General features: G+C 42.3%; 58 protein-coding genes and 1 pseudogene (1 of these 59 cut by a window edge). All 59 read left to right on the forward strand.

The features are described 5' to 3' along the window. Positions 1–187 carry the 3' portion of a tRNA (guanosine(37)-N1)-methyltransferase TrmD gene (trmD, locus tag M1M80_RS08835; RefSeq protein WP_003238578.1) on the forward strand. The gene continues 545 nt to the left of window position 1, outside the view, so the window shows 187 of its 732 coding nt (coding positions 546–732); the start codon falls outside the window, past its left edge; it ends in the stop codon at positions 185–187. 139 nt (positions 188–326) lie between these two features. After that, on the forward strand, positions 327–674 hold the full coding sequence (gene rplS, locus M1M80_RS08840) for a 50S ribosomal protein L19 (RefSeq protein ID WP_003220825.1): 348 nt from the start codon (positions 327–329) through the stop codon (positions 672–674). Positions 675–818: 144 nt separating this feature from the next. Beyond that, on the forward strand, positions 819–1,667 hold the full coding sequence (gene ylqF, locus M1M80_RS08845) for a ribosome biogenesis GTPase YlqF (protein WP_019258385.1): 849 nt from the start codon (positions 819–821) through the stop codon (positions 1,665–1,667). 70 nt (positions 1,668–1,737) lie between these two features. Continuing rightward, on the forward strand, positions 1,738–2,505 hold the full coding sequence (rnhB, locus tag M1M80_RS08850; protein WP_060398619.1) for a ribonuclease HII: 768 nt from the start codon (positions 1,738–1,740) through the stop codon (positions 2,503–2,505). A gap of 29 nt (positions 2,506–2,534) precedes the next feature. Beyond that, on the forward strand, positions 2,535–4,265 hold the full coding sequence (locus M1M80_RS08855) for a hypothetical protein (RefSeq protein WP_060398620.1): 1,731 nt from the start codon (positions 2,535–2,537) through the stop codon (positions 4,263–4,265). After that, positions 4,262–4,543 carry a FlhB-like flagellar biosynthesis protein gene (locus tag M1M80_RS08860; RefSeq protein WP_003220834.1) on the forward strand — a complete coding sequence of 94 codons (282 nt, stop codon included), beginning with the start codon at positions 4,262–4,264 and terminating at the stop codon, positions 4,541–4,543. Before M1M80_RS08855 ends, M1M80_RS08860 begins: the two co-directional genes overlap by 4 nt. Positions 4,544–4,716: 173 nt before the next feature. After that, positions 4,717–5,874 (forward strand): ADP-forming succinate--CoA ligase subunit beta, encoded by a 1,158-nt coding sequence (sucC, locus tag M1M80_RS08865; protein WP_060398621.1) that lies wholly within the window; start codon positions 4,717–4,719, stop codon positions 5,872–5,874. A gap of 28 nt (positions 5,875–5,902) precedes the next feature. Next, positions 5,903–6,805 (forward strand): succinate--CoA ligase subunit alpha, encoded by a 903-nt coding sequence (sucD, locus tag M1M80_RS08870; protein ID WP_003238566.1) that lies wholly within the window; start codon positions 5,903–5,905, stop codon positions 6,803–6,805. A gap of 60 nt (positions 6,806–6,865) precedes the next feature. Then, positions 6,866–7,759, forward strand: a complete 894-nt coding sequence (dprA, locus tag M1M80_RS08875; protein ID WP_060398622.1) for a DNA-processing protein DprA — start codon at positions 6,866–6,868, stop codon at positions 7,757–7,759. 184 nt (positions 7,760–7,943) lie between these two features. Further along, positions 7,944–10,019: a type I DNA topoisomerase gene (gene topA, locus M1M80_RS08880; protein WP_003238559.1), complete on the forward strand. Its 2,076-nt coding sequence runs from the start codon at positions 7,944–7,946 to the stop codon at positions 10,017–10,019. Positions 10,020–10,094: 75 nt separating this feature from the next. Continuing rightward, positions 10,095–11,402, forward strand: coding sequence for an FADH(2)-oxidizing methylenetetrahydrofolate--tRNA-(uracil(54)-C(5))-methyltransferase TrmFO (trmFO, locus tag M1M80_RS08885; protein ID WP_060398623.1), 1,308 nt, complete (start codon positions 10,095–10,097; stop codon positions 11,400–11,402). 67 nt (positions 11,403–11,469) lie between these two features. Continuing rightward, positions 11,470–12,384: a tyrosine recombinase XerC gene (gene xerC / locus M1M80_RS08890; protein ID WP_060398624.1), complete on the forward strand. Its 915-nt coding sequence runs from the start codon at positions 11,470–11,472 to the stop codon at positions 12,382–12,384. A 12-nt stretch (positions 12,385–12,396) separates the two neighbouring features. Then, a complete protein-coding gene (clpQ, locus tag M1M80_RS08895) occupies positions 12,397–12,942 on the forward strand; it encodes an ATP-dependent protease subunit ClpQ (protein WP_003238555.1) in 546 nt (181 codons plus the stop codon). A gap of 16 nt (positions 12,943–12,958) precedes the next feature. Next, positions 12,959–14,362, forward strand: a complete 1,404-nt coding sequence (gene hslU / locus M1M80_RS08900) for an HslU--HslV peptidase ATPase subunit (RefSeq protein WP_019258392.1) — start codon at positions 12,959–12,961, stop codon at positions 14,360–14,362. Positions 14,363–14,401: 39 nt separating this feature from the next. Next, positions 14,402–15,181 (forward strand): GTP-sensing pleiotropic transcriptional regulator CodY, encoded by a 780-nt coding sequence (gene codY / locus M1M80_RS08905; RefSeq protein WP_003238551.1) that lies wholly within the window; start codon positions 14,402–14,404, stop codon positions 15,179–15,181. Between the two features lie 381 nt (positions 15,182–15,562). Next, positions 15,563–15,952 carry a flagellar basal body rod protein FlgB gene (flgB, locus tag M1M80_RS08910; RefSeq protein ID WP_060398625.1) on the forward strand — a complete coding sequence of 130 codons (390 nt, stop codon included), beginning with the start codon at positions 15,563–15,565 and terminating at the stop codon, positions 15,950–15,952. Continuing rightward, positions 15,952–16,404, forward strand: a complete 453-nt coding sequence (gene flgC / locus M1M80_RS08915; protein WP_003238546.1) for a flagellar basal body rod protein FlgC — start codon at positions 15,952–15,954, stop codon at positions 16,402–16,404. Before flgB ends, flgC begins: the two co-directional genes overlap by 1 nt. An 11-nt stretch (positions 16,405–16,415) precedes the next feature. Beyond that, positions 16,416–16,736, forward strand: coding sequence for a flagellar hook-basal body complex protein FliE (gene fliE, locus M1M80_RS08920; RefSeq protein ID WP_003238544.1), 321 nt, complete (start codon positions 16,416–16,418; stop codon positions 16,734–16,736). 45 nt (positions 16,737–16,781) lie between these two features. Then, on the forward strand, positions 16,782–18,392 hold the full coding sequence (gene fliF / locus M1M80_RS08925; protein WP_080429004.1) for a flagellar basal-body MS-ring/collar protein FliF: 1,611 nt from the start codon (positions 16,782–16,784) through the stop codon (positions 18,390–18,392). A gap of 12 nt (positions 18,393–18,404) precedes the next feature. Beyond that, positions 18,405–19,421 carry a flagellar motor switch protein FliG gene (gene fliG, locus M1M80_RS08930; protein ID WP_003231981.1) on the forward strand — a complete coding sequence of 339 codons (1,017 nt, stop codon included), beginning with the start codon at positions 18,405–18,407 and terminating at the stop codon, positions 19,419–19,421. Then, positions 19,414–20,166 carry a flagellar assembly protein FliH gene (gene fliH / locus M1M80_RS08935; RefSeq protein WP_060398627.1) on the forward strand — a complete coding sequence of 251 codons (753 nt, stop codon included), beginning with the start codon at positions 19,414–19,416 and terminating at the stop codon, positions 20,164–20,166. The genes fliG and fliH overlap by 8 nt, the downstream gene beginning before the upstream one ends. Next, positions 20,163–21,479: a flagellar protein export ATPase FliI gene (gene fliI, locus M1M80_RS08940; RefSeq protein ID WP_019258397.1), complete on the forward strand. Its 1,317-nt coding sequence runs from the start codon at positions 20,163–20,165 to the stop codon at positions 21,477–21,479. Before fliH ends, fliI begins: the two co-directional genes overlap by 4 nt. A gap of 2 nt (positions 21,480–21,481) precedes the next feature. Continuing rightward, the gene (fliJ, locus tag M1M80_RS08945) at positions 21,482–21,925 is read left to right on the forward strand and encodes a flagellar export protein FliJ (RefSeq protein WP_003238536.1); all 444 of its coding nucleotides are present in this window, start codon (positions 21,482–21,484) and stop codon (positions 21,923–21,925) included. An 11-nt stretch (positions 21,926–21,936) separates the two neighbouring features. Beyond that, complete coding sequence (locus tag M1M80_RS08950; RefSeq protein ID WP_019258398.1) at positions 21,937–22,551, forward strand: MotE family protein; 615 nt, start codon at positions 21,937–21,939, stop codon at positions 22,549–22,551. A 12-nt stretch (positions 22,552–22,563) separates the two neighbouring features. Beyond that, positions 22,564–24,021, forward strand: coding sequence for a flagellar hook-length control protein FliK (locus tag M1M80_RS08955; protein ID WP_060398628.1), 1,458 nt, complete (start codon positions 22,564–22,566; stop codon positions 24,019–24,021). Then, positions 24,018–24,440 carry a flagellar hook assembly protein FlgD gene (flgD, locus tag M1M80_RS08960; protein ID WP_003238531.1) on the forward strand — a complete coding sequence of 141 codons (423 nt, stop codon included), beginning with the start codon at positions 24,018–24,020 and terminating at the stop codon, positions 24,438–24,440. Before M1M80_RS08955 ends, flgD begins: the two co-directional genes overlap by 4 nt. A gap of 20 nt (positions 24,441–24,460) precedes the next feature. Continuing rightward, entirely contained in the window at positions 24,461–25,255 is a 795-nt protein-coding gene (gene flgG, locus M1M80_RS08965; protein ID WP_003238530.1) for a flagellar basal body rod protein FlgG, read from the forward strand. Positions 25,256–25,294: 39 nt separating this feature from the next. Continuing rightward, positions 25,295–25,510 (forward strand): swarming motility protein SwrD, encoded by a 216-nt coding sequence (gene swrD, locus M1M80_RS08970; protein WP_003220876.1) that lies wholly within the window; start codon positions 25,295–25,297, stop codon positions 25,508–25,510. After that, positions 25,507–25,929 carry a flagellar basal body-associated protein FliL gene (gene fliL / locus M1M80_RS08975; protein WP_060398629.1) on the forward strand — a complete coding sequence of 141 codons (423 nt, stop codon included), beginning with the start codon at positions 25,507–25,509 and terminating at the stop codon, positions 25,927–25,929. The genes swrD and fliL overlap by 4 nt, the downstream gene beginning before the upstream one ends. A 33-nt stretch (positions 25,930–25,962) precedes the next feature. After that, positions 25,963–26,961 carry a flagellar motor switch protein FliM gene (gene fliM, locus M1M80_RS08980; protein ID WP_003220879.1) on the forward strand — a complete coding sequence of 333 codons (999 nt, stop codon included), beginning with the start codon at positions 25,963–25,965 and terminating at the stop codon, positions 26,959–26,961. After that, positions 26,951–28,084, forward strand: a complete 1,134-nt coding sequence (fliY, locus tag M1M80_RS08985) for a flagellar motor switch phosphatase FliY (protein WP_003238528.1) — start codon at positions 26,951–26,953, stop codon at positions 28,082–28,084. Before fliM ends, fliY begins: the two co-directional genes overlap by 11 nt. 25 nt (positions 28,085–28,109) lie before the next feature. Continuing rightward, positions 28,110–28,472 carry a chemotaxis protein CheY gene (cheY, locus tag M1M80_RS08990; protein WP_003220882.1) on the forward strand — a complete coding sequence of 121 codons (363 nt, stop codon included), beginning with the start codon at positions 28,110–28,112 and terminating at the stop codon, positions 28,470–28,472. 14 nt (positions 28,473–28,486) lie between these two features. Further along, positions 28,487–29,146, forward strand: coding sequence for a flagella biosynthesis regulatory protein FliZ (gene fliZ / locus M1M80_RS08995; protein ID WP_060398630.1), 660 nt, complete (start codon positions 28,487–28,489; stop codon positions 29,144–29,146). Further along, positions 29,139–29,804: a flagellar type III secretion system pore protein FliP gene (fliP, locus tag M1M80_RS09000; RefSeq protein WP_019258404.1), complete on the forward strand. Its 666-nt coding sequence runs from the start codon at positions 29,139–29,141 to the stop codon at positions 29,802–29,804. The genes fliZ and fliP overlap by 8 nt, the downstream gene beginning before the upstream one ends. 14 nt (positions 29,805–29,818) lie before the next feature. Further along, positions 29,819–30,088 carry a flagellar biosynthesis protein FliQ gene (gene fliQ / locus M1M80_RS09005; protein ID WP_014113798.1) on the forward strand — a complete coding sequence of 90 codons (270 nt, stop codon included), beginning with the start codon at positions 29,819–29,821 and terminating at the stop codon, positions 30,086–30,088. Positions 30,089–30,095: 7 nt separating this feature from the next. Continuing rightward, a pseudogene (gene fliR, locus M1M80_RS09010) lies at positions 30,096–30,876 on the forward strand (flagellar biosynthetic protein FliR). Beyond that, complete coding sequence (gene flhB / locus M1M80_RS09015) at positions 30,876–31,958, forward strand: flagellar biosynthesis protein FlhB (protein ID WP_003238523.1); 1,083 nt, start codon at positions 30,876–30,878, stop codon at positions 31,956–31,958. Before fliR ends, flhB begins: the two are co-directional and overlap by 1 nt. Positions 31,959–31,990: 32 nt before the next feature. Beyond that, positions 31,991–34,024 (forward strand): flagellar biosynthesis protein FlhA, encoded by a 2,034-nt coding sequence (flhA, locus tag M1M80_RS09020; RefSeq protein ID WP_019258406.1) that lies wholly within the window; start codon positions 31,991–31,993, stop codon positions 34,022–34,024. Further along, positions 34,024–35,124, forward strand: a complete 1,101-nt coding sequence (locus M1M80_RS09025; RefSeq protein WP_060398631.1) for a flagellar biosynthesis protein FlhF — start codon at positions 34,024–34,026, stop codon at positions 35,122–35,124. The genes flhA and M1M80_RS09025 overlap by 1 nt, the downstream gene beginning before the upstream one ends. Continuing rightward, positions 35,115–36,011, forward strand: coding sequence for a flagellum location/number ATPase FlhG (gene flhG, locus M1M80_RS09030; RefSeq protein WP_080429005.1), 897 nt, complete (start codon positions 35,115–35,117; stop codon positions 36,009–36,011). Before M1M80_RS09025 ends, flhG begins: the two co-directional genes overlap by 10 nt. 1 nt (position 36,012) lies before the next feature. Beyond that, entirely contained in the window at positions 36,013–37,083 is a 1,071-nt protein-coding gene (cheB, locus tag M1M80_RS09035; RefSeq protein WP_003238518.1) for a protein-glutamate O-methylesterase CheB, read from the forward strand. 5 nt (positions 37,084–37,088) lie between these two features. Then, positions 37,089–39,098, forward strand: coding sequence for a chemotaxis protein CheA (gene cheA, locus M1M80_RS09040; protein WP_060398633.1), 2,010 nt, complete (start codon positions 37,089–37,091; stop codon positions 39,096–39,098). A 21-nt stretch (positions 39,099–39,119) separates the two neighbouring features. After that, positions 39,120–39,590: a chemotaxis protein CheW gene (cheW, locus tag M1M80_RS09045; RefSeq protein WP_019258411.1), complete on the forward strand. Its 471-nt coding sequence runs from the start codon at positions 39,120–39,122 to the stop codon at positions 39,588–39,590. A gap of 18 nt (positions 39,591–39,608) precedes the next feature. Next, positions 39,609–40,238 (forward strand): CheY-P phosphatase CheC, encoded by a 630-nt coding sequence (gene cheC / locus M1M80_RS09050; RefSeq protein ID WP_003220907.1) that lies wholly within the window; start codon positions 39,609–39,611, stop codon positions 40,236–40,238. Then, positions 40,235–40,735: a chemoreceptor glutamine deamidase CheD gene (cheD, locus tag M1M80_RS09055; RefSeq protein ID WP_019258413.1), complete on the forward strand. Its 501-nt coding sequence runs from the start codon at positions 40,235–40,237 to the stop codon at positions 40,733–40,735. The genes cheC and cheD overlap by 4 nt, the downstream gene beginning before the upstream one ends. Before the next feature lie 22 nt (positions 40,736–40,757). Next, positions 40,758–41,522, forward strand: a complete 765-nt coding sequence (sigD, locus tag M1M80_RS09060; RefSeq protein WP_003220911.1) for an RNA polymerase sigma-28 factor SigD — start codon at positions 40,758–40,760, stop codon at positions 41,520–41,522. 28 nt (positions 41,523–41,550) lie between these two features. Further along, positions 41,551–42,054: a hypothetical protein gene (locus M1M80_RS09065; protein WP_060398634.1), complete on the forward strand. Its 504-nt coding sequence runs from the start codon at positions 41,551–41,553 to the stop codon at positions 42,052–42,054. Positions 42,055–42,197: 143 nt separating this feature from the next. After that, positions 42,198–42,938 (forward strand): 30S ribosomal protein S2, encoded by a 741-nt coding sequence (rpsB, locus tag M1M80_RS09070; RefSeq protein WP_003220918.1) that lies wholly within the window; start codon positions 42,198–42,200, stop codon positions 42,936–42,938. A 100-nt stretch (positions 42,939–43,038) separates the two neighbouring features. Then, on the forward strand, positions 43,039–43,920 hold the full coding sequence (tsf, locus tag M1M80_RS09075) for a translation elongation factor Ts (protein WP_003238511.1): 882 nt from the start codon (positions 43,039–43,041) through the stop codon (positions 43,918–43,920). 145 nt (positions 43,921–44,065) lie between these two features. After that, the gene (gene pyrH / locus M1M80_RS09080; protein WP_003238510.1) at positions 44,066–44,788 is read left to right on the forward strand and encodes a UMP kinase; all 723 of its coding nucleotides are present in this window, start codon (positions 44,066–44,068) and stop codon (positions 44,786–44,788) included. A gap of 1 nt (position 44,789) precedes the next feature. After that, the gene (gene frr, locus M1M80_RS09085) at positions 44,790–45,347 is read left to right on the forward strand and encodes a ribosome recycling factor (RefSeq protein WP_060398635.1); all 558 of its coding nucleotides are present in this window, start codon (positions 44,790–44,792) and stop codon (positions 45,345–45,347) included. Positions 45,348–45,477: 130 nt separating this feature from the next. Continuing rightward, positions 45,478–46,260, forward strand: coding sequence for an isoprenyl transferase (locus tag M1M80_RS09090; RefSeq protein ID WP_060398636.1), 783 nt, complete (start codon positions 45,478–45,480; stop codon positions 46,258–46,260). Positions 46,261–46,263: 3 nt separating this feature from the next. After that, positions 46,264–47,070, forward strand: coding sequence for a phosphatidate cytidylyltransferase (cdsA, locus tag M1M80_RS09095; protein WP_080429006.1), 807 nt, complete (start codon positions 46,264–46,266; stop codon positions 47,068–47,070). Positions 47,071–47,131: 61 nt separating this feature from the next. Further along, positions 47,132–48,283 (forward strand): 1-deoxy-D-xylulose-5-phosphate reductoisomerase, encoded by a 1,152-nt coding sequence (gene dxr, locus M1M80_RS09100; protein ID WP_003238505.1) that lies wholly within the window; start codon positions 47,132–47,134, stop codon positions 48,281–48,283. Positions 48,284–48,289: 6 nt separating this feature from the next. Beyond that, positions 48,290–49,558, forward strand: a complete 1,269-nt coding sequence (gene rseP, locus M1M80_RS09105; protein WP_080030823.1) for an RIP metalloprotease RseP — start codon at positions 48,290–48,292, stop codon at positions 49,556–49,558. 32 nt (positions 49,559–49,590) lie between these two features. After that, positions 49,591–51,285, forward strand: coding sequence for a proline--tRNA ligase (gene proS / locus M1M80_RS09110; protein WP_060398638.1), 1,695 nt, complete (start codon positions 49,591–49,593; stop codon positions 51,283–51,285). Positions 51,286–51,393: 108 nt separating this feature from the next. Then, on the forward strand, positions 51,394–55,707 hold the full coding sequence (locus tag M1M80_RS09115; protein ID WP_003238501.1) for a PolC-type DNA polymerase III: 4,314 nt from the start codon (positions 51,394–51,396) through the stop codon (positions 55,705–55,707). Between the two features lie 330 nt (positions 55,708–56,037). Next, positions 56,038–56,508 carry a ribosome maturation factor RimP gene (gene rimP, locus M1M80_RS09120; RefSeq protein WP_003220940.1) on the forward strand — a complete coding sequence of 157 codons (471 nt, stop codon included), beginning with the start codon at positions 56,038–56,040 and terminating at the stop codon, positions 56,506–56,508. A 34-nt stretch (positions 56,509–56,542) separates the two neighbouring features. Continuing rightward, complete coding sequence (nusA, locus tag M1M80_RS09125; protein WP_003220941.1) at positions 56,543–57,661, forward strand: transcription termination factor NusA; 1,119 nt, start codon at positions 56,543–56,545, stop codon at positions 57,659–57,661. Positions 57,662–57,671: the final 10 nt, after the last annotated feature.

The following is a 57,671-nucleotide window of genomic DNA, read 5'->3' on the forward strand; positions in this document are numbered from 1 at the left end:
AAGACCGGCAGATTATAAAGGTTTAAAAGTGCCTGAAACACTTCTATCAGGAAACCATGCAAAAATCAAAGAATGGCGGAATAAAGAATCAATCAGAAGGACCTATGTAAGACGTCCGGATCTTTTGAAAGACTATCCGCTTACAGAACAGCAAAGAAAATGGATTTCTGAATGGGAAAAAGAATAGATTTTATTGCATAGGCTATGAAATTGTGATAAGATACTACTTGTGGCTTAAGCGGGCTTATCCGCTATAAGCTTGAAAACGATGTTCCGCTGTGCCGGGTTTTGTGGCCAAGAGCATCTGTTGGAAGGAGTTGAAAACGATGCAAAAACTAATTGAAGATATCACAAAAGAACAGCTTCGTACTGATCTTCCTGCGTTCCGTCCTGGTGACACTTTACGTGTACACGTTAAAGTTGTTGAGGGTAACCGTGAGCGTATCCAGATCTTTGAAGGTGTTGTGATTAAGCGTCGTGGTGGTGGAATCAGCGAAACGTTCACAGTTCGTAAGATTTCTTACGGTGTTGGCGTTGAACGTACTTTCCCTGTACACACACCAAAAATCGCGAAAATCGAAGTTGTACGTTACGGTAAAGTACGCCGTGCTAAGCTTTACTACCTGCGTGAACTTCGCGGAAAAGCGGCTCGTATTAAAGAGATCAGACGATAATGATAACGAACGAAAAGAGCTTGTTACCTGTAACAAGCTCTTTTTTTATACAGAATTTGAAAATGCCGGACAGGCATCGTAAAATACATAAAGGACAACAAAGAATCTTACATACTGAAGAGATAAAGGCGGTGTTCGTGTCACATGACAATTCAATGGTTCCCGGGCCATATGGCAAAGGCAAGAAGGGAAGTAACCGAAAAACTAAAATTAATCGATATTGTATATGAATTGGTAGATGCCAGAATTCCAATGTCATCAAGAAATCCAATGATTGAAGACATTCTAAAAAATAAGCCGCGAATTATGCTGTTAAACAAGGCTGACAAAGCAGATGCGGCAGTTACACAGCAATGGAAAGAGCACTTTGAGAAAGAGGGTATCCGCTCTCTGTCCATTAACTCTGTGAACGGACAAGGCTTAAATCAAATTGTGCCGGCATCGAAAGAGATTCTACAAGAGAAATTTGACCGGATGAGGGCGAAAGGTGTGAAGCCGAGAGCAATTCGCGCTTTGATTATCGGCATTCCAAACGTCGGAAAATCAACGCTCATCAACCGGCTGGCAAAGAAAAACATAGCGAAAACGGGAGACAGACCTGGTATTACGACATCCCAGCAGTGGGTCAAAGTCGGAAAAGAATTAGAGCTCTTAGATACACCGGGGATTTTATGGCCTAAATTTGAGGACGAGCTTGTCGGCTTGAGACTCGCAGTCACCGGGGCTATTAAAGACTCGATTATCAACCTGCAGGATGTGGCCGTGTTTGGTCTTCGTTTTCTCGAAGAACACTATCCTGAACGGCTTAAAGAGCGTTACGGCCTTGATGAGATCCCGGAGGACATTGCGGAGCTGTTTGATGCAATTGGTGAAAAGCGCGGCTGTCTCATGAGCGGAGGGCTCATTAACTACGATAAAACGACTGAAGTCATCATTCGTGATATTCGCACTGAAAAGTTCGGCAGGCTGTCATTTGAACAGCCGACTATGTAAAGGCGCGCAGAAATGCGGGTCTTTATTTTTTCCTGACCGAACCGATACATACAGTAAGGGAGAAGAGAAAGTGAATACATTAACCGTAAAGGACATTAAAGACCGTTTGCAGCAAGTGAAGGATGAACAAGACCCATTTCTTGCCCAATGCGAAAACGACCCGAGAAAAAGCGTTCAAACGCTTGTAGAGCAATGGCTTAAAAAGCAGGCGAAAGAAAAAGCGCTGAAAGAACAATGGGTGAATATGACTTCCTATGAAAGGCTGGCAAGAAACAAAGGATTTCGCTTGATTGCAGGTGTTGACGAGGTCGGCCGGGGGCCATTGGCAGGACCTGTGGTCGCCAGCGCAGTTATCCTTCCAGAGGAATGTGAAATGCTTGGGCTGACAGACTCCAAAAAGCTTTCAGAAAAAAAGCGTGAGGAATATTACGAGCTTATTATGAAAGAAGCATTGGCGGTCGGAATAGGGATTGTAGAAGCCTCTGTCATTGATGAAATCAATATATATGAAGCTTCAAAGATGGCAATGGTGAAAGCGATACACGATTTGTCAGATACACCTGATTATTTGCTTGTTGACGCAATGACGCTGCCGCTCGACACGGCTCAGTCGTCAATTATAAAAGGTGATGCCAAAAGTGTGTCTATTGCGGCAGGTGCGTGTATCGCGAAAGTCACAAGAGACCGGATGATGAGCGCCTATGCCGAAACATATCCCATGTACGGCTTTGAAAAAAATAAAGGCTATGGGACAAAAGAGCATCTTGAAGCTCTTGCCGCATACGGCCCAACTGAATTGCACCGCAAAACTTTCGCTCCTGTTCAATCTTTCAGATAAAACAATGGACAAGGAGGCACCTTTTTTAAATGAATATACGAAATGATGTGCAAAAGGCGCTGCAGCACCTTTTGGGAAATACAGCAGTCCCGCAGGAAACATCAAATGCCAGCGAAGCGCTAAACGGGGAGAAGCGTCTCCTTTTAGGAAAAGTGCTTCGTTTATTAGGAGACCAGCATGCGCTGATCCAAGTCGGCAATCAAACTGTCCAGGGAAAACTTGAAACCCAGCTTCGTCCTCAGGCGTACTATTGGTTTTCCTACGAAAAAAAAACGGCAGAACAGACAGGCCGCCTTCAGGTCGTTCAAAGCTTTGACCAAAATCCAAAAACCATTCAGGATGCAGCTGGCAAGCTTTTAAATGCCATATCAGTGAAACCGTCAAACACTGCTCTCATGATGACAGGAGCAATGCTGAAGAGCAAAACACCTGTAACAGAAAATGATATCAAAACGGCTGTCCGCTGGATGGATACGCTGCCTGCGCAAGACACAAAAAAAGCGATTGAAACGGTTCTGTTCGCCTTAAAACGTGATCTTCCCATTCACCCCGAGGTGTTGAGCGGTGTTCATGCTATAAAATCACCTGTTCCGCTGCATCAGCACGTATCCCAGCTGCTTCAGGCAATCAGCCAAAGCCCTCAGCAGAGCCAGATGATGGCAAAACTGAAAGAAGCAGTTACGGCACTTTTTAATAGTGAAATCGAAATCCATGCAGAACGTCTGATCGAAAAGCTTATTTCTTTAACGGACAATACAAAAGCACCTTCTTCAGGCAATACAGCTGGAAACAGGGAGCTTAGCGCTCCAGCCGGCTCCCCCGTAAAGACCAATTTGCCGCCTGTAAACCACACAGCGGAACAGAGAAGCATACAAGAAGAGCCTATTAAAAACGCAGCAGACATTCCAATCAAAGAAGCCCGCCAGCTGCTGACAAAGCTGACGGAATCTGCTGAAAAAAACAGTCTTCAAATTGTGAAAGAAGCGGCAAATTGGATTAAAACGGCTGCTTTATCGGGTGATGGTAAGTCACCTGCAGCTTCAGCTGTTTTACAGGAGGCGCGAGTAACAGATCAGGAAGCCGAAGTTTTTTTAAAGGCTGTCCAGCAGACAGCACCTAGTTTGGCGGATAAGGCAGATGTCCTTTCTTTTTTATCCAAAGTGAAAATGGCAATCGGCACAAGGGACGAGCTTGCATTTATTAAAGCATTTGAACAAGGAAGCTCAGTCCCACCTGACGATATACAATCCATCAAGCTGGCTCTTCATGCCGCAAGAGCATCGCATGAGGTAGCCGAGCCTGTCAAACAGGAAGCTGATCAGCTTTTTCATAAATTAAACGGCCAGCTTTTCATGCAGCAGGATCACCCCTCATACAGCCAAATTGTGATGTCATTTCCGCTGTTTTCGAAGTCAGGGGCTCAGGACATGACTGTTTTGTTTAAAGGTAAGAAAGAAGCGGATGGAAAGCTTGATCCTTCCCATTGCCGCCTTTTGTTTTTGCTGCAGCTGGATACGTTAAAAGAAACCGTCGTTGACTGCTTGATACAGCAAAAAGTCATGACCATTACAATTGAGACTGATTTCGAGCTTCAGGCTGCGATCGATCCGATGGTGCCCGCGCTTAAACAGGGCCTCAAGGAAATGGGGTACAGCCTTTCAGGGGTAAACGCTAAAAAAAGGATTCACCCCGAAGAAAAGACTGCAATCGATCAATACATAACAAGCATCAGTGATCAGGAAGTGGATGTGAAAATATGAAAGAGCAGACGCCGATCAGAAAAGCTGTGGCTCTCCATTATGATGAACAAAAAGACAAGGCGCCGAAAGTGATTGCGACAGGTAAGGGCCATGTAGCCGACAACATTATTAAAGAAGCAAAAAAGGCAGGGGTCCCGATTCAAGAAGATCGGACCCTTGTCGAATTAATGCGCCATTTGACTGTAGATGATCAAATTCCGGAAGCTCTTTATGAAACGGTAGCTGAGATTTTTTCGTTCATTTACCGATTGGACGAAAGCGTAAAAAACAAAAAATAGCTAAAATATTCCCCATCCTCTGTTTGAAATTTATGTTTTTAATAAAATAAAAGTTTGAATGTTTAGAAGGATTTTAAGATTTTGCATCGAACTCTAGACAATTCTTCCAGTATTATTATAGAATGAAAGCGCAGTCTATTTTAGTTTTGTTACATAAGTTAGGAGGATGGGAAATGAATATCCATGAGTACCAGGGAAAAGAAGTCCTCAGAAAATATGGGGTATCTGTTCCTGAAGGTAAAGTGGCTTTTACAGCAGAAGAAGCAGTTGAGAAAGCAAAGAGTTTATCCAGCTCGGTTTATGTCGTAAAGGCTCAAATTCATGCTGGCGGTCGAGGCAAAGCTGGTGGGGTAAAAATAGCAAAATCATTAGACGAAGTGAAAGCGTATGCCGAAGAACTCTTAGGGAAGACCCTAGTTACACATCAGACGGGTCCGGACGGCCAAGTAATAAAACGCTTACTTATTGAAGAAGGCTGCGATATTAAAAAAGAATACTACGTGGGGCTTGTTCTTGACCGCGCTACTTCTAGAATCGTTCTGATGGCTTCTGAAGAAGGCGGAACGGAAATTGAAGAAGTTGCGGAGAAAACACCGGAAAAAATCAAAAAAGCTGTCATTGATCCGGCTGTCGGCCTTCAAGGCTATCAAGCTAGAGAAATCGCATTCGCTATTAATATTCCAAAGGAGCTCGTGGGAAAAGCTGCTAAGTTTATGCTTGGACTATATAAAGCGTTTGTTGAGAAAGACTGCTCAATCGCCGAAATCAATCCGCTCGTTGTAACCGGCGATGGAAATGTGATGGCGCTTGATGCGAAATTGAACTTCGACAGCAACGCGTTGTACAGACAAAAGGACATTATGGAGTACAGAGATTTGGATGAAGAAGATCCGAAAGAAATCGAAGCATCCAAATATGATTTAAGCTACATTTCCCTTGATGGAAATATCGGCTGTATGGTAAACGGCGCGGGACTTGCAATGTCCACAATGGATATTATCAAGCATTATGGCGGAGAACCGGCCAACTTCCTTGATGTGGGCGGCGGTGCAACCGCAGAAAAGGTCACGGAAGCATTTAAAATCATTCTTTCTGATCAAAACGTTAAAGGGATTTTTGTCAACATTTTCGGCGGCATTATGAAATGTGATGTCATCGCAGAAGGGGTTGTTGAAGCGACAAGACAAGTCGGTTGGACATTGCCGCTTGTCGTCCGTCTTGAAGGCACAAACGTGGATCTAGGGAAGAAAATCCTTAGTGAATCAGGATTAAATATTACATCTGCGGAATCAATGGCTGACGGCGCGCAGAAAATCGTATCCTTAGTTTAGGAAAGAATGAAAGGCAGGGGACCAGATAATGAGTGTTTTTATTAATAAAGATACAAGAGTTATTGTGCAAGGGATTACAGGTTCTACCGCTTTATTTCATACGAAGCAGATGCTCGAATACGGCACAAATATCGTAGGCGGTGTAACACCTGGAAAAGGCGGAACTGAAGCGGAAGGTGTTCCTGTATTTAATACAGTGGCTGAAGCAGTCCAAACGACCGGCGCTAACGCGTCTGTTATATATGTGCCGGCACCGTTTGCAGCTGATGCGATTATGGAAGCGGTAGATGCGGAGCTTGATCTCGTGATTTGCATCACTGAGCATATTCCGGTTTTGGATATGGTGAAGGTCAAACGCTTCATGGAAGGCAAGAAAACGAGACTGATAGGGCCGAACTGCCCTGGTGTCATCACGCCTGAAGAATGTAAGATCGGCATTATGCCTGGATATATCCATAAAAAGGGTCATGTAGGCGTTGTATCGCGTTCAGGAACTTTAACATACGAAGCGGTGCACCAGCTGTCAGAAGCGGGTGTAGGACAATCTACAGCTGTTGGAATCGGCGGCGACCCTGTAAATGGAACAAACTTTATTGACGTTTTAAAAGCGTTTAACGAAGATCCTGATACACACGCTGTCATCATGATTGGCGAAATCGGCGGTACTGCCGAAGAGGAAGCGGCAGAGTGGGTAAAAGCTAACATGACAAAACCGGTAGTCGGCTTTATCGGCGGGAAAACAGCACCACCAGGGAAGCGCATGGGGCATGCAGGAGCCATTATTTCCGGCGGAAAAGGTACAGCTGATGAAAAAATCAAAACCCTTAATGCATGCGGAATCGAAGTTGCAGAGACACCTTCTGTAATGGGTGAAACCTTAATTAAGGTGCTGAAAGAAAAGAATTTGTTCGAAACTTGCAAAACGCATTAATAAAGAAGGGACAGCCGTCAAGGCTGTTCCTGCTTTTTCTGTCAAAAGGAGGTCAATATATTGGATCAGGCCGCTGCCTGTTTAATGATTTGCAGAATCAATCAATTATTATCCCCATCCCTTCTATTAAAATGGTGGAAAGCTGATCCGTCTATGTCGCTGACATCGCCCGTGTTCGAAACTGTTACTCGCGGTAAAGTAAAGGCAGCTGCATTAAAAAACAAAATAGAAGAATATTACCCAAAACTTCAGCGTGTACTTGCTGCTTACCATGAGCAAGGCATTAACATCATCCCGATTTCTTCAAAGCAATATCCTTTCTGGCTGAAAACCATTTATGATCCCCCCGCTGTCCTGTTTGCAAAGGGTGATATGACCCTTCTTTCTAAAGGGAGGAAAATTGGAATTGTAGGTACAAGAAATCCAACAGCGTATGGTATACAAGTTGTCAATCATCTTACAAAAGAGCTTTGCCGTAAAGATTGGGTGATTGTCAGCGGACTGGCGTCTGGGATAGACGGAATGTCCCATGCTGCAAGTATTAAGGCGAAGGGGCGGACAATCGGCGTCATTGCAGGCGGATTTCAGCACATTTATCCCCGGGAAAACCTTCAGTTAGCAGATCACATGGCTAAACACCATATCCTTCTGTCAGAGCATCCACCAGCAACCAAACCCCAAAAATGGCATTTCCCTATGAGAAACCGTATCATCAGCGGATTAAGTGAAGGCATTATTGTCGTGCAGGGCAAAGAAAAAAGCGGTTCGCTGATTACTGCAGATCAAGCAATGGAACAAGGGAGAGAAGTTTTTGCCGTACCCGGTTCATTATTTGATCCTTACGCCGGAGGCCCTATAAAATTAATCCAGCAGGGGGCTAAAGCCATATGGTCAGCAGAGGATATTTTCGAGGAGCTTCCTGAAAGAAACGTTCAATATACGGAACCCTTTTGAATTATCGTTTGACAAACGGCATTGTAATATTTAATAATAGTGAGGATTTAAAGTTGCATATTGTTTTCTATTTAAATAATGACGTTCATCATAAAGAATGAAATGTTGAAAGCCAAATAAAGACAGCTGCAAAAACAAAATTGAAATACTTGAAGAGAGAGAACACCTCTTGAGGGGGATGAAAATGTCTGATTATCTAGTCATCGTGGAATCGCCCGCTAAGGCGAAAACGATTGAACGTTACTTAGGTAAAAAATATAAAGTAAAAGCATCAATGGGACATGTCCGGGATCTTCCAAAAAGTCAAATGGGAGTTGACATAGAACAGAATTTTGAGCCGAAATACATTACCATTCGAGGTAAAGGGCCGGTATTAAAAGAGCTGAAAACGGCTGCAAAAAAAGCCAAAAAAGTGTATCTCGCAGCCGACCCCGACAGAGAAGGAGAAGCGATTGCATGGCACTTGGCACACAGCCTTGATTTAGATCTCAATTCAGACTGCCGCGTGGTGTTTAACGAAATTACAAAAGACGCCATTAAGGAATCGTTTAAGCATCCTCGCATGATCAATATGGATTTAGTGGATGCACAGCAGGCGAGACGTATTTTAGACAGGCTTGTCGGATATAAAATCAGTCCAATCCTATGGAAAAAAGTCAAAAAAGGCCTTAGCGCAGGCCGCGTACAATCCGTTGCCCTCCGCTTGATTATTGACCGTGAAAAAGAGATTAACGACTTTAAGCCAGAGGAATATTGGACAATTGACGGTACGTTCTTGAAAGGACAGGAAACGTTCGAAGCGAGCTTTTTCGGAAAAAACGGCAAAAAACTTCCTTTAAAAAGTGAAGCCGATGTAAAAGACATTCTTTCTCAGCTCAAAGGCAATAAATATACAGTTGAAAAAGTAACGAAAAAGGAACGCAAACGTAATCCGGCCTTGCCTTTTACAACTTCCACCCTGCAGCAGGAAGCTGCGCGTAAGCTCAATTTCAGAGCGAAGAAAACGATGATGATTGCACAGCAATTATATGAAGGAATCGATCTTGGAAGAGAAGGAACTGTCGGTCTGATCACGTATATGAGAACGGATTCAACCCGTATTTCAAATACGGCTGTTGATGAAGCAGCTGCATTTATTGATCAGGCATACGGCAAAGAGTTCTTAGGCGGCAAACGAAAGCCTGCGAAAAAGAATGAAAATGCTCAGGACGCTCACGAAGCAATCCGCCCGACATCAGTTCTCAGAAAACCAAGTGAATTAAAAGCAGTACTTGGCAGAGATCAAATGAGATTGTATAAATTAATTTGGGAGCGCTTTGTTGCCAGCCAAATGGCACCTGCTGTTCTCGATACAATGAGTGTTGACCTGACAAACAATGGTTTGACATTTCGTGCAAATGGAAGTAAAGTCAAGTTTTCCGGGTTTATGAAGGTGTATGTTGAAGGAAAAGACGACCAAATGGAAGAAAAAGACCGGATGCTGCCTGACTTACAAGAAGGCGACACGGTATTAAAAAAAGATATAGAACCGGAGCAGCATTTTACCCAGCCGCCTCCGCGCTATACTGAGGCACGACTCGTTAAAACCCTTGAAGAACTCGGTATCGGCCGTCCTTCCACATATGCTCCGACGCTTGATACCATTCAGCGGCGCGGCTACGTGGGTTTGGATAATAAACGCTTTGTTCCGACTGAACTGGGACAGATCGTCCTTGACTTGATTATGGAATTTTTCCCTGAAATTATTAACGTTGAGTTTACAGCGAAAATGGAAAAAGACCTTGATCATGTTGAAGAAGGCAATACCGAATGGGTTAAGATTATTGATAACTTCTATACCGATTTTGAAAAACGGGTCAAAAAAGCAGAAGCGGAAATGAAGGAAGTTGAAATCGAACCGGAATATGCAGGAGAAGATTGTGAATTGTGCAGTTCTCCAATGGTATATAAAATGGGTCGGTACGGTAAATTCTTAGCGTGCTCCAACTTCCCGGACTGCCGGAACACAAAACCGATTGTGAAACAAATCGGCGTAAAGTGCCCGAGCTGCGGTGAAGGAAATATTGTGGAGCGAAAATCGAAAAAGAAACGGGTTTTTTACGGCTGTGACCGTTATCCGGACTGTGAATTCGTTTCCTGGGACAAACCAATTGAACGGAAATGCCCGAAATGCGGAAAAATGCTTGTCGAGAAAAAACTCAAAAAAGGCATACAAGTCCAATGCGTGGAATGCGATTATAAGGAAGAACCACAGAAGTAGCGGTGAGCAGGGTCTTGCTCACCTTCTTTGTGTGTTAAAAGAAGGCCTTGAATAATAAACTAGGAGATGTGAAAGATGAACCAACAAACAGTGAATGTAATCGGAGCCGGACTCGCAGGAAGTGAAGCAGCATGGCAGCTTGCCAAACGGGGAATTCAAGTCAAATTATATGAAATGCGCCCTGTTAAACAAACGCCTGCGCACCATACAGATAAATTTGCCGAGCTTGTGTGCAGCAACTCTCTGCGCTCCAACACGCTTGCTAACGCTGTCGGTGTATTAAAGGAAGAAATGCGGGCGCTTGATTCAGCCATCATCGCGGCTGCTGACGAATGTTCGGTCCCTGCCGGGGGCGCTCTCGCAGTTGACCGTCATGAATTTGCCGAAAGTGTGACAAATCGGGTAAAAAATCATCCAAACGTAACTGTTATTAATGAAGAAATGACAGAAATCCCACAAGGCCCTACCATTATCGCAACGGGTCCATTAACGTCAGAATCGCTGTCTGCCCAGCTGAAGGAGCTGACTGGAGAGGACTATTTATATTTTTATGATGCAGCGGCGCCGATTGTAGAAAAAGACAGCCTTGATATGGATAAAGTATACCTGAAATCCCGTTATGATAAAGGTGAAGCGGCGTATTTGAACTGCCCGATGACAGAAGAAGAGTTTGACCGTTTTCATGAAGCATTAACATCAGCAGAAACAGTCCCGTTAAAAGAATTTGAAAAAGAAATTTTCTTTGAAGGCTGCATGCCGATTGAAGTCATGGCAAAGCGGGGAAAGAAAACAATGCTTTTCGGACCGATGAAACCCGTTGGTTTAGAGCATCCTGTTACAGGAAAACGCCCTTATGCTGTTGTTCAGCTCAGACAGGATGATGCTGCAGGAACACTCTACAATATTGTAGGATTCCAGACTCATTTAAAGTGGGGAGACCAAAAGGAAGTTCTTAAGTTGATTCCAGGGCTTGAAAATGTAGAAATCGTGAGATACGGCGTGATGCACAGAAATACATTCATTAACTCTCCAAGCCTGTTAAAGCCGACTTATCAATTTAAAAACCGCAATGACCTGTTCTTTGCAGGCCAAATGACGGGAGTAGAAGGATATGTGGAATCAGCTGCCTCAGGACTGGTAGCAGGCATTAATGCGGCTAAACTTGTTTTAGGAGAAGAGCTTGTCACTTTCCCTCAGGAAACAGCGATAGGCAGCATGGCTCACTATATTACAACAACAAATCAGAAGAACTTCCAGCCGATGAATGCAAACTTTGGGCTTTTAAAAGAATTGCCTGTTAAAATTAAAAATAAAAAAGAGCGAAATGAACAATACGCGAACCGCGCAATTGAGACAATTCGAACAATTTCGAAAACAATATAGGTATTGATTGCAACTTGAACGCGATTTGTGATACCATTTAAAAGCCCTTTCTGGGGAGGTATTAGGCATGGAGAATGTTAAGAATTTCGTAAAGTTATTCGTTGAATATTTACAAATTGAAAAAAATTATTCACAATATACTATTGTGAATTATGTGGATTCAATTGAAGAATTCGAAACTTTCCTGCGCGTTCAAGGTATAAATGGATTTGAAAGAGCTGCATATCAAGATACTAGGATTTTTTTGACAGAAGCCTATGAAAAAGGTTTATCGAGACGAACAATAAGCAAAAAGATATCTGCATTGAGAAGCTTTTATAAGTTTCTGATGCGGGAAAAGCTTGTTGAAGAAAATCCGTTTCAGCTTGTTCATCTGCCGAAACAAGAGAAACGGATACCTAAGTTTCTATATCAAAAAGAGCTTGAGGAGCTGTTTGAAGTTTCAGATATAAGCCAGCCGGCCGGAATGAGGGATCAAGCGCTGTTAGAGCTTCTCTATGCGACCGGAATAAGGGTCAGTGAATGTTGTTCCATAAGTGTCAACGATATCGATTTATTTATGGACACTGTACTTGTTCACGGTAAAGGCAAGAAGCAGCGCTATATCCCCTTTGGGTCTTACGCCCGCGAAGCATTGAAGGTATATATGAATAGCGGAAGACAGTGCTTGCTGATGAAAGCAAAAGAACCTCATGATCTATTATTCGTGAATCAAAGAGGCGGACCGCTTACAGCCCGAGGCATCAGACATATTTTAAGCGGGCTTGTTCAAAAAGCGTCCGGCACTTTACATATCCATCCGCATATGCTTCGACATACGTTCGCTACTCATCTGTTAAACGAAGGAGCAGATTTGAGAAGCGTTCAAGAACTGCTCGGGCATTCCAATCTGTCTTCGACACAGATATACACGCATGTTTCGAAGGAAATGTTGAGAAACACATATATGTCGCACCATCCAAGAGCTTTTAAGAAAAATTAAAGGAGGCCCTTTATGTCATCTTTTCATGCGACCACAATATTTGCCGTCCAGCATAAGGGACGAAGCGCAATGTCCGGAGACGGCCAAGTGACATTTGGTCAGGCTGTTGTCATGAAACACACTGCGAGAAAAGTGAGAAAACTGTTTAACGGCAAGGTTCTTGCTGGGTTTGCGGGTTCTGTTGCAGACGCTTTCACTTTATTCGAAAAGTTTGAAGCTAAGCTTGAAGAGTATAACGGCAACTTAAAACGGGCAGCTGTTGAGCTTGCAAAGGAATGGCGCAGCGATAAAGTGCTTAGAAAGCTTGAAGCCATGCTGATTGTGATGAACCAGGATACTTTGCTTCTCGTATCGGGAACAGGCGAGGTGATCGAACCAGATGACGGCATTCTCGCGATTGGATCAGGAGGCAATTATGCATTGGCAGCCGGAAGAGCTTTGAAAAAGCATGCCGGTGAAAGCATGTCTGCAAGTGAGATTGCTAGAGCCGCGTTAGAAACAGCAGGCGAAATTTGTGTTTACACGAACGATCAAATCATACTGGAAGAGCTTGAATAGAAAGGACTTGAGGCGCATGGAAAAAAAACCGTTAACACCTAGACAGATAGTAGATCGGTTAGACCAATATATTGTCGGTCAGCAAAACGCTAAAAAAGCTGTCGCCGTGGCATTAAGAAACCGCTATAGAAGAAGTCTTCTGGATGAAAAGCTGAAGGACGAGGTCGTTCCGAAAAACATTTTAATGATGGGGCCTACCGGCGTTGGAAAAACTGAAATTGCCAGACGTATCGCCAAGCTTTCAGGTGCGCCATTTATTAAAATTGAAGCAACAAAATTCACCGAAGTCGGTTATGTAGGCAGAGATGTTGAATCAATGGTCAGAGATCTTGTGGAAACTTCTGTTCGGCTTATAAAAGAAGAGAAAATGAATGAAGTAAAGGAGCAGGCAGAAGAAAATGCAAACAAACGCATTGTTCGTCTGTTAGTTCCTGGGAAGAAAAAACAATCAGGCGTGAAAAATCCGTTTGAAATGTTTTTTGGCGGCAGCCAGCCGAATGGCGAAGATGAGGCGGAGAGCCAGGAAGAAGCAAACATTGAAGAAAAAAGAAAACGCATGGCGCATCAGCTGGCTTTAGGAGAGCTCGAAGACTATTATGTAACAGTAGAAGTCGAAGAGCAGCAGCCTTCTATGTTTGACATGCTGCAAGGCTCGGGTATGGAGCAGATGGGCATGAATATGCAGGACGCGCTGAGCGGATTAATGCCAAAGAAAAAGAAACGGCGCAAAATGACAGTCAGAGAAGCCAGAAAAGTCCTGACAAATGAAGAAGCAAGCAAACTCATCGATATGGATGAAGTCAGCCAGGAAGCTGTTCAGAGAGCAGAAGAGAGCGGCATTATCTTTATCGACGAGATCGATAAAATTGCAAAAAACGGCGGCGCGTCATCATCTGCCGATGTATCAAGAGAAGGCGTTCAGCGGGATATCCTCCCAATCGTTGAGGGTTCTACCGTTGTTACTAAATATGGTTCGGTAAAAACAGACCATGTGTTATTTATTGCAGCAGGAGCGTTTCATATGGCCAAACCGTCTGATTTAATTCCTGAGCTGCAGGGACGTTTCCCGATTCGTGTAGAACTGAGCAAACTCACGGTAGACGACTTCGTGAGAATTTTGGTTGAGCCGGATAATGCGCTGCTGAAACAATATCAGGCTTTATTGCAGACAGAAGGTATATCTCTTGAATTTTCTGACGAAGCTATTCATAAGATTGCTGAAGTTGCTTATCATGTGAACCAGGACACAGATAATATCGGTGCGAGACGCCTTCATACAATACTTGAACGCCTATTAGAAGATCTGTCGTTTGAGGCTCCTGATGTAACAATGGAGAAAATAACGATTACACCACAGTATGTCGAAGAAAAGCTCGGAACGATAGCCAAAAATAAAGATTTAAGTCAATTTATATTGTGAAAAATTTAATAAGAGGAATGTTTAGGAGGATTATTTATCATGGCTTTATTACAAAAAACAAGAATTATTAACTCCATGCTGCAAGCTGCGGCAGGGAAACCAGTAAACTTCAAGGAAATGGCGGAGACGCTGCGGGATGTAATTGATTCCAATATTTTCGTTGTGAGCCGCAGAGGCAAACTCCTTGGATATTCTATTAACCAGCAAATTGAAAATGATCGTATGAAAAAAATGCTTGAGGATCGTCAATTCCCTGAAGAATATACGAAAAATCTGTTTAACGTCCCTGAAACATCTTCTAACTTGGACATTAATAGTGAATATACTGCTTTTCCTGTTGAGAATAGAGACCTGTTCCAAGCTGGTTTAACAACAATTGTACCGATCATCGGAGGCGGAGAAAGATTAGGAACCCTCATTCTTTCACGTTTACAGGATCAATTTCATGATGATGATTTAATTCTCGCTGAATACGGCGCTACAGTTGTCGGCATGGAAATTCTGAGAGAAAAAGCAGAAGAAATCGAAGAGGAAGCGAGAAGCAAAGCTGTCGTACAAATGGCTATCAGCTCTCTTTCTTACAGTGAGCTTGAAGCAATTGAGCACATTTTTGAAGAGCTTGACGGAAACGAAGGCCTTCTCGTTGCAAGTAAAATCGCAGACCGCGTCGGCATTACCCGCTCTGTGATTGTTAATGCACTCAGAAAGCTGGAAAGCGCCGGTGTCATCGAGTCAAGATCATTAGGAATGAAAGGTACTTATATCAAAGTCCTTAACAACAAATTCCTAATTGAATTAGAAAATCTAAAATCTCATTAATCACCGAAAGAACCCCTTAAAAAGGGGTTCTTTTTTATACTCAAATAAAGGAAATTGATAAGCTTTATTTCCTGGGTTGAAAGTCTTTCTTTGTAATAATTTTAATAAAATTTACATTTTTCTTCAAATAGACATAAAAATGACGAAAATAATAAAGAAAAAACAGAAATTCTGCTATTTTCAGGCTTATATCAAAGCGAAAAACATAGTTCAAATAATCTAGGACTATGTACCTAGTTGCAAAATAGATAATTGTGAGGACATTTTTTTACACGAACTTCATAGACTTTATGCCTGTTATTTCTTACAATAAGCATATAGTTTTACAATTCTCGACAAGGATATTGAGGGTGAAAAAAACTGAAATGGAGGTAAGTGGATTTGAGCTTATTTTCTGGAACGATACAAAATCTTGAAAATGCCTTGAACAGAGCGGATATTAAGCAAAAAGTCATAACTAATAATATCGCTAATATAGATACACCGAACTATAAGGCAAAAAAAGTCTCTTTCCAAAATTTATTAGATCAAGAATCCTCGCGTCTTGATGCGATAAAAACAGACTATCGTCATATTGATTTTTCTGATACTGATTCGAATTATTCAATTGTAACAAGCGGGAATACATCGTATCAGCAAAATGGAAACAATGTTGATGTTGACAAAGAGATGACGGAATTAGCACAAAACCAAATCAACTATCAAGCTTTAGTTGAAAGAATGAACGGTAAATTTAATTCGCTGAAGACCGTATTAACAGGAGGAAAATGATGACAGCTTTTCATAGCTTAAATGTTTCAGCATCAGCTTTAACAGCTCAGCGTGTCAGAATGGACGTTGTATCGTCTAACTTGGCTAATATGGATACGACAAGAGCTAAGCAAGTGGATGGAGAGTGGGTGCCTTACAGAAGAAAAATGGTTTCCCTTCAGTCAAAAGGTGAATCGTTCTCTTCCATTCTCAATTCACAAATGAGCGGAAGCGGCAATGCAGGAAACGGTGTAAAGGTTTCAAAAATCACGGAAGATGATTCGGATTTTAATCTTGTCTATGATCCGACAGACCCTGATGCAAACGCTGAAGGATATGTACAAAAGCCTAATGTTGATCCATTGAAAGAAATGGTTGACCTTGTCAGCAGCACAAGATCATATGAGGCGAATGTGACAGCGATGAATGCCACAAAGGGAATGCTGATGAAGGCGTTAGAAATCGGAAAGTAAGGTGAATAAATGTGATTAATGCAATTTCTCCTTTTCAGGTTCAAAATACTCAAAACACTCAAAATGCAACAAATCAAGTAAACAATAGCCAAAAAACAGATTCTTCAAATCAAACAAGCTTTTCGGAGCTTTTAAAAAACTCTATTAGTTCGTTAAATGAGTCCCAAGTAGCTTCTGACAACATGACTAATGCCTTGGCAGCAGGAAAAGATGTAAATCTTGATGAGGTCATGATCGCCGCTCAAAAAGCAAGCATCTCTCTAACTGCTGCAACAGAGTTCCGCAATAAAGCTGTGGAAGCCTATCAGGAGATTATGAGAATGCAAATGTAGGGGGTCTGACGATTAAGAGAAAGAGTGGAATGACCGGGGGTTAACATGAATCGTACTCTAATGCAAATGAAAAACAAAACGAGTGAGTTTTGGAAAAATAGATCTAAGTTACAAAAGATTTTAATGATTAGTGCTTTAGCGGCAATTATTATTATTGGAATTATTATTAGTGTTTTTGCTTCCAGCACACAAATGGCGCCGCTGTACAAAGATTTGTCTGCCGAAGAAGCAGGGCAAATCAAAGAAGAACTCGATGCAAAAAAAGTGCCAAACGAACTTTCAAACGGCGGTACAGTGATTAGCGTTCCGGAGGATCAGGTTGATTCATTGAAAGTGCAGATGGCTGCAGAAGGACTTCCTAAAACCGGATCAATCGATTATTCGTTTTTTGGGCAGAATGCCGGTTTTGGTTTGACAGACAATGAGTTTGATATGGTCAAAGTAAAAGCAACACAGACAGAACTATCAAATTTGATCAATGAAATGGACGGTATCAAAAATTCAAAAGTAATGATTAACCTTCCGAAAGACGCTGTGTTTGTCGGTGAGGAGCAGTCTGCAGCATCTGCGTCAATCGTTCTGCAGATTCAACCGGGCTATACACTTGATCAAAGCCAGATCAACGGATTGTATCATTTGGTATCGAAAAGCGTGCCGAACTTAAAAGAAGATAACATCGTCATCATGGACCAAAATTCTACATACTACGACAAGTCAGACAGCGATGCAGGGTCCTACGCGGATAGTTATTCTTCTCAGCAAGGAATTAAGTCCCAAGTTGAAAAAGATATTCAAAAACATGTTCAGTCATTGCTTGGAACGATGATGGGACAAGATAAAGTCGTTGTCTCCGTGACAGCTGACATTGATTTCACAAAAGAAAATCGCACAGAAGACATTGTTGAACCTGTTGATAAAGAAAACATGGAAGGTATTGCAGTCAGCGCGGAAAAGGTTTCTGAAACATACCAGGGTGATGGTGCAGCCAATGGCGGAACTGCCGGAACCGGCGACGAAGATGTAACAAACTATAAAGCTGACGGCGAAAATACCGAAAGCGGGAACTACGAAAAGAGCAGTAATAAAATCAATTACGAAGTTAACCGTATCCATAAAGAAATCGCTGAAAGCCCTTATAAGGTCAGAGATTTAGGGATTCAAGTCATGGTAGAGCCGCCTGATGCCAAAAACACAGCGTCGCTATCAACTGAAAGACAGGATGATATACAAAAAATCCTTTCAACTGTTGTCAGAACATCACTGGATAAGGATGCAACACAAAACCAGAACCTTTCTGATGAAGATATCAATAATAAAATTGTGGTCTCCGTTCAGCCATTTGACGGAAAAGTCAACTTGGATACAAATACGGAAAAATCCTCAGGTATACCGCTGTGGGCATACATCATAGGCGCTGTTTTAATCGCAGCGATCATTGTTCTCATCATTATGCTAGTGAGAAAGAAACGGGCGCAAGAGGATGAATATGAAGAATATGAATATGAGGTTCCTCAAGAACCGATCAATCTGCCTGATATCAACGAAGAGGAAAATGAAACAGCGGAAACAGTCAGACGAAAACAGCTTGAAAAAATGGCGAAAGACAAGCCAGAAGATTTTGCAAAACTGCTGAGAAGCTGGCTGGCCGAGGATTAGGAGGAATTAGAAATGGCGAGACGTGATCAAGATAAGCTTACAGGAAAACAAAAAGCAGCCATTCTCATGATTTCCTTGGGGTTAGATGTGTCAGCTTCTGTATATAAGCACTTAACCGATGAAGAAATTGAAAGGCTTACCCTGGAAATATCGGGTGTTCGAAGTGTTGATCATCAAAAAAAGGATGAAATTATAGAAGAATTTCATAATATAGCCATTGCGCAAGATTATATTTCTCAGGGCGGTCTAAGCTATGCAAGACAAGTTCTTGAGAAGGCGCTTGGAGAGGATAAGGCGGAAAACATTCTAAACAGGCTGACTTCATCTTTACAGGTTAAACCATTTGATTTTGCCAGAAAAGCGGAGCCTGAACAAATTTTGAATTTTATACAGCAAGAGCATCCGCAGACGATGGCTTTAATCTTGTCTTATTTAGATCCTGTGCAAGCCGGACAAATTTTATCCGAGCTGAATCCTGAGGTACAGGCTGAGGTCGCAAGAAGAATCGCGGTCATGGACAGAACGTCACCTGAAATTATTAATGAGGTAGAACGGATTCTGGAACAAAAATTATCTTCTGCATTTACTCAGGATTATACACAAACAGGCGGAATTGAAGCTGTTGTTGAAGTGTTAAACGGGGTAGACAGAGGAACAGAGAAGACGATCTTAGATTCATTGGAAATTCAGGATCCTGATCTTGCTGAAGAAATTAAAAAGCGGATGTTTGTCTTCGAAGATATTGTTACACTTGATAACCGCGCAATTCAGAGAGTCATTCGCGATGTTGAAAACGACGATCTGCTCCTTTCATTAAAGGTTGCAAGCGAGGAAGTCAAAGAAATTGTATTCAACAATATGTCACAGCGTATGGTTGAAACCTTTAAAGAAGAAATGGAATTCATGGGCCCTGTACGCTTGAAAGATGTAGAAGAAGCTCAATCAAGAATTGTAAGCATCGTCAGAAAGCTTGAAGAAGCCGGTGAAATTGTGATAGCAAGAGGCGGAGGGGACGATATTATTGTCTAATATCATTAAACAAGAATCATCTTTTTCTCCACAAAAGGAAAGAAGAAAACTCTCTGTACAAGAGGTGCGTATCGATCATTCTCACCTTTTGCAGGCTGAAGAGAATCCGGAAGCGCTTATCGCCCGAGTGAAAGAGGAAGCTGACCGGATTTCAGAGCAGGCCAACAGTCATATAGAAACTATTCGCCGTCAAATTGAGCAGGAAAAAAATGATTGGGCAGCTGAAAAACAAAAGCTTATTGAGGAAGCAAAAGCCGAGGGTTTTGAACAAGGTGTGGCATTAGGCAAAGCGGAGGCGCTTCAACAGTATTCCGAGCTTATCGACCAAGCAAACAGCATAACTGAAATGTCCAGAAAAGCTGTTGAGGACAAGCTTGAAGACGCTTCTGAAGAAATCGTTGAGCTTGCCGTTGCACTGGCTAAAAAAGTATGGCAGCAAAAATCTGATGATAAAGAGGCTTTTCTCCTGCTAGTGAAACAGGTTGTAAACGAAGTAAAGGAATATGACGATATCTCAATATATGTAGACCCATATTACTATGAGACAGTCTTTCAGCAAAAAGATGAAATTCTGCAGCTTCTTTATAAAGAATGCCGGCTTGGCATATATGCTGATGAAAAAGCTCAAAAAGGATCTTGTTATATAGAAACTCCTTTTGGCAGAGTGGATGCGAGTGTTGACACACAACTAATGCAATTGAAAGATAAACTTCTGACAGTGCTGGAAGCGGGTGCAGCTGAATGAAGACACAGAGTCTGATAGATTGTATAGAAATGACGGACTCGTATAAACGGTACGGAAAAGTCAAGCGGGTGATCGGCCTGATGATTGAATCAAAAGGGCCTGCAAGCTCAATTGGCGACGTGTGCCTGATTTATGCAAAAGGACAATCTGGTAAAGTCATTAAAGCTGAGGTTGTCGGCTTCCAGGAAGAAAATATTTTGCTTATGCCTTATTTAGAGGCTGCAAGCATTGCGCCCGGCAGTATTGTAGAAGCCACTGGTGAATCTCTTCGGGTTAAAGTCGGAGCAGGACTTATCGGACAGGTTATCGATGCTTTTGGCGAGCCGCTTGACGGAAAACTGCTGCCGAAAGGGCTCTCGCCTGTATCGACGGAGCAATCACCGCCCAACCCGATGAAACGGCCGCCTATCCGTGAAAAGATGGGTGTAGGAGTCAGATCAATTGACAGCTTGCTGACAGTCGGTAAAGGCCAACGGATTGGCATTTTTGCAGGAAGCGGTGTCGGAAAAAGCACATTAATGGGGATGATAGCCAAGCAGACAGAGGCTGACTTAAACGTCATTGCACTTGTCGGGGAACGTGGGCGAGAGGTTCGGGAGTTTATTGAAAAAGATCTTGGGGAAGAGGGGCTGAAACGATCGATTGTGGTCGTTGCCACCTCAGATCAGCCAGCATTAATGAGATTGAAAGCGGCATATACAGCGACGGCAATTGCCGAGTATTTCCGCGATAAAGGCCAAAATGTCATGTTTATGATGGATTCTGTTACAAGGGTGGCAATGGCGCAGCGTGAGATTGGACTGGCTGCCGGAGAACCTCCGACGACAAAAGGCTATACACCTTCTGTGTTCGCTATTTTACCTCGTTTATTAGAGCGAACAGGTGCAAATGAGCACGGAACCATTACGGCGTTTTATACAGTATTGGTAGACGGGGATGACATGAATGAGCCGATTGCGGACACTGTTCGCGGAATTTTAGACGGACATATTGTGTTGGACAGGGCGCTTGCCAATAAAGGCCAGTTTCCTGCAGTTAATGTACTAAAAAGCATCAGCAGGGTGATGTCAAACATATCGACAAGACAACATCTGGATGCAGCAAATAAATTCCGTGAACTTTTATCAACATATCAAAATTCAGAAGATCTCATTAATATCGGAGCTTACAAAAGAGGATCCTCAAGAGAAATTGATGAAGCGATACAATTTTATCCGCAGCTTATTCAATTTTTAAAACAGGGAACAGACGAATCAGCATTATTGGAAGAAAGCATTGCTGCATTAACTAGTTTGACAGGAAATGAGGAATAAACGTGGCTTATCAATTTAGATTCCAAAAGCTGCTGGAACTAAAAGAAAATGAGAAAGATCAATCCTTATCCGAGTATCAGCAATCAGTTTCTGAATTTGAAAATGTTGCTGAAAAATTATATGAGAATATGAGCAAAAAGGAATTGCTTGAACAAAATAAGGAAAAGAAATTGAAAAGCGGCATGAGTGTACAAGAAATGAGGCATTACCAGCAATTTGTCTCAAACCTTGAAAACACGATCTATCACTATCAAAAGCTTGTCATTATGAAAAGAAATCAAATGAATCAAAAACAAGAAATTTTGACAGAGAAAAATATAGAAGTAAAAAAGTTTGAAAAAATGCGTGAAAAACAGTTTAAAATGTTTGCTCTTGAAGACAAAGCTGCAGAGATGAAAGAAATGGACGATATTTCGATCAAGCAGTTTATGATTCAAGGCCATTAGGAGCGAATGTAATGTCCGGCAAAAAGAAAGAATCAGGTAAGTTCCGTTCGGTTTTGCTTATCATTATCCTTCCGCTGATGTTTCTTCTAATCGCTGGGGGGATTGTTCTTTGGGCTGCTGGTGTCAATGTCTTAAAGCCGATACAGGAAGCTGCGGCAAAAACGCCGGTTCTTAAAGAATTGGTTCCTGAAACCGAAAATAAAAAAGACACAGCATCAAATAAGGATAGCAGTAATACGGCAGCTCTGGAAAAGACCATTAAGGACCAAAAAAGTGAAATTAGTATATTGAATAAAGATTTAGAAACAAGTAAATCTGAAATCGACAGGCTCAATCAAAAGATCCGTTCACTTGAAAAGACGGCGGAGGATCAAAAAAAGTCATCAGAAGATAATCCTGAAGAAACATCAGGTTCGAATTCTTCTTCTAAGGATGACAAAGTGATCAGTGTATATAAAAGCATGGACAGCGGAAAGGCTGCTAAAATTATTGCCCAATTAAAGGAGCAAGAAGCGCTGAAAATATTGAATGGTCTAAGCAAAAAACAGCTTGCTGACATCTTGGCGAAAATGACTCCTGAGCAAGCAGCAACCTATACAGAAAAAATTGCTGCCAGCCAAGAATAGGGGGAATTGAAGGTGAAGCTGCTTGAATTGGCGGGACCTTTGCTGCAAACCACAGCGGGTACTGCTGCTAAAACCATGAAAAGTAGCCAGGGAGTTTTTCAAAACTGGCTGATGTCTGAGGCCGGATTGAAGGAAATCTCAGAACAAGGAAAGGGAACCTCTACTTCCGGTCAGCTTTTGGCAGATGCGCTTAAAAAGATCAGTGATTGGCTAAATGCAAGTCCTGAAGATCAAGACAAACAAAAGGCGGAACTTCTGCAAACATTAAACAAACTTACAGGGGAGCAGTTGGATGAAACTGCTCAGCGAATGCTGCAGAATCTGTTGCAAGCAGTTGAATCAAAAGTGTCCGGCGGGACAGATCAATTACTCGCAGAAGCAGACAAAATCATTTCAGAAGGTAAAACGGCTTTGGCAACCAATGACTCTGCTACTGACATTAATAGAGAACTGAAGACTGATACAGAGCAATCAAATCAGGAGAATGAAGGATCTGAGGATGATAAAGAACTTATCCTTATCCAGATGTTCATTAGTCAGCTGCTAGAAGGGAATAAGCTGTCTGACCGCGGAAAGGGAAATGAAGCTCATGTCATTTACCAGAATGGTGATCAATTTCTTTCTGCATTAGAAAAAAAGGGCGTATCTCAACAGCTCATTCAGGATCTTAAACAGCAAATATTCACTAAAGATGAGTCAAGTTCAAAACTTTATTCGATGACAGCGTCAGAGCTGAAAAGCTTTCAAAGCTTAATGGAACAAATGTCTATGCTTCCTCAAAAAGGGACCAAAGAATGGAATTTAGCTGAAAGTCAGCTGAAAGCTTTCCTGTTATCGAAATCATCCGAATCATCGCAAGACTTTGGAAAGCGTGCCCTCTCACCGCTCTCACAGAGTTCATCCAGCAAAAGTGGACCGGATGCTTCTGGAAGTATTCAGCCTGTAGATAGTAAATCAGGACTCCAAATGCTGTTTTCAGGATACCGGAACACTGGAGTTCAAACACTGGATCTGCAGCAGCTCTCAACTGATTTACCGACTGCTGAAACAAAAACGGTGGCTGATCAAGTGATCAATGCATGGAAGCAGATGAAATATACGCCTTTCGGCAGATCGACGGGAAGTTTCACCATTCGGCTGAACCCTGAACATTTAGGATTTGTCACAATCAAGCTGACAAATGAAAATGGGATCTTTCAGAGTAAAATCATTGCATCGAGCCAATCAGCAAAGGAACTGCTTGAACAGCATCTTCCTCAGCTGAAGCAATCATTGCCGAATATGGCCGTTCAAGTTGACCGTTTTACTCTCCCGGTCCAAACCGGAGATCAGCCGATATACGGCCAGCTTGCTGATGAACAGAAACAGCAGCAAGAGGGGCAGAGACAGCAAAGACAGAAAAAGCAATCAAATGATTTCGGCGATCTGCTCGATGAAGTGTCGATGGTTGAAATGGAGGAAGAAGAATGACTTCTATAAGTTCAGAATATAAGCTGCCTGAAAAAACAAGCACTGTGACGACTAGCAATAGCAGCTTGGGGAAAGATGAGTTCTTAAAGATATTAATGACTCAAGTCCAAAACCAAGATCCGCTCAACCCGGTTGATGACAAAGAATTTATCAGTCAGATGGCGACTTTTTCAAGCTTGGAGCAAATGATGAACATGAATAAGACCATGACTCAATTTGTTGAAAATCAAGATCCGTTTACTTCGTATGTTGATTGGTTGGGAAAAGAAGTATCTTGGACTGATGGTCAAAGTACAACAGATAAAACTGGCACAGTAAGCTCTGTTAAACATTCTCAAGGAAACTATTATCTCATTCTTGATGATGGGACCGAGATCAATCCGTGGAATGTAATGTCTGTAGCACAGTCTTCGAAATAAAAAATCTGGGGGAATTTATTATGTTACGTTCACTTTATTCTGGAATCAGCGGTATGAAAAACTTTCAAACAAAGCTTGACGTTATCGGCAACAACATTGCCAACGTAAATACAGTAGGATTCAAAAAGAGCCGTGTTACCTTTAAAGATATGGTAAGCCAAACAATTGCTGGCGGTTCTGCGGCTGGTGCAACTATCGGCGGTACGAACTCTAAGCAGATCGGTTTAGGTTCATCTTCTGGCACAATTGATACAATTCATTCAACAAGCGCAACACAAAGCACAGGGCGAACACTTGATTTAGCGATTGACGGCGATGGTTACTTTAGAATTGATACAGGCGACGGAACAGCTTATACAAGAGCAGGAAACTTCTATTTAGATAATACCGGAACACTGGTTACTGGTGATGGCTATCATGTGTTAAATATGACTGGTGGAACAATTCAAATCCCTCTTGATGCACAAAGCTTCAGCATTGGTTCAGATGGAAAGGTGTCAATTGTTGATGCGGGCGGTCAAACACAAGACGGCGGACAAATCGGGATTGTTACTTTTGCAAACAGTGACGGTTTGGATAAAATCGGAAGCAACTTATACCGTGAGTCTTTAAACTCTGGGACTGCCAGTGCAGCCAACCAGCCTGGTGATGGCGGTACAGGTTCCCTTAAATCAGGTTTTCTCGAAATGTCTAACGTTGATCTAACTGACGAATTTACTGAAATGATCGTTGCCCAGCGCGGATTCCAATCAAACTCGAAAATTATTACAACATCTGATGAAATCCTTCAAGAACTGGTTAACCTTAAACGTTAAGGAGGGAGGGGAGGCGAGTAATCGCTTCTCCGCTGTTTTATGATTAAAGTAACCCGTTTGAATGGGCAGCCCTTTACACTGAATGCGCTGTTTATTGAACAGATTGAATGCTTTCCGGATACTACAATCACTCTGTCAAATGGTAAGAAGTTTGTAGTAAAAGAAGATGAAGAAGCTGTTCTGGAAAAGATCGCATCTTTCTACCGAAAAATACAAATATTTTCAATGGATCAAGGAATAGAGGAACCGGAATGAAGAAAAAATTAATGATCATTTTACTAATTATTCTTGTCATAATTGGTGCTCTCGGGGCGGCGGCTTATTTTGTTTTAGGCGGAAAGTCCGAAAAAAGTGAAGTAAAAAAAAGTATTGATGAAATCGTTGCATCTTCTGTTGATGTAGAAGAGATCACAACAAATTTAAAGTCTGATAATATTATCCGGCTTGCTATTAAACTTGAAACTGACTCTGATAAATCAAAAGAAGAACTTGAAAAACGTGATTTTCAAGTGAAGGACGCTGTAATATCACTGCTGGCTGATACGAATGCTGATGAGATTGAGGGAGACAAGGGAAAAGAAACCTTTAAGAAGGAACTAAAAGATAAAATAAATAGCTACCTCCAAAAAGGAAAAGTAGAAAAAGTGTATATTACCTCCTTTAATCTGCAATAAAGCATAATTTGACAGAATACGGAGGTGAGGAAAATGTCAGGAGAAGTTCTCTCCCAAAATGAAATAGATGCACTGCTTTCTGCAATATCAACTGGTGAAATGGACGCTGAAGAGCTGAAAAAAGAAGAAAAAGAGAAGAAAGTGAAGGTTTATGATTTCAAACGTGCGCTGCGGTTTTCTAAGGATCAGATCCGCAGTTTAACGAGAATTCATGACAATTTTGCAAGACTTCTTACTACTCACTTTTCTGCTCAGCTCAGAACCTATATTCACATATCTGTCAGTTCTGTTGACCAAGTCCCGTATGAGGAATTTATCAGATCTATACCGAACATGACGATCCTGAATCTGTTTGATGTCCATCCGATGGAAGGCAGAATTATGATGGAGGTTAACCCGACGATTGCTTATACGATGATGGATCGGGTAATGGGCGGTATTGGAATCAGTCATAATAAGGTTGATAGCTTGACAGAAATTGAAACAAAAATCATTTCTAATTTGTTTGAAAATGCACTGGGAAATTATAAAGAAGCTTGGCAGTCAATTGCTGATATTGAACCGGAAATGACTGAGTTTGAAGTAAATCCGCAATTCGTTCAGATGGTATCTCCTAATGAAACAGTCGTGGTAATTTCACTCAATACTCAAATCGGTGAAATCAGCGGTGTCATAAATCTCTGTATCCCGCATATCGTCCTCGAGCCGCTCATACCGAAACTTTCAGTCCACTATTGGATGCAATCAGATAGAAATGAGCCGAAGCCTGAGGAAACAAAATCGCTTGAAAAACGTATCATGACAGCACAAATACCTGTCGTGGCCGAGCTCGGCACATCTGAACTGACAATAGAAGAGTTTTTAAGTTTAGAAGTCGGAGACTGCATAACTTTGGACAAATCAGTCACGGATCCTCTTACTGTATTGGTCGGAGATAAGCCGAAATTTTTAGGACAAGCCGGCCGGGTGAATCGAAAACAGGCAGTGCAAATTTTAGATCACGACATAAGAGGTGAACAAGATGGAGAATAATAGATTATCTCAAGATGAGATTGACGCGCTTCTTAACGGCACTGGCAGCACGCCGGATGAGCCAGAGGTTCCGGAAGTACTTGACTTATCGGAAATGGAGCGTGATGCGATCGGTGAAATCGGAAATATTTCATTCGGCAGTTCTGCAACAGCGCTGTCAACGCTTTTAAACCAAAAAGTCGATATTACGACTCCGAGCGTAACTGTCATACCTAAAAGTAAAATCAGCGATGCGTTTCCTGAACCGTATGTAGCGATTGAAGTAAATTATACGGAGGGCTTCAGCGGCAGCAACCTGTTGGTCGTGGAACAAAATGACGCGGCGATCATTGCTGACTTAATGATCGGGGGAGATGGGAAAGGTGCGGACCCTTCACTCGGTGAAATCCATTTAAGTGCGGTTCAAGAAGCAATGAACCAAATGATGGGATCGGCAGCCACATCAATGTCTACTGTATTCAGTAAAAAAATTGATATTTCACCGCCTCGGGTTGAATTGCTCGATGTCACTGAAGAAAAGGGAACAGACCGTATTCCTGATGATGAAATGCTGGTGAAAGTTTCTTTCAACTTAAAGGTGGGAGAATTAATAGACTCCAGCATTATGCAGCTTTACCCACTGACATTTGCGAAAGATTTAATTTCAAGCCTTATGAACACAGGAAATGCAGAGGGAGAAACAACGCCGCAGCCTGATGTTACATATGAGCAGCCGAAAGAGCCTGTGGCACCAGAGCCGCGTATTGAACCGCAGCAGCAACAGCCGCCAAAAAGGCAGGGAACGCCGAAAAAAACAGCGCCAGTTCAGGTTTCACCGGTGGAATTTTCCGCGTTTGACCCAAATGAGGCTTCGCAAGCCCCTATAAACAACCTGGATATGCTTTTGGATATCCCGCTTTCGATTACTGTTGAGCTTGGCAGAACGAAAAGAAGCGTAAAAGAGATTTTGGAGCTTTCTGCCGGAAGTATTATTGAGCTTGATAAATTAGCCGGTGAGCCGGTAGATATTTTAGTTAATCAGCGTATTGTTGCCAAAGGCGAGGTCGTTGTGATTGAAGAAAACTTCGGTGTAAGAGTCACTGACATTTTAAGCCAGGCAGAGCGCATTAATAATTTAAAATAACGAAACACAAGGAGAGAGATTGATTATGGCACACAGAATTTTAATTGTAGATGACGCAGCATTTATGCGAATGATGATTAAAGATATTTTGGTGAAAAACGGTTTTGAAGTAGTAGCGGAAGCTGAAAATGGAGCACAAGCAGTAGAAAAGTATAAAGAGCATTCTCCTGATCTTGTTACTATGGATATCACGATGCCAGAAATGGATGGGATTTCAGCATTAAAAGAAATTAAACAAATTGATGCACAGGCAAGAATCATTATGTGTTCTGCTATGGGACAGCAATCAATGGTTATCGATGCCATTCAGGCCGGCGCTAAGGATTTTATCGTAAAACCTTTCCAGGCAGACCGTGTGCTTGAAGCAATCAACAAAACATTAAGTTAAAGGGTGTACGACTGTTGAAAAAGAGTCAATATTTCATCGCTTTTATTTGTTTTTTCGTTTTATTCAGTGTACATCCGATTGCTGCTGCCGCAGCAGACTCTGATAATTCAACTGTAAACGAATGGTTTCAAAAGAAAGATGAAAAAACTGAAGATAAGTCAGAGCAAAAGGAAGAAAAAACAACACAAACTGCTGATGAGACGGAGGGAGCGGCGGCTCCTTCTGTCTCAGCTTTTGATTTTGTAAAGATGATTTTCGCTTTACTGTTTGTTATCGTGCTGATTTACGGGCTGGTTAAGCTCATGAACAAAAGAAATCGGCTCCTAAAGCCTTTTCAATATGTTGAAAATATTGGCGGCACATCGGTCGGCCAAAACAGATCTATCCAATTGATCAAAGTCGGAAAAAGTGTGCTCGTCGTCGGTGTTGGAGAGACGATCCAGCTGCTGAAAGAAATTGAGGATGAAAAAGAGATTGAAGTCATTCTCAGCCAGCATGAAGAGGCAATGTCAAGCAAGATAGAGTGGCAAAAGTTTGTGAAGCCGCTGAAGGGCTCTGAACATCAGCCGCAGCAAAAACTGCCTTCATTTTCAAAAGCTTTAAAAGAGCAGCTTGAAGAGTTAAAACAAAACCGTTCTGAAGGAAAGAAGAAAGGCCCACGTCATCATGAATGAGTTTATAAATATTTTCAATTCAAGCGATCCGGAAAACGTTAGTTCAACTGTTAAATTACTATTATTGTTAACTGTATTTTCAGTGGCGCCTGGAATATTGATTCTTATGACTTGTTTTACGCGCATCGTCATTGTTCTGTCATTTGTCAGGACTTCACTGGCGACGCAATCTATGCCGCCAAACCAGGTTCTTATCGGGCTTGCGCTGTTTTTAACGTTTTTTATTATGGCTCCTACTTTTTCAGAGATTAATAAAGAAGCGCTGACGCCATTGATGGACAACAAAATCAGCTTGGACGAAGCGTATACGAAAGCTGAGGAACCAATTAAAGAATTTATGAGTAAACACACAAGGCAGAAGGATCTGGCGCTGTTTATGAATTACGCGAAAATGGATAAACCGGAATCATTAAAGGATATTCCACTAACGACAATGGTTCCCGCTTTTGCCATATCGGAGCTCAAAACAGCGTTTCAAATAGGTTTTATGATTTTTATCCCATTTTTAATTATAGATATGGTAGTGGCGAGCGTCTTAATGTCAATGGGAATGATGATGCTCCCTCCAGTTATGATTTCTCTGCCCTTTAAAATATTACTTTTTGTTTTAGTAGACGGCTGGTATTTAATTGTGAAATCTTTGCTTCAGAGCTTTTAGGGTAGGTGCTAAACGTGAGTTCAGAATTTGTAATTTCTATGGCGGAAAAAGCCGTATACGTAACGCTGATGATCAGTGCGCCATTGCTGGCTATTGCTTTACTGGTCGGTTTAATCGTCAGCATATTTCAGGCGACAACTCAAATCCAGGAACAGACTTTGGCGTTTATTCCGAAAATCGTGGCAGTTCTTCTGGCCTTGATTTTTTTTGGTCCATGGATGCTGTCGACCATTCTTTCGTTTACAACAGAGCTGTTTTCTAATTTAAATCGTTTTGCAGGGTAATGTAGAGATGAATTCGATTATTGATTTATTTCCTGCCTTCTTATTGGTTTTTATTAGAATTTCTGCTTTTTTTTGTAACGATTCCGCTATTCGGACACCGGAATGTCCCAGCTGTTCATCGTATTGGATTTGCTTTTTTTCTCGCGGTCATTTGTTTCAGCACCATTGATAAACCTCCCTCTTTGGAGATAGATGGGCAATATATGCTCTTGGCGTTTAAGGAAGCTTTGGTTGGTCTTTGTCTAGGCTTAATTGCTTATATGATGATTGCCGCAGTTCAAATTGCCGGCTCTTTTATTGATTTTCAAATGGGATTTTCAATTGCGAATGTTATTGATCCGCAAACTGGTGCACAAAGTCCGTTGATCGGCCAGTTTATCTATACGATGGCACTTTTGTTTATGCTGAGTGTCAATGCCCACCATTTGCTGCTTGACGGTATTTACTACAGCTTTCAGTATATTTCAGTTGATCAGGCATTTCCGAATTTCGGCGATGAAAAGTTTGCTTATTTTATCGCGAAAAGCTTTAATGCGATGTTTATTATTGCTTTTCAAATGTCAGCGCCGGTTGTGGCCAGTTTGTTTCTTGTTGATTTAGCATTAGGTATCGTGGCTCGAACTGTTCCGCAATTAAATGTATTTGTTGTCGGTCTGCCTTTAAAGATCGCTGTCAGTTTCATCATGCTCATTGTGTGTATGTCCGTTATCTTCGTCGTTGTGCGGAATGTCTTTAGTTTAACGATTGAAACGATGCGGAATCTTTTAGCATTGGTCGGTGTTTCTTAATGAAGCTTAGAATTGACCTGCAGTTTTTTGCGGGAGAAAAGACAGAGAAAGCCACTCCGAAAAAACGGAAGGATACGCGAAAAAAAGGGCAGGTAGCAAAAAGCGCGGATGTCAATACCGCCATTTCTTTATTGGTAGTATTCCTTTCGCTTATTGCGATTGGTCCGTTTATGAGAGACAGGCTGCTGTCATTTATAGAAACTTTTTATACCGAGTCGCTCACAATGAAGCTCTCAGAATCAAATGTGCACACACTGTTTATCAGCTTATTAGAGGATACGGGCATCATACTTGCACCGATCTTGCTTGTCGCTCTTGTTGCAGGGGTCGTAAGCAACTATATGCAGGTTGGGTTCTTGTTTTCTGCTGAAGTGATACAGCCTAAGCTTGAAAAACTGGACCCGATCAAAGGATTTAAACGAATATACAGTATGAGGGCGATTGTAGAGCTGATTAAATCGATATTGAAAATCACGGTTGTCGGTTTTGCGGCCTTCGCTGTTCTTTGGCTGCATTATGGAGAAATTCTCCGGCTCCCGCTCCTGACACCAGAAGAGGCCCTTTCTTTTGTTTCAAAGCTCACACTGTGGATGGGGCTGAGCGGTGCAGTCGCTTTGTTGATTCTTGCTGGTCTCGATTATTTATATCAGAGATTTGACTATGAGAAAAATATCAAAATGTCAAAACAGGATATAAAAGATGAGTACAAAAAATCTGAAGGAGACCCGATTATCAAGTCTAAAATTAAACAAAGACAGCGGGAAATGGCGATGAGGCGGATGATGCAGGAAGTTCCAAAAGCGGATGTCATTATCACAAACCCTACTCACTATGCGATTGCCCTGAAATATGACGAAGAAAAAATGGACGCTCCTTATATTGTTGCAAAAGGTGTTGACCACCTGGCGTTAAAAATCAGGAAAATTGCTAAAGAGCATGATGTCATGATGGTAGAAAACAGACCGCTTGCCCGTGCGTTATATGATCAGGTAGAAATTGACCAGGCAGTGCCGGAAGAATTTTTTAAAGTCTTGGCAGAAATTCTGGCTTACGTATATAAAACAAAACAAAAAGTATATTGAACTTTTCGATTTAAAAGGAGAGAAAAAACAGCATGTCAACAAGAGATTTATCCGTTTTAATAAGTGTGGTCCTCATTGTGGCGATGCTGGTGATTCCATTTCCTCCATGGCTGTTAAGTATTTTGATCATTATAAATATTTCTCTTGCGTTGATCGTGCTTCTCACCACAATGAATATGCAGGAAGCGCTTCAGTTTTCGATTTTTCCGTCACTGTTGCTGCTTTTAACCCTATTTCGTTTGGGCTTGAACGTCTCAACTACCCGTTCAATTCTTTCACATGGTGAAGGAGGAAAAGTCGTCGAGACTTTCGGAAATTTCGTTGTCGGCGGAAATGTATTAGTTGGACTTGTTGTATTTATCATCCTGATTATTATTCAGTTTATCGTCATTACGAAAGGTGCTGAACGTGTTTCTGAGGTTGCAGCAAGGTTTACGCTGGACGCAATGCCGGGGAAGCAGATGAGTATTGATGCTGATTTAAACGCAGGGATGATTACCGAACAGGAAGCGAAGCACCGCCGCGAAAAAGTGGCAAGAGAAGCAGACTTTTATGGAGCAATGGACGGTGCCAGTAAATTTGTAAAAGGCGACGCGATTGCCGGAATCATCATTGTGATGATCAATATTATTTTCGGTATCGTTATCGGAATGCTTCAGCAGGGCATGTCTATTCAAGAGGCCGCTTCACACTTTACGATGCTGACTGTAGGGGATGGAATTGTTTCGCAAATTCCGGCGCTGTTAATTTCTACAGCTACGGGTATTGTCGTGACAAGAGCTGCCTCTGAAGGAAACTTAGGGCATGACATTACAGGTCAGCTGTTTGCTTATCCAAAGCTTTTATACGTCGCAGCAGCTACGATTCTGCTTCTTGGTATTTTCACTCCGATTGGCATTTTTCTGACGGGGCCGCTTGCAGGGCTGCTTGCTTTCGGTGCTTATACGCTATCTAAATCAGGTAAGGAAAAAGAAGAAGTGGATGAGATTCTTGAGGAAGAGGCTGAGGTTGACGAGCTTAAAAGCCCTGAAAGCGTTGTTCAGCTTCTGCACATCGATCCGATAGAATTTGAGTTTGGGTATGGTCTGATACCGCTTGCTGATGCCAATCAAGGCGGTGATTTATTAGACCGGATTGTTATGATTCGCCGCCAGTTGGCTCTGGAACTAGGGCTTGTTATTCCTGTCGTGCGCATCAGAGATAATATAGCACTGCAGCCTAATGAATACCGATTGAAAATTAAAGGAAACGAAGTAGCAAAAGGCGAGCTGCTCCTTGATCATTATTTAGCGATGTCGCCTACGCCTGAAGACGATCTCATAGAAGGGATTGAAACAGTGGAGCCGTCATTCGGACTGCCGGCCAAATGGATTGGCGAATCGGTAAAGGATGAGGCTGACATGCTTGGTTATACAGTTGTTGATCCTGCTTCAGTCGTTTCAACCCATATTACGGAGAAAATTAAGCAGTATGCCCACGAATTGATCGGAAGACAGGAGACGAAACAGCTCATCGATCACTTGAAAGAAACGTATCCAGTCCTTGTGGAAGAGGTTACGCCGAATCCGTTGTCTGTTGGTGATATTCAGAAGGTGCTGGCTAAGCTTTTAAAAGAAAAAGTTTCAATCCGAAACTTAGTAACGATTTTCGAAACGCTTGCTGACTATGGAAAATTAACAACAGATTCTGATCTTTTGACAGAGTATACAAGACAGGCACTGGCAAAACAAATTACAGCTCAGTTTGCTAAAGAAAATGAAGTGTTGAAGGTTGTTACTTGTTCGGGCCGTGTAGAAAAGGCAATAGCAGACGGTGTACAGCAAACGGAACACGGGAATTATTTGTCGCTTGAACCAGATATTTCAGAAAGTATTGTGCGCTCTGTCGCTAAAGAAGCCGAACAGCTCTCATTGCGTCAGGAAACTGCGATTCTTCTTTGCTCGCCGCCTGTCAGAATGTATGTGAAACAGCTTCTGGAACGATACTTCCCTGATCTTCCGGTACTCTCTTATAACGAACTTGAGGCGAATGTTGAGGTACAAAGCATTGGAGTGGTGGATATTTAATGAAAATCAAAAAATTTACTGCTGCTTCAATGCAAGAAGCGGCACTTCTCATCAGAAAAGAGTTGGGTAATGAAGCGGTCATCTTAAATTCGAAAAAAATTAAAAAGCGAAAATGGTTTGGACTCGTCAACAAGCCTGCTGTTGAAGTAATTGCCGTATTGGATCAAGACTTTCTTGAGAAAAAAACGCCTCAGAAGGCAGCTGAGCCGAAACAAACATTAAAAACTCCGGTCAGCAGTCCGAAAATAGAGGAGAGGACATACCCCCCTCAATTTCCGGCGCAACATGAACCCGTTGATTTTTCAGCTTATCAATCTGTACTTCCTGAGCCGCTGCGAAAAGCAGAAAAGCTTTTGCAAGAAACGGGGATTAAAGAGGCAACGAAGACGAGCGCTCTGAAAAAACTGCTGGGCTGCTCTGTGGAAGCGGGCGGTCTTACGGAAGAAAACGTGGTCAGTAAACTTCAGGATATCCTATGTGATACGCTGCCTTCAGCAGACAAGTGGCAGGAGCCTATCCATTCAAAGTATATCGTGCTGTTTGGTTCAACAGGGGCTGGTAAAACAACAACGCTTGCTAAGCTCGCAGCCATATCTATGCTTGAAAAACAGAAAAAAATTGCTTTTATTACAACAGATACGTATCGGATTGCAGCTGTTGAACAGTTGAAAACATACGCCGAACTGCTGCAGGCTCCTCTGGAAGTTTGCTATACAAAAGAAGAATTCCAGCAGGCGAAAGAGTTATTTTCTGAGTATGATCATGTGTTTATTGATACAGCCGGAAGAAACTTCAAGGAGCAGCAATACATTGATGAATTGAAAGAGACGATTCCTTTTGAGAGCAGCATTCAGTCATTTCTCGTTTTATCCGCGACTACAAAATATGAAGATATGAAGCATATTGTCAAACGGTTTTCATCTGTCCCTGTCAATCAGTTCATTTTTACAAAAATAGATGAGACTTCTTCTTTAGGTTCTGTATTTAATATACTGGCAGAATCAAAAATAGGTGCCGGATTTATAACAAACGGCCAGAACGTGCCGGAGGATATACAGACTGTATCACCTCTTGATTTTGTAAGGATGCTGTGCAGATGAACAGATTTGACCAAGCAGCAACTTTACGGGCGAAAATGGAAAAGCGTCAGCGTGTTCTGCCAATGGTTTATTCTCAAAAAGCGAAGACACTTGCTGTCATCAGCGGCAAGGGCGGTGTCGGAAAATCCAATATTACCTTAAACATGGCTCTTGCGCTGCAGGATAAAGGTAAGAAGGTACTGCTCATCGATCTTGATATCGGGATGGGGAACATTGATATATTAATGGGAAATTCATCGTCTTCCACGATTATCGATGTATTAACCGATCGCAAGCCTTTGATGCAGTCATTATCTGTTGGGCCAAAGGGTTTGCGGTACATATCAGGGGGAACCGGTCTTGATGTGATATTTCAGCTGGATCAGAGAAAATGGGCGTTTTTTGCCAATGAGCTTTCTCATGCGTTAAGCCAGTTCGATTATGTACTGTTTGACATGGGAGCGGGCTTATCAAAAGATCAGCTGCCTTTTATTTTATCGGCGGAAGATATTTTGATCATAACAACTCCCGAACCTACGGCCATCATGGACGCATATAGCGCTGTCAAGCACTTGGTTTTGACAGAAAATAAGCTATCAATGAAGGTCGCTGTCAATCGGTGCCGTGATCAACAAGAAGGGCTGGATGCTTTTACCCGCCTTTCCCGCACGATTCATATGTTTTTGGATGTTCAGGTTCAGTTTGCAGGTTCTGTTTCTGAAGATCCGATCGTAAGCAAAGCAGTTGTCGAACAGGTTCCTTTTTTCATACAAAGTCCTCAGGCAAAAGCCAGCCGGTCAGTCCGTCTTTTAGCGGATGCCTTGTTTGAAAGAGAAGAAACAAGACACAAAGTAGAAAAACAGACATTTATTGAGAAGTTATCTTCTTTTTTAATGAGGAGGGCTTAATTTGATTCGTGTGCTTGTAGTTGATGATTCAGCTTTCATGAGAAAAATGATAAGTGATTTTCTAACCGAGGAAAAGCAGATAGAAGTAATCGGAACTGCGAGAAACGGAGAAGAAGCGCTTAAGAAAATTAAATTACTAAAGCCGGATGTTGTTACTCTTGATGTTGAAATGCCGGTCATGAATGGGACAGACACACTGCGCAAAATCATTGAGATTTATAACTTGCCGGTCATCATGGTGTCAAGCCAGACCGAGAAAGGAAAAGAGTGCACAATTAATTGTTTAGAGATCGGTGCCTTTGACTTTATCACAAAGCCATCAGGCTCAATATCTCTGGATTTGTATAAAATTAAAGAACAATTAGTTGAGCGTGTCGTCGCGGCTGGACTTTCCGGCAAGCGGAAACATCCTGCTTCACAGGCAGTTCGGCCTGACCCTATAGTACGTGCTGTAAAGCCTGAATTAAGCAAACCGAAACCCGGCACAGGCAGACAAATTGTATGCATCGGCACATCAACAGGCGGGCCAAGGGCTTTACAAAAGGTGATACCGAAGCTCCCTAAGGATTTGAACGCACCAGTGGTTGTTGTTCAGCACATGCCTGAAGGCTTTACTGCTTCTTTGGCTGAGCGGCTGAATCATTTATCCGACATTCAAGTAAAAGAAGCAAAAGATGGCGAAACAGCTCTTAACGGCTGTGTTTACATAGCACCGGGCGGAAAAAACATATCCGTTATCAAAAATAGCGGAGGACTCCAGATCGTTCTTGATAATCTCGATACGCCAAGCCGTCATAAGCCATCAGCCGATTATTTATTCCGTTCTGTCGGTAAACTGGCAGACTATGAAAAAGTAGCGGTCATCATGACCGGAATGGGCAGTGACGGCACTGCCGGCCTAAAGGACATGCTTACGGCCGGCAATGTGAAAGCCATTGCGGAGTCTGAAGAATCTTGTGTCGTATATGGGATGCCGAAAGCTGCTGTTAAAGCGGGCCTCATTCATGAGATTAAACATGTGGAAGATATCGCAGCATCCATCACAAGCTGTGTGAAAAAAGAGAGGGTGTGATTCAAATGGATATGAATCAGTATTTAGATGTCTTTATTGATGAGAGTAAAGAACATTTACAAACATGTAATGAAAAGCTTCTCCTTTTAGAGAAAGACCCGACTGACCTTCAGCTCGTTCATGATATTTTCAGGGCTGCCCATACATTAAAAGGAATGAGCGCAACGATGGGCTATACGGATTTAGCACATCTAACCCACCTGCTTGAAAACGTGCTGGATGCAATCCGAAACGGAGATATGGCAGTTACCTCAGACTGGCTGGATATCTTGTTTGAAGCTCTGGATCACCTGGAAGCTATGGTTCAGTCCATTATTGACGGCGGGGATGGTAAAAGAGATATCTCAGAAGTGAGCGCAAAGCTTGATGTAAATGGTGCGCACGCTGAAACGGCTGCCTCTGCGGAACCTGCACTAGCAGAAAATTTAGCATCTGATTGGGGATATGACGAATTTGAACGGACTGTCATACAAGAAGCGGAGGAGCAAGGCTTCAAACGATATGAAATCAAGATTTCTCTGAACGAAAACTGTATGTTAAAAGCAGTTCGTGTATATATGGTGTTTGAAAAGCTTAATGAAGTCGGAGAAGTAGCGAAAACAATCCCAAGTGCGGAAGTGCTTGAAACCGAAGATTTCGGCACTGACTTTCAAGTTTGCTTCTTAACACATCAATCAGCGGAAGAGATTGAACAATTGATCAATGGCGTTTCAGAAATTGAGCATGTTGAAGTCATTCAAGGGGCTCCTTTAACATCAGCAGAAAAGCCGGAAGAATCTAAGCCGGCAGATTCACCAGCAGCTGTACCTGTGAAGCAGGAGAAACAAAAACAGCCTGCTAAAAACGATGAACAGGCGAAGCACGGCGGATCTAAAACAATTCGTGTCAACATTGACAGACTTGATTCTTTAATGAACTTATTTGAAGAGCTTGTCATTGACCGCGGGCGTCTCGAGCAGATTGCAAAAGAGCTTGAGCACAATGAATTGACTGAAACGGTTGAACGAATGACGAGAATTTCCGGAGATTTGCAATCGATTATTCTTAATATGAGAATGGTTCCGGTTGAAACCGTTTTTAACCGGTTCCCGAGAATGATTCGCCAGCTTCAAAAAGAGCTGAATAAAAAAATCGAACTCTCGATCATCGGTGCGGAAACTGAACTGGATCGAACAGTAATTGATGAAATCGGAGATCCTCTCGTTCACTTGATCAGAAACAGTATTGACCATGGTATCGAGTCGCCGGAAATACGTTTGCAAAAGGGAAAGCCAGAATCAGGAAAAGTTGTGCTTAAAGCCTATCACAGCGGCAACCATGTCTTTATTGAAGTAGAGGATGACGGTGCAGGCCTTAATCGCAAAAAAATTCTTGAAAAAGCGCTTGAGCGCGGGGTCATTACGGAAAAAGAAGCTGAAACCTTAGAAGACAATGAAATTTACGAATTGATTTTTGCTCCAGGGTTCTCAACTGCTGATCAAATTTCTGATATTTCCGGACGCGGTGTCGGACTTGACGTTGTGAAAAATAAACTGGAGTCTCTTGGCGGTTCAGTCAGTGTGAAATCTGCAGAAGGTCAAGGCTCTTTGTTCAGCATCCAGCTTCCGCTTACATTGTCCATTATTTCAGTACTGCTGATTAAATTGGAAGAAGAGACATTTGCCATTCCGATTTCTTCAATCATTGAAACAGCAGTTATTGATAGAAAAGACATTTTGCAAACGCATGACCGTGAAGTGATTGACTTTAGAGGACACATTGTCCCTGTCGTTTATTTAAAAGAAGAGTTTAAAATAGAAGATTCAAGACAAGATGCGGAACAGCTCCATATCATTGTCGTGAAAAAAGGCGACAAACCTACTGCATTTGTGGTGGACTCCTTTATTGGCCAGCAGGAAGTTGTGCTGAAATCACTCGGAGATTATTTAACAAACGTCTTTGCAATTTCCGGAGCTACTATTTTAGGAGACGGAGAAGTAGCGCTCATTATTGATTGTAATGCACTGATTATTTAACCATTCGAGGAGGTGTCTCACATGACTGCAGAAATTAAAACAGGCGAAAAAATGATTGTCTTTGTGGTAAATGGCAAAGAATATGCCATTTCTGTCACTCAGGTGAAATCAATTGAAAAATGGCAAAAACCAACGAGAGTGCCTGGCGTCGAACCATATATTTGCGGGGTAATCAATTTGCGCGGAGTGGTGACTCCGGTTATTGATTTAAGAAAGCGCCTGAATTTGCCAGAGTATGAAATTACGGATGAAACACGAATTATCATTATTGCTTATCGCGATATTGAAGTCGGCTGGATTGTGGATGAAGCCAATGATGTGATCACCGTACACGAAAGTGAAATAGAATCCGCTCCAGAAAGCATCCAGAAAGATACGGATGTGTCGATCAAACAGATTGTGAAGCAAGAGAACAGGCTATTAAATATTATTGATGCGAACGCGGTTTTGGATAAAGAATCATCTCAGTCCGCTGTGCCCGATCAAGCTTAATCTTAAAGGGGTTATGACATGAGTATTTTTAATGGAATCAAAGAAGAGCAGATGGACATTTTGCGGGAAGTCGGCAATATTGGTGCCGGCCACTCCGCCTCTGCAATGGCCCAGCTGTTAAATAGAAAGATAGATATGGAAGTCCCGTTTGCAAAGCTACTGTCTTTCGATGAGCTTGTCGATTTTTTCGGCGGCGCTGATATCCCGGTTGCCAGCATCTTTTTAAGAATGGAAGGCGATTTAACGGGTTCGATGTTCTTTATAATGCCTTTTTATCAGGCGGAGCAGTTTATCAGAGAGCTGATTGGAAACCCCGATTTTGATATAGAGGACTTAGGCGAAGATCATATGAGTTCATCCGCTTTGCATGAATTGGGCAATATTTTAGCAGGATCATATTTAACGGCCTTGGCGGATTTGACCAAACTACAGCTTTATCCTAGTGTTCCTGAAGTTTCATTGGATATGTTCGGCGCTGTGATCAGCGAAGGGCTGATGGAGCTCAGTCAGGTTGGAGAACACGCTATTGTTGTCGACACGTCGATTTTTGACCAAAGCCATCAGCAGGAGCTGAAAGCGCATATGTTTATGCTGCCGGACTATGATTCATTTGAAAAGCTCTTTGTCGCCTTGGGTGCATCATTATGAGTACAACTGAGGCTGTTGTTGTAAAGGTAGGAATTGCTGACGTGAAGATCGCCCGCTTCCCGGACACCATCCGGACATCTGGTTTGGGATCATGTGTGGGGCTGGTGCTTTATGATAAAGAAAAGCAAACGGCGGGCCTTGTCCATGTTATGCTGCCGGATTCAACGTTATCTAAAACTGCCGAACTCAATCGGGCTAAATATGCTGACACCGCCGTAAAGACCACGATTGATATGCTGGTAGAAGCGGGTTGCCGGAAATTTGCATTAAAAGCAAAGCTTGCGGGCGGGTCAGAAATGTTTAAGTTTAAATCAACAAATGATTTGATGAAGATCGGACCGAGAAATGTATTAGCGATAAAGGAACAGCTGTCTTTATATAATATTCCTATTATGAGTGAAGATACAGGCGGCTCAAGCGGCCGGACGATAGAATTTGAACCGAAGTCCTGCATGCTGCATATTCGAACTGTTAAACAAGGTGAAAAAACGATTTAATTAAGGTATTAGGGGGATAACAATGCAATCCTTGAATTATGAAGATCAGGTGCTTTGGACGCGCTGGAAAGAGTGGAAAGATCCTAAAGCCGGTGACGATTTAATGCGCCGTTACATGCCGCTTGTCACATATCATGTAGGCAGAATTTCTGTCGGACTGCCTAAATCAGTGCATAAAGACGATCTTATGAGCCTTGGTATGCTTGGTTTATATGATGCCCTTGAAAAATTTGACCCCAGCCGGGACTTAAAATTTGATACCTACGCCTCGTTTAGAATTCGCGGCGCAATCATAGACGGGCTTCGTAAAGAAGATTGGCTGCCCAGAACCTCACGTGAAAAAACAAAGAAGGTTGAAGCAGCAATTGAAAAGCTTGAACAGCGCTATCTTCGGAACGTATCGCCCGCAGAAATTGCAGAGGAACTCGGAATGACGGTACAGGATGTAGTGTCAACAATGAATGAAGGTTTTTTTGCAAATCTGCTGTCAATTGATGAAAAGCTTCATGATCAAGATGACGGTGAAAACATTCAGGTCATGATCAGAGATGACAAAAATGTTCCGCCTGAAGAAAAGATTATGAAGGATGAACTGATTGCACAGCTTGCCGAAAAAATTCACGAACTCTCTGAAAAAGAACAGCTGGTGGTCAGTTTGTTCTACAAAGAGGAGTTGACATTGACAGAAATCGGACAAGTATTAAATCTATCTACGTCCCGCATATCACAGATCCATTCAAAGGCACTATTTAAACTAAAAAATCTGCTGGAAAAAGTGATTCAATAATGAATTTCATGGTTAGCGAGTGAAAAACATGTCAACACTATTATGGCTTTTAAGCTTTACGCTCCACGGCGCTCTTTTGTACGCTGTCATTATTCTGTATACAAGGCTCGCGGCTGTGAAAGAAACAGAAAAACAGCAAAAGAAGATACTTGAAGAGACGGAAAACACCTTGGCGGCATTTCTTCTTGAATTAAAAGAAGAAAATGAGAAATTGATAGAAAATACCGGTCCACCTTCAAGTCAAACTGAGGAAGAAACCAAAAAGCCAGACCTTCAGCACTCTGAAAAATATTCAGAGCGGGATGCAGTTCAAGAAGAAGAGAATCTTCCTGAACATATTGAAGGTCTGATTACTGCGGTTGAGCGTCAGGAAGAGAGTGTAAACAGCGATGTCCAATCATTTGAAGACCAGGTCATAGTATTATATGAGCAGGGGTATTCGGCCAGTCAAATTGCCCAGAAACTGAAGAGTGGAAAAACAGAAATCGAGCTATTTTTAAAATTTCGCTCCAAAGGTGTAAAGGATTCTTGATTGTCGGATAAAGCTGTGTTATATTATGTCTTGGTGTTAAATACACACGCTTAACGATTTATGCAGAGGGTGCTGCAGGCGGCAGTTCTGCACAAAAATGACCTAAGCGGAGGAAAAAAACCATTATATTAGGAGGAAATAACATGTCAGTCATTTCTATGAAGCAATTGCTTGAAGCTGGTGTTCACTTCGGTCACCAAACACGCCGTTGGAACCCAAAAATGAAGCGTTACATTTTCACGGAGCGTAACGGAATCTACATCATTGACCTTCAAAAAACAGTCAAAAAAGTAGAGGAAGCTTACAACTTCACTAAAAATCTTGCTGCTGAAGGCGGAAAAATCCTTTTCGTCGGAACAAAAAAACAAGCTCAAGATTCTGTTAAAGAAGAAGCTCAACGCTCTGGCATGTACTATGTCAACCAACGCTGGTTGGGCGGTACATTAACAAACTTTGAAACAATCCAAAAACGTATTAAACGTCTTAAAGACATTGAAAAAATGCAAGAAAACGGTACGTTTGATGTACTTCCTAAAAAAGAAGTCGTTCAATTGAAAAAAGAATTAGAGCGTCTTGAAAAATTCCTAGGCGGAATTAAAGATATGAAGGATCTTCCTGATGCATTATTCATCATCGATCCTCGCAAAGAGCGCATCGCTGTTGCAGAAGCTCGCAAATTAAACATCCCTATCATCGGTATCGTAGATACTAACTGTGATCCAGATGAAATCGATGTTGTAATCCCAGCGAACGATGACGCTATCCGCGCTGTTAAACTTCTAACTTCTAAAATGGCAGATGCAATCTTAGAAGCGAAGCAAGGCGAAGAAGAAGCGGAAGTTGCTGAAGAAACTGCACCAGAAACAGAAACAACAACTGCGTAACCTATTCAAAAGGTGATAAGAGGGACTGCCTTTTATCACCTTTTTTCAAGAAAAATGTGTAAGATACATACTCTTGTTTAACATATAAGGAGGAATACAAATGGCAATTACTGCACAGCAAGTAAAAGAACTGCGTGAAAAAACTGGCGCGGGCATGATGGATTGTAAAAAAGCGTTAACTGAAACTGACGGAGATATGGACAAAGCAATTGACCTTTTAAGAGAAAAAGGGATTGCGAAAGCAGCGAAAAAAGCTGACCGTATTGCAGCAGAAGGTTCTACTCTTATTAAAACTGACGGCAACAAAGGTGTTATCTTAGAAGTAAACTCTGAAACTGACTTCGTTGCGAAAAACGAAGGCTTCAAAGAGCTTCTTAACACTTTAGCTGATCACCTTCTTGCAAATACTCCAGCAGATGTTGAAGAAGCAATGGGTCAAAAAATGGAAAACGGCTCTACTGTTGAAGAGTACATCACAAGCGCAGTTGCTAAAATCGGTGAGAAAATCACTCTTCGCCGCTTTACAGTTCTTACAAAAGACGAAAACTCTGCATTCGGTGCTTACCTTCACATGGGCGGCCGCATCGGCGTATTAACTGTTCTGAACGGTACAACTGACGAAGAAACTGCGAAAGATATCGCAATGCACGTTGCCGCGGTTAACCCTCGTTACATTTCTCGTGATCAAGTATCTGAAGAAGAAGCAAACCATGAGCGTCAAATCTTAACTCAGCAAGCCCTTCAAGAAGGCAAACCTGAAAACATCGTAGCGAAAATGGTTGAAGGCCGTCTGAACAAATTCTTCGAAGAAATTTGTCTTTTAGACCAAGCGTTCGTTAAAAACCCAGATGAAAAAGTAAAACAAGTTGTTGCAGCGAAAAACGCAACTGTTCAAACTTATGTCCGCTATGAGGTTGGAGAAGGCATCGAAAAACGTCAAGAAAACTTTGCTGAAGAAGTAATGAACCAAGTGAAAAAATAATGGCGAAAAGATTTCGCGGCCAAGTCGCGTCTTTTCAGGCAGTATAGGGGACACACTTTGTGTTCCCTATTTTTAAAACTATATTTACAAACCTTTTTTTCTCTTGCATAATAGAAAACGGCAATGTTTACACTTGGAGGTTATCATGGAAAAACCAAAATACAAACGAATCGTATTAAAGCTTAGCGGGGAAGCATTGGCAGGAGAACAGGGTAACGGAATTAACCCAACTGTCATTCAATCCATTGCAAAGCAAGTGAAAGAAATCGCTGAGCTTGATGTCGAAGTGGCTGTTGTAGTAGGCGGCGGCAACTTATGGCGCGGAAAAACAGGAAGTGACCTGGGCATGGACCGTGCAACTGCTGACTATATGGGAATGCTGGCGACAGTTATGAATTCGCTTGCTCTTCAAGACAGCTTGGAAACACTCGGAATCCAGTCCAGAGTGCAAACATCCATTGAAATGAGACAAGTTGCTGAACCGTACATAAGAAGAAAAGCGATACGCCACTTAGAGAAAAAACGTGTCGTTATTTTCGCTGCCGGTACAGGGAACCCATATTTCTCAACTGATACGACAGCTGCACTGCGGGCTGCTGAAATTGAAGCAGACGTTATTTTAATGGCGAAAAATAATGTTGACGGTGTGTATAATGCTGATCCTAGAAAAGATGAATCAGCTGTTAAGTATGAATCACTTTCTTATCTTGACGTTCTAAAAGACGGCCTGGAAGTCATGGATTCAACAGCATCATCTTTATGCATGGATAATGACATTCCGCTTATCGTCTTTTCTATTATGGAAGAAGGAAATATCAAACGTGCCGTTATCGGTGAATCAATCGGAACGATCGTGAGGGGGAAATAACGTGTCAAAAGAAGTATTAACTCAAACAAAAGAAAAAATGGAAAAAGCAATTGCTGCTTATCAGCGCGAATTGGCTACAGTACGTGCAGGTCGTGCAAATCCATCTTTATTAGATAAAGTAACGGTTGAATATTACGGAGCACAGACACCTTTAAATCAGCTGTCTTCTATTAACGTGCCTGAAGCTCGTATGCTCGTTGTAACGCCATATGATAAATCAGCAATCGGCGATATCGAAAAAGCGATTTTAAAAGCTGATTTAGGCCTTACGCCAACAAGTGACGGCAACATGATTCGAATTGCGATTCCGGCATTAACAGAAGAAAGACGCAAGGAATTAGTAAAAGTTGTGAAAAAATATGCTGAAGAAGCGAAAGTAGCTGTCCGTAACGTTCGCCGTGATGCTAACGATGATCTCAAAAAACTTGAGAAAAACGGAGACATTACTGAGGATGAACTGCGTGCTTCAACTGACGACGTTCAAAAACTGACAGATGAATATGTGTCAAAAATTGACAGTGTCACAAAAGACAAAGAAAAAGAAATCATGGAAGTTTAATGAAAAACTATGTACAATAGATAATAGTGAAAAGACCCTCTCATGTTTACAGGGGGTTTTTTTGTTAATACTGTTGATTACATCGGTTATCAGCAGGGAATGCAACCTTTTTGGGTGACGGAGGAATCTCATGCTCAACATACTCAAAAATTGGAAGAACCAGCAAACTGCGGCTTCCAACTTAGAACGTTATACAAAAGAAGACATACTTAAGGGAGAAATTCCCGAACACATCGCCATTATCATGGATGGAAATGGCCGTTGGGCTAAAAAACGCTCTCTTCCCCGAATTGCAGGCCACCATGAAGGAATGAAGGTGGTAAAAAGGACAACGAAGCTTGCGAACGAACTAGGTGTCAAAGTACTGACATTGTATGCATTTTCAACAGAAAACTGGAAGAGGCCGAAAATGGAAGTCGATTTTTTAATGAAGCTTCCAGAAGAATTTTTAAATACGTATCTTCCAGAGCTTGTAGAGGAAAATGTACAGGTTCGGATCATAGGAGATGAAACGGCTTTGCCGGCGCACACATTACGTGCGATTGAAAAGGCTGTAGAGGATACGGCGCAAAACGACGGAATGATCCTTAATTTTGCTCTCAATTATGGAGGCCGTACTGAAATTGTCACTGCTGCAAAAGCACTCGCGGAAAAAGTGAAGGAAGGCTCTTTGGATATTGAAGACATTGATGAATCGCTTTTTTCTAATTATTTAATGACTGAATCTTTGCAGGATCCTGAACTTTTAATTCGAACGAGCGGCGAGATTAGACTGAGCAATTTTATGCTATGGCAGGTTGCCTACAGTGAATTTGTCTTTACTGACGTCTTGTGGCCTGACTTTAAAGAAGATCACTTCTTACAGGCGTTAGGAGAATATCAGCAGAGGGGCCGGAGGTTTGGCGGAATTTAGAGGATGGTGGACATGAAACAAAGAATTTTGACAGGTGTTCTGGCAGCAATTGTATTTTTATTTTTGGTTATTGTCGGGAAATTGCCGTTCACCATATTAATTTATGCTATGGGCAGTGTGGCGCTTTTTGAGCTTTTACGGATGAAAAAGCTGAAGCTGGTTTCACTGCCGGGTTTGATCAGTCTTTTATTATTGTGGATGTTCTTATTGCCAAGCCAGTATTCGTTTGTAGCGAATGGTATTTCAAAAATGGAAATCGCTTTGTTTGCGGTACTGCTTTTGCTGACTTACACAGTGTTGGTGAAAAATACCTTTACTTTTGATGAAGTCGGGTTTATTACGCTTGCAGCAATTTACATCGGAATGTGTTTTCATTATTTTATAGAAATCAGAAATCTTGACCAATACGGGTTAACATACATTTTTTACGCGTGTGTTGTGATTTGGTCCACTGATTCCGGTGCATATTTTGTCGGGAAAGCGCTTGGTAAGCGAAAACTGTGGCCTGAAATCAGTCCGAATAAAACAGTGGAAGGATTTGCAGGCGGAATTGTCATCGCACTTGTACTGGCGACGATTTTTCAGCTTTTTGCACATCTTCCGATCCCGTATATCTATCTGCTTTTGATCACGCTGTTTTTGTCTGTTTTCGGACAACTTGGAGATTTAGTGGAATCCGCTTTGAAAAGACATTACGATGTAAAGGATTCTGGGAAGATTCTTCCCGGGCATGGCGGTATATTAGACCGTTTTGACAGTTTCTTGTTTGTCATGCCTTTCTTGTACTTTCTGCTTGCCCTTTTTTCATAAAAAAGTCTAATATGAATATGAGACTGATCATGCAGCAAAAAGAATAGGAGTAGTGGCAGCTTTGAAAAATATTTGTCTTTTAGGAGCAACAGGATCAATCGGTGAACAGACTCTTGACGTATTGCGTACGCATCAAGATCAATTTCAGCTGGTATCTATGTCGTTTGGCAGAAATATTGATAAGGCCGTACCAATGATTGAGGCCTTTCAGCCGAAGTTTGTCTCTGTCGGTGATCTGGATACATATCATAAATTAAAACAAATGTCTTTTTCTTTTGAATGCCAAATCGGGCTGGGAGAAGAAGGACTGATAGAAGCTGCAGTGATGGAGGAGGTTGACATTGTTGTCAACGCCTTGCTCGGAAGCGTCGGTCTTATCCCGACGTTAAAGGCAATTGAACAGAAAAAAACAATTGCGCTTGCAAATAAGGAAACTCTTGTCACTGCAGGGCATATAGTAAAAGAACATGCTAAGAAATATGATGTTCCGCTGCTGCCTGTTGACAGTGAGCATTCGGCAATTTTTCAAGCCCTTCAAGGCGAACAGGCTAAAAACATTGAACGCCTCATCATTACAGCATCCGGCGGAAGCTTTCGGGACAAGACGCGGGAGGAGCTCGAATCAGTAACAGTTGAGGATGCATTAAAACACCCGAATTGGTCAATGGGTGCAAAAATTACGATTGATTCGGCTACAATGATGAATAAGGGATTAGAGGTGATCGAGGCACATTGGCTATTCGATATACCATATGAACAAATTGATGTAGTTTTACATAAGGAGAGCATCATCCATTCAATGGTTGAGTTTCATGACAAAAGTGTGATCGCACAGCTCGGAACTCCGGATATGAGAGTTCCAATCCAATATGCGCTCACTTATCCTGACCGGTTGCCATTACCAGATGCGAAAAGGCTTGAATTATGGGAAATCGGCAGCCTCCATTTTGAGAAAGCTGATTTTGACAGGTTCCGATGCTTACAATTTGCTTTTGAATCAGGTAAAATAGGAGGAACAATGCCGACAGTGCTAAATGCGGCAAATGAAGTAGCTGTCGCTGCCTTTTTAGCCGGCAAGATACCGTTTTTGGCTATTGAAGACTGTATCGAAAAGGCACTATCCCGCCATCAGGTAATGAAAAAACCGAGCCTGGCGGACATTCAAGAAGTGGACAAAGATACCCGGGGATACGTCAATTCAATACTCACATAAGGTGGTATGTTCGTGAATACAGTTATAGCGTTTATCATTATTTTCGGAACGCTCGTTTTCTTCCATGAACTGGGCCATTTATTGCTAGCCCAAAGAGCGGGAATTCTCTGCCGTGAATTTGCGATCGGCTTCGGTCCAAAAATTTTTTCTTTCAAAAAAAATGAAACAGTTTATACGATCAGGCTGCTTCCGGTCGGCGGATTTGTCCGTATGGCAGGCGAAGACCCGGAAATGATTGAGGTGAAACCCGGTTACACGGTCGGGCTTCTCTTTAATAAAGATGATCAAGTTGAGAAAGTCATCATCAATCAAAAGGAAAAATACCCGGATGCTTTAGTCATTGAAGTGGAAACAGCGGATTTAGAGCATGACATGAAGATCACCGGCTATGAACAGGGGAAAGAGGATGAGCTTTCCAGCTTTACTGTCAGCGAAACATCCTTTTTCATTGTAGACGGAGAAGAGGTACAGATTGCGCCGTATAATCGCCAATTTGGTTCCAAACCTGTGTGGCAGCGGATTAAAGCGATTGCTGCAGGACCGATTATGAACTTTATTTTAGCTTACGTCATTTTAGTAATGCTTGGACTTGTTCAAGGCGTGCCGTCAAATGAGCCTGTGCTCGGGCAGCTGACTGACAATGGAAGGGCGGCCGAGGCAGGGCTAAAAGAAGGGGATTACATTCAAAGCATTAACGGTGAGAAAATGAGGTCTTGGACTGACATTGTCTCCGCTGTAAAAGAAAACCCGGAAAAAGAAATGGATGTTGCAGTAAAAAGAGATAACAAAACGCTTCATATTTCAGTGACTCCGGAAGCTGTGAAAGATGAGAGCAAAAAGACAATCGGACGTTTCGGTTCCTATGCGCCGACTGAAAAAGGCGTTCTCTCAGCAGTTGCTTACGGCGCGACATCAACAGTTGATGTCACCAAAGCCATTTTAACCAACTTAAGCAAATTAGTAACAGGCCAATTTAAACTTGATATGTTGTCAGGTCCTGTCGGCATATATGATATGACAGACCAAGTGGCGAAAACGGGGTTAGTTAACTTATTCCAGTTTGCTGCGTTTTTAAGCATTAACCTTGGGATTGTCAACTTGCTTCCGATTCCGGCACTTGACGGAGGAAGGCTGTTATTTCTATTTATTGAAGCGATTCGGGGCAAACCGATTAACAGAGAAAAAGAAGCATTTGTTGTGTTTATCGGGGTAGCTTTCTTAATGCTTCTTATGCTGGTCGTCACATGGAACGATATCCAGCGGCTGTTCTTGTAAACGAAAAGTAAATCAATCAGAGGTGCGAAGAAATGAGACAAAGCTTGACGCTTATTCCTACGCTCCGTGAAGTTCCAGCTGATGCCGAAGCAAAAAGTCATCAGCTTCTTCTGAGAGCAGGATTTATCAGACAGAATACGAGCGGGGTATACAGCTATATGCCTCTTGCGTATAAGGTGATTCAAAACATTCAGCAGATTGTTCGTGAAGAAATGGAGAAAATTGATGCCGTAGAAATGCTTATGCCCGCATTGCAGCAGGCTGAGACATGGCAGGAATCAGGCAGATGGTATACGTATGGTCCTGAACTGATGAGACTAAAAGACCGTCATGGCCGTGAGTTTGCTTTAGGAGCAACGCATGAGGAAGTTATCACTTCACTTGTTCGCGATGAGGTTAAATCCTATAAGCGTCTCCCTCTGACTCTGTATCAAATTCAGTCTAAGTTCAGAGATGAAAAACGTCCTCGCTTTGGTTTGTTAAGAGGCCGCGAATTTATTATGAAGGATGCGTATTCTTTCCATGCATCTGAAGAGAGTCTGGATGAAACGTATCAAAAAATGTACGAGGCCTATTCTAATATTTTTGCCCGCTGCGGCATTAATGTAAGACCTGTCATCGCCGATTCAGGCGCAATGGGAGGAAAGGATACGCACGAGTTTATGGCACTGTCTGCAATCGGAGAGGATACAATTGCGTATTCTGATGAATCACAGTATGCGGCGAATATCGAAATGGCTGAAGTTCTTTATCAAGAGGTCTCTTCTGATGAAGAGCCTAAAGCTTTAGAGAAAATTCACACGCCTAACGTGAAAACAATCGAAGAACTGACTGCGTTTTTACAGGTTTCCGCTGAAGCCTGCATTAAGTCAGTATTGTTTAAAGCAGATGACCGTTTTGTCTTAGTGCTTGTAAGAGGCGACCATGAAGTCAACGATATTAAAGTGAAAAACTTGCTTCATGCAGAAGTTGTGGAGCTTGCCTCACATGAAGAGGTCATTCAGCAGCTCGGAACAGAGCCAGGATTTGTCGGCCCTGTCGGTGTCAATCAAGATGTTGAAGTATATGCCGATCATGCTGTGAAAGCAATGGTCAATGCTGTTGCCGGTGCGAATGAAGGAGATCATCATTATCAAAATGTCAACGTGAACCGTGATGCGCAAATTAAAGAATTTGCCGATCTTCGATTTATTAAAGAAGGTGATCCTTCACCAGACGGTAAAGGCACAATCCGCTTTGCGGAAGGAATCGAAGTCGGACAAGTCTTTAAGCTCGGAACACGATATTCAGAAGCGATGAATGCGACATACTTAGACGAAAACGGACGCGCGCAGCCAATGCTGATGGGCTGTTACGGAATCGGTGTGTCAAGAACGCTTTCTGCTATTGCTGAACAGCATCACGACGAAAAAGGGTTAATCTGGCCCAAAAGCGTTGCGCCGTACGATCTTCATATTCTTGCTTTGAACATGAAAAACGATGCCCAAAGAGAGCTTGCTGAAAAGCTGTATGCCGATTTAAAAGCGGAAGGCTATGGAGTGCTCTATGACGATCGTGCTGAGCGCGCCGGCGTAAAATTTGCTGATTCAGATCTAATCGGGCTGCCAATCCGCATCACTGTCGGAAAACGGGCTGACGAAGGAATTGTCGAAGTGAAGATCCGTAAAACGGGTGAGTCAACTGAGATTTCAGTAGACGAATTATCTGCTTTTGTCAGCAAGCAGTAATCACCATAACGATTTATTAAAAAACATGTTAAAATAGAAATAATAGAAGGTACCTCATTGCCTGAGGTACCTTCACTTATGATGTTTTTAGGGAGGGATACTGTCTGAATGGAACAGTTATCAGTAAACAGAAGGCAGTTTCAAATTCTTCTGCAGCAGATTAATATGACAGATGATACCTTCATGACATACTTTGAAGATGGCGAGATTAAAAAGCTGACGATACACAAAGCGACAAAGTCTTGGCATTTTCATTTTCAATTTAAATCTTTGCTGCCTTTTCAAATATATGACACATTAACAATGAGGCTGACGCAATCGTTTGCCCACATAGCAAAAGTTACATCTTCAATCGAAGTGCAAGATGCAGAGGTCAGCGAAAGTCTTGTACAAGACTACTGGTCACGCTGCATTGAAGAATTGCAAGGCATTTCGCCGCCGATTATCAGTCTATTAAACCAGCAAAAACCGAAGCTGAAGGGCAATAAACTGATTGTCAAAACAAAAACGGATACGGAAGCTGCTGCACTTAAGAACAAATATAGTTCCATGATTCAAGCAGGCTACCGTCAATTTGGTTTCCCGGACCTTCAACTTGATGCCGAAATATTTGTATCCGAGCAAGAAGTTCAAAAGTTTCGGGAACAAAAGCTTGCAGAAGACCAAGAGCGGGCCATGCAAGCGCTGATTGAAATGGAGAAGAAAGACAAAGAAAGTGATGAAGATCAAGCGCCATCTGGGCCTCTTGTCATCGGTTATCAAATTAAAGATAACGAAGAAATCCGGACACTTGACAGCATCATGGACGAAGAACGGAGAATTACGGTTCAGGGTTATGTGTTTGATGTGGAGACCCGAGAGCTGAAAAGTGGGCGCACGCTATGCATCTTCAAAATTACAGACTACACAAATAGTATTTTAATCAAAATGTTTGCACGTGAAAAAGAAGATGCGGCACTGATGAAGTCTCTGAAAAAAGGAATGTGGGTAAAAGCACGCGGAAGTATTCAAAATGACACTTTCGTCAGAGATCTCGTCATGATCGCAAATGACGTAAATGAAATGAAAGCGAAAACCCGCGAAGATACGGCTCCTGAAGGAGAAAAAAGAGTGGAATTGCACCTGCATTCCCCGATGAGCCAAATGGATGCTGTGACGGGTATCGGAAAGCTTGTCGAACAGGCAAAAAAATGGGGGCATGAGGCCATTGCTTTGACTGACCATGCTGTCGTTCAATCCTTCCCTGATGCGTATTCTGCCGCCAAGAAGCATGGAATTAAAATGATCTACGGGATGGAGGCGAATCTTGTTGATGACGGCGTGCCAATTGCTTATAACGCTGCACACCGTCTGCTTGAGGAAGAAACATACGTTGTTTTTGACGTCGAGACAACAGGACTGTCTGCTGTATACGATACCATTATTGAGCTGGCTGCAGTAAAAGTAAAAGGCGGAGAAATTATTGATAAATTTGAGGCGTTTGCGAACCCGCATCGTCCGCTTTCAGCCACAATCATAGAGCTTACTGGCATCACCGATGATATGCTTCGCGACGCTCCGGATGTCGTAGACGTGATAAGAGATTTCAGAGAATGGATCGGCAATGATATCCTTGTCGCTCATAATGCGAGCTTTGATATGGGATTCTTAAATGTAGCCTATAAAAAGCTTCTTGAAGTCGAAAAAGCTAAAAACCCAGTCATTGATACGCTTGAGCTAGGCCGTTTTCTCTATCCGGAATTTAAGAACCACCGTCTGAACACACTCTGTAAAAAGTTTGATATCGAACTCACACAGCACCACCGTGCGATATACGATACTGAAGCGACGGCTTATTTGCTCCTGAAAATGCTGAAGGACGCAGCTGAAAAAGGCATTCAGTACCATGATGAGCTGAATGAAAATATGGGACAGTCCAACGCTTATCAAAGATCAAGACCGTATCATGCAACATTACTTGCTGTGAACAGCACGGGGCTTAAAAATTTATTTAAGCTTGTGTCACTTTCTCATATTCATTATTTTTACAGAGTGCCTCGTATTCCGAGATCTCAACTTGAGAAATACAGGGAAGGGCTTCTGATCGGTTCGGCCTGTGACAGGGGAGAGGTTTTTGAAGGGATGATGCAAAAATCGCCTGAAGAGGTTGAAGATGTCGCGTCATTCTATGATTATCTTGAGGTTCAGCCGCCTGAAGTGTACCGTCACTTGCTAGAGCTTGAGCTGGTCCGTGATGAAAAGTCGCTGAAAGAAATTATTGCGAATATCACGAAACTGGGTGAAAAGCTTAATAAACCGGTTGTTGCTACGGGAAATGTTCATTACTTGAATGATGAGGATAAAATCTACAGAAAGATTTTAATATCCTCTCAAGGCGGGGCCAATCCGCTGAACAGGCATGAACTGCCGAAAGTGCATTTCAGAACGACAGACGAAATGCTTGAAGCATTTTCTTTCTTAGGCGAAGAAAAAGCGAAGGAAATCGTTGTCACCAATACCCAAAAGGTTGCTTCTTTAATTGATGACATCAAGCCGATTAAAGATGATTTGTATACACCGAAAATCGAAGGCGCTGATGAAGAGATCAGAGAAATGAGCTATCAGCGTGCAAGAAGCATTTACGGCGAACAGCTGCCTGAAATTGTAGAAGCGCGGATTGAAAAAGAATTAAAGAGTATCATTGGACACGGCTTCGCTGTTATTTATTTGATCTCTCACAAACTTGTAAAACGTTCACTAGATGACGGGTATCTCGTAGGTTCCCGTGGTTCCGTAGGATCTTCATTAGTTGCGACGCTTACTGAGATCACTGAGGTGAACCCGCTGCCGCCGCACTATGTATGCTCTGAGTGCCAGCATTCTGAGTTCTTTAATGATGGTTCTGTCGGTTCCGGTTTTGACCTGCCTGACAAGACATGTCCTCATTGCGGAACGCCTTTGAAAAAAGACGGCCATGATATTCCGTTTGAAACGTTCTTAGGATTTAAAGGGGACAAAGTACCTGATATCGATTTGAACTTCTCAGGGGAATATCAGCCGCAAGCACACAATTACACAAAAGTATTGTTCGGAGAAGACAATGTATATCGTGCGGGAACAATAGGCACTGTTGCAGAAAAAACAGCTTATGGTTATGTAAAAGGCTATGCCGGAGACAATAACCTTCACATGCGCGGGGCCGAAGTAGATCGGCTCGTACAGGGATGTACAGGTGTAAAACGGACGACTGGACAGCACCCTGGGGGTATTATCGTTGTTCCAGATTATATGGATATTTATGATTTTTCACCAATTCAGTTCCCGGCAGATGCCACGGGTTCGGAGTGGAAAACGACTCATTTTGATTTCCACTCCATTCATGACAACCTGTTGAAACTCGATATTCTCGGACACGATGACCCGACCGTCATTCGGATGCTTCAGGACTTAAGCGGAATTGATCCGAAAACAATTCCAACAGATGATCCTGAAGTGATGAAGATCTTCCAGGGAACCGAATCACTCGGTGTTACAGAAGAACAGATCGGCTGTAAAACGGGCACTCTTGGAATCCCAGAATTCGGAACCCGATTTGTCCGGCAGATGCTTGAAGACACAAAGCCGACAACTTTTTCCGAGCTCGTTCAGATTTCGGGCTTGTCTCACGGAACTGATGTATGGCTCGGCAATGCGCAAGAGCTCATCCACAATAATATTTGTGAGCTGAGTGAGGTTATCGGCTGCCGTGATGACATTATGGTTTACTTAATCTATCAGGGCCTTGAGCCGTCCCTTGCCTTTAAAATCATGGAATTTGTGCGTAAAGGAAAAGGATTAACGCCTGAATGGGAAGAAGAAATGAAAAATAACAATGTCCCAGACTGGTATATTGATTCTTGTAAAAAGATTAAATACATGTTCCCGAAAGCCCACGCCGCAGCTTATGTATTAATGGCAGTCCGCATTGCTTACTTTAAAGTCCATCACGCGCTTTTGTATTATGCGGCTTATTTTACCGTTCGTGCAGACGATTTTGATATCGATACAATGATCAAGGGTTCTACAGCAATCAAGGCTGTAATGGAGGATATTAACTCTAAAGGACTTGATGCTTCACCGAAGGAAAAAAACCTTCTCACTGTTTTAGAATTAGCGCTTGAAATGTGTGAAAGAGGCTATTCATTCCAAAAAGTCGATTTATATCGCTCCAGCGCTACAGAGTTTATTATTGACGGCAACAGTCTTATCCCGCCGTTTAACTCCATTCCTGGATTAGGGACGAACGCCGCTCTGAACATTGTAAAGGCTCGTGAAGAAGGCGAATTCCTCTCGAAAGAAGATTTACAAAAGAGAGGGAAAGTGTCAAAAACGATTCTAGAGTATTTAGATCGTCATGGCTGCTTGGAATCACTGCCTGATCAAAACCAATTGTCACTGTTCTAACATGGAAAGCAGAATTTCTCTGGAAATTCTGCTTCTATGCATACATAGGCGTAAAAAGTGCCATCGTAACATTAGAGTCTCTGTTATTTGCTTAGGTATGAAGGTAAGCGTATATCCATTTGCAATAAAAATATGGTTATGGTATAGTTTTATTGGAAATGCTAACGATTACCGAGGCAAAGAGTGGGGAAACCCGCTCTTTTGTATTGAACAAGAGAATTTTGTCTCGACATGTTCATCGTTTACTTTTTAGCCCCTGCTCTTTTGAAGCAGGGTTTTTATGCAGAGTGACGAGACGAATATGAGATCGACAGCACAAGGAGGAAGAACATGAGCAAAAAAGTGACTGACACCGTTCAAGAAATGGCTCAGCCAATCGTAGACAGCCTTCAGCTTGAACTCGTTGACATTGAATTTGTCAAAGAGGGTCAAAGCTGGTTCCTTCGCGTGTTTATTGATTCCGATGACGGTGTGGATATTGAGGAATGTGCCAAAGTAAGCGAAGCTTTAAGCGAAAAGCTTGATGAGGCAGATCCAATCAGCCAAAATTACTTTCTTGAAGTTTCATCTCCGGGAGCTGAGCGTCCGCTAAAGAAAAAGGCCGATTTCGAAAAATCACTTGGGAAAAATGTGTACATTAAGACGTATGAGCCTATTGAGGGCGTTAAAGTGTTTGAAGGTGAACTGGCTGAATTTGATGGACAAACAGTGACAGTTGAGATCACGATCAAAACAAGAAAGAAACGGATCAATATTCCGTATGAAAAGATAGCTAATGCAAGATTAGCTGTTACATTCTAATGAATACAAATGTTTTAAGGGGGGAGACCGTTAAATGAGCAGTGAATTATTAGATGCTCTCACGATTCTTGAAAAAGAAAAAGGCATCAGTAAAGAAATTATCATTGAAGCAATCGAAGCTGCGTTAATTTCTGCTTATAAGCGGAATTTTAATCAAGCGCAAAATGTACGAGTGGATTTAAACCGTGAAACAGGCTCCATCCGTGTATTTGCAAGAAAAGATGTCGTTGACGAAGTATACGACCAAAGACTGGAGATCTCTATTGAAGAGGCGCAGGGCATCCATCCGGAATATATGGTCGGCGATGTCGTCGAAATCGAAGTAACACCTAAGGATTTCGGGCGCATAGCTGCTCAAACAGCGAAGCAGGTTGTCACACAGCGTGTGCGCGAAGCTGAGCGCGGTGTGATTTATTCTGAATTTATCGACCGTGAAGAAGACATCATGACGGGTATTGTCCAGCGTCTGGACAATAAGTTTATCTACGTGTCTTTAGGCAAAATTGAAGCCTTGCTGCCGGTTAATGAGCAAATGCCGAATGAAAGCTACAAGCCTCATGACCGCATTAAGGTATATATCACAAAAGTAGAAAAAACGACGAAGGGTCCGCAGATTTATGTGTCAAGAACACATCCAGGCCTGTTAAAGCGTTTGTTTGAAATTGAAGTGCCCGAAATTTATGATGGAACTGTCGAGCTGAAATCTGTTGCCAGAGAAGCCGGCGACCGTTCAAAAATTTCTGTCCGCACAGATGATCCTGACGTGGATCCTGTCGGCTCATGCGTAGGCCCTAAAGGCCAGCGTGTTCAGGCGATCGTCAATGAATTAAAAGGTGAAAAAATTGACATTGTCAACTGGTCCAGTGATCCTGTAGAATTTGTCGCGAATGCGCTCAGCCCTTCGAAAGTGCTGGATGTCATCGTTAATGAAGAAGAAAAAGCGACAACTGTTATCGTTCCTGATTACCAGCTGTCTCTGGCGATTGGCAAAAGAGGACAAAACGCACGCTTAGCTGCTAAACTGACAGGCTGGAAGATTGATATTAAGAGCGAAACGGACGCAAGAGAACTTGGAATCTATCCGAGAGAACTTGAAGAAGAAGACGATGAGCCGCTCTTTACGGAGCCTGAAACTGCTGAATCGGATGAATAAGAGGTGACCT

This window comes from Bacillus inaquosorum, from assembly GCF_023238325.1.
In the GTDB taxonomy this organism is placed as follows: Bacteria; Bacillota; Bacilli; order Bacillales; family Bacillaceae; genus Bacillus; species Bacillus inaquosorum.

Coding starts and splice junctions, on each gene's coding strand:
- rplS (WP_003220825.1), top strand. CDS start 327: ATGCAAAAACTAATTGAAGATATCACAAAAGAACAGCTTCGTACTGAT.
- ylqF (WP_019258385.1), top strand. CDS start 819: ATGACAATTCAATGGTTCCCGGGCCATATGGCAAAGGCAAGAAGGGAA.
- M1M80_RS08855 (WP_060398620.1), top strand. CDS start 2,535: ATGAATATACGAAATGATGTGCAAAAGGCGCTGCAGCACCTTTTGGGA.
- M1M80_RS08860 (WP_003220834.1), top strand. CDS start 4,262: ATGAAAGAGCAGACGCCGATCAGAAAAGCTGTGGCTCTCCATTATGAT.
- sucC (WP_060398621.1), top strand. CDS start 4,717: ATGAATATCCATGAGTACCAGGGAAAAGAAGTCCTCAGAAAATATGGG.
- sucD (WP_003238566.1), top strand. CDS start 5,903: ATGAGTGTTTTTATTAATAAAGATACAAGAGTTATTGTGCAAGGGATT.
- topA (WP_003238559.1), top strand. CDS start 7,944: ATGTCTGATTATCTAGTCATCGTGGAATCGCCCGCTAAGGCGAAAACG.
- trmFO (WP_060398623.1), top strand. CDS start 10,095: ATGAACCAACAAACAGTGAATGTAATCGGAGCCGGACTCGCAGGAAGT.
- xerC (WP_060398624.1), top strand. CDS start 11,470: ATGGAGAATGTTAAGAATTTCGTAAAGTTATTCGTTGAATATTTACAA.
- clpQ (WP_003238555.1), top strand. CDS start 12,397: ATGTCATCTTTTCATGCGACCACAATATTTGCCGTCCAGCATAAGGGA.
- hslU (WP_019258392.1), top strand. CDS start 12,959: ATGGAAAAAAAACCGTTAACACCTAGACAGATAGTAGATCGGTTAGAC.
- codY (WP_003238551.1), top strand. CDS start 14,402: ATGGCTTTATTACAAAAAACAAGAATTATTAACTCCATGCTGCAAGCT.
- flgC (WP_003238546.1), top strand. CDS start 15,952: ATGACAGCTTTTCATAGCTTAAATGTTTCAGCATCAGCTTTAACAGCT.
- fliF (WP_080429004.1), top strand. CDS start 16,782: ATGAATCGTACTCTAATGCAAATGAAAAACAAAACGAGTGAGTTTTGG.
- fliG (WP_003231981.1), top strand. CDS start 18,405: ATGGCGAGACGTGATCAAGATAAGCTTACAGGAAAACAAAAAGCAGCC.
- fliI (WP_019258397.1), top strand. CDS start 20,163: ATGAAGACACAGAGTCTGATAGATTGTATAGAAATGACGGACTCGTAT.
- M1M80_RS08950 (WP_019258398.1), top strand. CDS start 21,937: ATGTCCGGCAAAAAGAAAGAATCAGGTAAGTTCCGTTCGGTTTTGCTT.
- flgD (WP_003238531.1), top strand. CDS start 24,018: ATGACTTCTATAAGTTCAGAATATAAGCTGCCTGAAAAAACAAGCACT.
- flgG (WP_003238530.1), top strand. CDS start 24,461: ATGTTACGTTCACTTTATTCTGGAATCAGCGGTATGAAAAACTTTCAA.
- swrD (WP_003220876.1), top strand. CDS start 25,295: ATGATTAAAGTAACCCGTTTGAATGGGCAGCCCTTTACACTGAATGCG.
- fliL (WP_060398629.1), top strand. CDS start 25,507: ATGAAGAAAAAATTAATGATCATTTTACTAATTATTCTTGTCATAATT.
- fliM (WP_003220879.1), top strand. CDS start 25,963: ATGTCAGGAGAAGTTCTCTCCCAAAATGAAATAGATGCACTGCTTTCT.
- fliY (WP_003238528.1), top strand. CDS start 26,951: ATGGAGAATAATAGATTATCTCAAGATGAGATTGACGCGCTTCTTAAC.
- cheY (WP_003220882.1), top strand. CDS start 28,110: ATGGCACACAGAATTTTAATTGTAGATGACGCAGCATTTATGCGAATG.
- fliP (WP_019258404.1), top strand. CDS start 29,139: ATGAATGAGTTTATAAATATTTTCAATTCAAGCGATCCGGAAAACGTT.
- flhB (WP_003238523.1), top strand. CDS start 30,876: ATGAAGCTTAGAATTGACCTGCAGTTTTTTGCGGGAGAAAAGACAGAG.
- flhA (WP_019258406.1), top strand. CDS start 31,991: ATGTCAACAAGAGATTTATCCGTTTTAATAAGTGTGGTCCTCATTGTG.
- M1M80_RS09025 (WP_060398631.1), top strand. CDS start 34,024: ATGAAAATCAAAAAATTTACTGCTGCTTCAATGCAAGAAGCGGCACTT.
- cheA (WP_060398633.1), top strand. CDS start 37,089: ATGGATATGAATCAGTATTTAGATGTCTTTATTGATGAGAGTAAAGAA.
- cheW (WP_019258411.1), top strand. CDS start 39,120: ATGACTGCAGAAATTAAAACAGGCGAAAAAATGATTGTCTTTGTGGTA.
- cheC (WP_003220907.1), top strand. CDS start 39,609: ATGAGTATTTTTAATGGAATCAAAGAAGAGCAGATGGACATTTTGCGG.
- cheD (WP_019258413.1), top strand. CDS start 40,235: ATGAGTACAACTGAGGCTGTTGTTGTAAAGGTAGGAATTGCTGACGTG.
- sigD (WP_003220911.1), top strand. CDS start 40,758: ATGCAATCCTTGAATTATGAAGATCAGGTGCTTTGGACGCGCTGGAAA.
- M1M80_RS09065 (WP_060398634.1), top strand. CDS start 41,551: ATGTCAACACTATTATGGCTTTTAAGCTTTACGCTCCACGGCGCTCTT.
- rpsB (WP_003220918.1), top strand. CDS start 42,198: ATGTCAGTCATTTCTATGAAGCAATTGCTTGAAGCTGGTGTTCACTTC.
- tsf (WP_003238511.1), top strand. CDS start 43,039: ATGGCAATTACTGCACAGCAAGTAAAAGAACTGCGTGAAAAAACTGGC.
- pyrH (WP_003238510.1), top strand. CDS start 44,066: ATGGAAAAACCAAAATACAAACGAATCGTATTAAAGCTTAGCGGGGAA.
- M1M80_RS09090 (WP_060398636.1), top strand. CDS start 45,478: ATGCTCAACATACTCAAAAATTGGAAGAACCAGCAAACTGCGGCTTCC.
- cdsA (WP_080429006.1), top strand. CDS start 46,264: ATGGTGGACATGAAACAAAGAATTTTGACAGGTGTTCTGGCAGCAATT.
- rseP (WP_080030823.1), top strand. CDS start 48,290: ATGTTCGTGAATACAGTTATAGCGTTTATCATTATTTTCGGAACGCTC.
- proS (WP_060398638.1), top strand. CDS start 49,591: ATGAGACAAAGCTTGACGCTTATTCCTACGCTCCGTGAAGTTCCAGCT.
- M1M80_RS09115 (WP_003238501.1), top strand. CDS start 51,394: ATGGAACAGTTATCAGTAAACAGAAGGCAGTTTCAAATTCTTCTGCAG.
- rimP (WP_003220940.1), top strand. CDS start 56,038: ATGAGCAAAAAAGTGACTGACACCGTTCAAGAAATGGCTCAGCCAATC.
- nusA (WP_003220941.1), top strand. CDS start 56,543: ATGAGCAGTGAATTATTAGATGCTCTCACGATTCTTGAAAAAGAAAAA.